Raw genomic sequence first — 55,654 nt, 5'->3', positions numbered from 1 at the left:
CGTCGTCGGCCGAGGCATCGGCCGACGACTGGTCCGCCATGTAGCCGAGCGCGGCGAGGTCCGCGTTGTCGTGGTAGTCCTGCCACTTCGCCTGTGCCGCTTCGTCGGTCTCCTCGGCGATGATCATGAACAGGGTCAGGGCCCCGACGTCGCGACCCGTCTTCTCAGCGGCGTCGACAAGGGTCGCAGTGGCGTCGGAGATCGCGGTCGGCGTGTTGATCCCGGTGCCCATGATGAAGTTGAAGTCTGCCATCTCCGAGGCGAACTTCATGCCGCTCTTGGACTGCCCGGCGGCGACGATCGGCACGGCCCCGCCGGTCGGGCGCGGGGAGAGCACGCACTCGTCCATCGTGTAGTGCTTGCCCTTGAAGTTGCTGACGCCATCGGCCCACAGCTGGCGCATGACCGTGACGTACTCGGTGGCCTGCTCGTAGCGGTAGCCGAAGTACTCCTCGCCGGGCCACAGTCCCATCTGGGTGTACTCGTTGGGCGCCCAGCCCGTCACGATGTTGACGCCGAAGCGGCCGGGGGCGATGGAGTCGATGGTCGATGCCATTCGGGCCACCATCGCAGGCGGCAGGGTGAGGATCGGAGTGGAGGCGAACAGCTTGATCTTCTCGGTGGCGGCTGCGAGGCCGGCCATCAGGGTGAAGGACTCGAGGTTGTGGTCCCAGAACTCGGTCTCACCGCCGAAGCCCTTGAGCTTGATCATCGACAGGGCGAAGTCGAGTCCGTGCTCCTCCGCCTTCTGCACGACCGCCTTGTTCAACTCGAACGACGGCATGTACTGCGGAGCGCTCTTCGAGATGAGCCAGCCGTTGTTGCCGATCGGGATGAATACACCGAATTCCATGTCGCGCTCCTGACACTGCGGGTGAATGAGGAAGCGTGGCGTCGTTGCCTTCGCTATGACTTCGAATGTATTCAGGCATTATTGCCGGACCGGTCCGCCGAGGTAACGGATTCGTTGCGCCGGTTAACGGTCTTTGACGGGGCCCGCACTACCCCGTTGGACCCACTCCACGTCGAAGTTCCGGTGCACCGGCGCACCCGCGGCGCCGTCGATGCGCGCAAGCAGCAGTTCGGACGCCGCCGTCGCCATGTCCTCCAGCGGCTGCCGGACCGTCGTCAAGTCGAACATCGACCATCCGGACGCGTCGAGGTCGTTGTACCCGACGACCGACAGCTCGTCGGGCACCCGCACACCGAGGCGTTTGGCCGCGTCGAGGGTGCCGTATGCCATGAAGTCCGTCGCGCAGAACAACGCGGTCGGCGGTTCGTCGCGGCTCAGCAACGCCATCCCGCCGTCGAAACCGGTGCTCGCATCCACCGCACCCCGGTACACGAGCGACTCGTCGATCACGATGCCGTGCTCGGCCAGGCCGTCCCGGAGCCCGGACTCGCGCAGCTTCACACTCGGATTCTCCAAAGGACCCGAGATCAATCCGATCCTGCGATGGCCCATCTCGACCAGGTGCTCGGCGACGAGTCGCCCACCGCGCACGTTGTCGGACGTCACGCGATCCACGCGACCCGCCTGACTGCCGTCGACGTCCCGGTTGAGGATCACGAGCGGAATCTTCCAGTCGATCATCTCCGAGACCATCGGCGAGTCCAGGCGAGACGAGATGAACACGACGCCGTCGACCAGCCCGCCGCGCAGCGCGAGGATGTCCTTCTCCAGGGTGCCCTCGGTGCGGTCGCTCATCAGCAACACGCGGTAGTCGTGTTGGGCGAACCGGTCCTGCAGGGTGTTGACCAGCGTCGGGTACGAGGGGTTGCGAAGGTCGCCGCTGACGACCGCGATCGAGGCCGACCGCTGCGTGATCAGGCTCCGGGCCATGACGTGGGGGACGTACCCCATCTCGAGGGCCAGCTCCCGGATCCGCTCGCGCGTCGACTCGACGACGCGGGGATCGCCCCGGAGGGCTCGCGACACCGTGGACTGCGAGACGCCGGCGCGGCGCGCGACCTCGTAGCTGGTGACCGACTTGTTCCCCACGCTGCGATTCTAGGAGCCGGAGCGGCGCCCGCAGTCGCGACGTCCCGTCGCAGACCCATTTCACACACGACCACACGAGCCCGCGGCGGGCGCGATGTCACATCGTGTGCGTCCAGTACGCACGATGTGACATTGCGCCCATCCGGCGGAGCCGGTCTCAGCCGACCACGCCGGAGCCGCGGAGGTCGCCGATTCGGTCGGCGAGCCCCAACTCGGTGAGCACGGCGTCGGTGTGGGCGCCGAGGGCGGGCACCTCACCCATCGAGAGCTCCACGTCGCGGAACGTCATCGGCGGCAGCACCGCCTCGACGGGACCGGCCGGGGTGGTCACCGTCCGCCACCGGTCGCGGTCGCGGAGCTGCGGATGATCGACGACGCCGGCGAGGTCGCGGACCTGCGCGGCGGGCACTCCGGCCTCGGCGAGGCGGGCGTCGAGGTCGGCGGTGGTCCAGCCGGCGGTCTCGGCCCCGACCGCGGCGTCGCACTTGGCGCGATTCCGGACGCGGTCGATGTTGGTCCGCAGATCCGGGTCGTCGGCGAGGTCGGGGCGGCCGAACACGTCGACGACGAGCGCTCGCCAGCCGCGGTCGTTCTGGACACCGATGAGGATCTCCCCGTCCCGGGTCGGGTAGGCGTCGTAGGGCGCGATGACGGCGTGACTCAGTCCCATCCGAGGCACCTGCCGCCCTGCGTACATCTGCACGTACAGCGGGTGGCCCAGCCACTCCACCGTCGCGTCGAACATGGACACGTCCACGGTGGCGCCGTCCCCGAACCGTTCGCGGCGCAGCAGCGCCGACACGACCGCGTTGCAGACGTACGTCCCGGCGGCGATGTCCGCCGTCGGGATCCCGGTCTTGGTCGCGGTCTCCGGGGTGCCCGTCACCGACACCAATCCGGCCTCCGCCTGGATCAGGAGGTCGTACGCGCGGCGGTCGCGCATCGGCCCGTCGGCCCCGTAACCGGACAGGTTCACCGCGATCAGCCGCGGATCGCGGGCGCGCAACTCGTCGGCGCCCAGTCCCAACCGGTCGGCGGCACCGGGCGCGAGGTTCTGCACGAACACGTCGGCCCGCGACACCAGCTCGCGCACGATCTCGACGCCGTCGGGCGACTTGAGGTCCACCGCGAGTGATTCCTTGCCGCGGTTCAGCCACACGAAGTGCGACGCCTGCCCGTGCACGGTGTCGTCGTACGAGCGGGCGAAGTCACCCTCGCCGACCCGCTCGACCTTGACGACCCGCGCACCGAGGTCGGCGAGGTGCCGGGTGGCGAGCGGCGCCGCGACAGCCTGCTCGAGCGCCACCACCAGGTAACCGTCGAGCGGAAGCGGACCGGGACCGGTCACGTCAGCCGGCCGACTTCGCGGCCTTGACGAGGCCCCGCCCGATGATCAGGCGCTGAATCTCGCTCGTTCCCTCGTACAGGCGCAGCAGACGCACGTCCCGGTAGATGCGCTCGACGGGAACGTCGCGCATGTAACCGGTGCCGCCGTGGATCTGCACGGCGAGGTCCGCGACCTTGCCGACCATCTCCGTGCAGTACAGCTTCGCGACCGACGGCGCGATGCGGCGGTCCGTCTCGTCGACCCACGCGCGCGCCGCATCGCGCACCAGGGCCCGGCCCGCCATCACGCCGGTCTGCTGGTCCGCGAGCATCGCCTGCACCAGCTGGAACTCCCCGATCGGGTTGCCGCCCTGGGTGGCGGTCGCGGCGTAGGCGACGGACTCGTCGAGGGCGCGCTGCGCCTGCCCGACCGCGAGCGCGGCGATGTGCACGCGGCCTCGGGCGAGTGACGTCATCGCGGCCCGGTAGCCGGCGTCCTCGTCGCCGCCGACGAGCGCGTCGGCAGGCACCCGCACCTCGCTGAAGTGCACGTCCGACGTCCAGGCGCCCTCCTGCCCCATCTTGCGGTCCTTCGCACCCACCGTGACGCCGGGCGCGTCCGCGGGGACGAGGAAGACGGCGATGCCCTCCCCCTGCTCGTCACGGGGGCGGGTGCGGGCGAACACCACGAACAGGTCCGCGAGCGGCGCGTTGGTGATGAAGCGCTTCTCCCCCGAGATCACCCAGTCGTCGCCGTCGCGCACCGCCCTTGCGCGCAGGCCTGCCGGGTTGGAGCCGGCGCCGGGCTCGGTCAGCGCGAACGAGGCGACGACCTCCCCGGAGGCGATCGGGTCCAGCCAGCGCCGCTTCTGCTCGTCGGTACCGAATCCGACGAGAACCTGCCCGGCGATGCCGTTGTTGGTGCCGAACATCGAGCGCAGCGCGAGGGTGGTGTAGCCGAACTCCATCGCCAGCTCGGCGTCCTGCACGAGGTTCAGGCCGAGACCACCCCACTGCTGCGGGATCGCGTAGCCGAACAGCCCCATCTCCTTCGCAGCGGTGCGGATGTCGTCGGGGATCGCATCGGAGTCGGCGATCTCCTGCTCACGCGGGAGCACCACGGACCGGATGAACCGCCTCGTCTGGGTGAGGATCTCCGCGAAGTCCTCGGCGCTCACCTCGGCGCCGCCGGGTACCACGCCACCGGCAGGAATGGCAGTCGTCATGGCATCCACCCTCCTCACCGGGTCCGACCGTGTCCAATACGAATCCGCCTACCCCCGCGTTAGCCAATTCGGATCACCGATCCGGCCGCGAGCCCTTCCACCGTCCACCGGGCCGTGGCTAGGGTGGAATCCGTTGGCGTCCTGCCACGTTCGGCACCGAACCGCCGGCCCCGATTCGAGGAGTGTCCATGCCCTTGCTGTCCGAGCGCACCGCCGTGATCACCGGCGGCGCACAGGGAATCGGCTTCGCCATCGCCGAGCGCTTCGTCGCCGAGGGAGCCCGGGTGGTCCTCGGCGACGTCGACGAGACGGCCGTGAAGGAGGCCGCGAACAGGCTCGGCGGCGACGGGATCGCGCGCGGTGTGCGCTGCGACGTCACCTCCGGCGACGACGTGCAGGCGATGCTCGACACTGCAGTGGAGGCGTTCGGCAGCCTCGACGTCCTCGTCAACAACGCAGGCATCACCCGCGACGCGACCATGCGGACGATGACCGAGGAACAGTTCGACCAGGTCATCTCCGTCCACCTCAAGGGCACCTGGAACGGCATCCGACTGGCCTCCCCGATCATGCGCGAGCAGAAGTCCGGCGCGATCGTGAACCTGTCGTCGCTGTCCGGGAAGGTGGGCATGGTCGGGCAGACCAACTACTCCGCCGCCAAGGCCGGCATCCTCGGGATGACCAAGGCCGCCGCGAAAGAACTTGCACACCATGGTGTTCGCGTCAACGCCATCGCACCGGGGCTGATTCGCACCGCGATGACCGAGGCGATGCCGCAGAAGGCGTGGGACCAGAAGATGGCGGAGATCCCGATGGGCCGGGCGGGCGAGGTCGAGGAGGTCGCGGGTGTCGCACTGTTCCTGGCCTCCGACCTGTCCTCGTACATGACCGGAACCCGCATGGACGTCACCGGTGGGCGCTTCATGTGACACGTCCTGCACCACAGTCCGATTCGGCATCCCGAGGAGTCACTCGTGCGTGAAGCACTGATCTGCGAGCCCGTCCGCACCCCGATCGGCCGCTACGGCGGCATGTTCACGTCCCTCACCGCGGTCGATCTCGGCGTCACCGCGCTGAAAGGACTCATCGAACGCACCGGCATCTCCCCCGACGACATCGAGGACGTGATCCTCGGGCACTGCAACGGCAACAGCGAGGCGCCGGCCATCGGTCGGGTCGTCGCCCTCGACGCCGGACTGCCCGTCACCGTCCCCGGCATGCACGTCGACCGCCGCTGCGGCTCCGGCCTGCAGGCCGTGATCCAGGCGGCGATGCAGGTCGCGGCAGGTGACAACGATCTCGTCGTGGCCGGCGGCACCGAGTCCATGAGCAACGCGGCGTTCTACTCCACCGACATGCGCTGGGGCGGCGCGCGGGGCGGCGTCACCATCCACGACGGACTCGCCCGGGCCCGCGAAACCGCGGGTGGACGCTTCCACCCGGTCCCCGGCGGCATGCTCGAAACCGCGGAGAACCTGCGCCGCGAGTACGCCATCCCCCGCGAGGAGCAGGACCGGCTCGCGATGAACTCCCACCGGCGCGCGGTGGCGGCGCAGCAGTCCGGCCTGCTGGCGGAGGAGATCGTGCCCGTCACCGTGCCGGGCCGGCGGGGCGACACCGTGATCGACACCGACGAGCACCCGCGCGCCGACACCACGATGGAGTCGCTCGCGGCGCTCAGGCCGGTCCTCGCCAAGACCGATCCGGACGCGACCGTCACCGCGGGCAACGCCAGCGGCCAGAACGACGCCGCCGCGATGTGCATCGTCACCACCGCGGAGAAGGCCGCCGAACTGGGCCTGCGTCCACTGGTGAAGCTGGTGTCCTGGGGCCTCGCCGGGGTGGCGCCGAAGATCATGGGGATCGGGCCGGTTCCGGCCACGGAGGTGGCGCTGCGCAAGGCGAACCTGACGCTCGGCAACATCGACCTGATCGAACTCAACGAGGCGTTCGCCGCGCAGGCGCTGGCGGTGATGCGCGAATGGAAGTTCGCCGAGGCCGACCTCGAGCGCACCAACGTGCTCGGCTCCGGCATCTCCCTCGGACACCCGGTCGGCGCCACGGGCGGCCGCATGCTCGGCACCCTCGCCCGCGAACTGCACCGCCGCGACGGCCGGTACGGACTGGAAACCATGTGCATCGGCGGCGGGCAGGGCCTGGCCGCGATCTTCGAGAAAGTGAGCTGACCATGACGACAGGCGCTGCCACCACCTTCGAGTCGCTGGACGCCCTGGAAGCGGCCCTCGGCACCCCGATCGGCCCCGGCGAGTGGATGACGGTCGAGCAGGACCGCATCGACGCGTTCGCGGAGACCACCGGTGACCACCAGTGGATCCACGTCGACCCCGAACGCGCGGCGACGGGGCCGTACGGCGCGACGATCGCGCACGGCTACCTCACGCTGTCGCTGCTGCCGATCCTCGGCGGCGGCCTGTACTCCATCGGCACCGGATCGGCTCGGGTCAACTACGGCAGCAACAAGGTTCGCTTTCCGTCACCGGTACGGGTCGGATCCCGCATCCGTGCGACGGCGACGCCGGTGGCACTCGAACGCAAGGAAGCGGGCGCGTTCCTGACCACGAAGTTCGTCGTCGAGATCGAAGGCTCCGACAAGCCGGCCTGCGTCGCGGAGGTCGTGACGCTGATCGTCCCGTGACCGCCGCCGGTCCGGCGCACGGTCACCGGGCCGACAGGCCGTGACACGGGTCGGGATCCGCCGGTTCTACGATGGGCCGGTGGATCTGCACCTCGCCGCCTACTTCGTCGCGGTGGTCGACCATGGCGGCATCACGAAGGCGGCGAACGCCCTCTACATCTCGCAGCCGTCGCTCTCGCAGGCGATCCGCACCCTCGAACGTCGCCTCGGAACCACCCTCTTCGACCGCAGCGGACGGCAACTCGAACTCACCGAGGACGGCCGCAGACTCGACGTCGCGGCCCGTCAGATCCTCGCCGACGTCGAACGCGCCAAGGAGCGGGTCGCGGCGGTCCGCGAACTCGACGCCGGACGCGTCGACCTCGTCACCTCCTCCCCCTTCTCCATCGATCCGATGGTGAGCATGGTCCGCGTGTTCCGGGACCGGTTCCCACGGGTCATGGTCCGCATCCACGACACCCCCGGCGCGCGGGGTGTCCTCGACGCGCTGCGTCGCGGGTCCGCGGAGATCGGGATCGTCGACCTCGCGACCACCGACACCGGGTCGATGCGGACGGTGCCGCTCCTGACCCAGGACCTGGTCCTCGCACTGCCCCCGGAACTGGCCGCCGGCGTGCCGGACCCGGTGACGCGGGAGCAGGTGCGGGCCCTGCCGCTCATCCTCGACGTGTCGGGGCGCGGCGGCACGGACCCCGTGGTCGACGCGCTGGGTGAGGGCGCCGTCGCGGACGACCCGGAGGACACCGACGGCCCCACCGTCGTCGTCGACTGCGCGCACCCCGCGGCGACCTGGGAGCTCGTCGCCCGAGGCGCCGGTTGCGCGCTGGTGCCGCGATCCGTCGCGGAACAGCACATTCCCGGCGCGGCGCTCCGGTCCGTGCACCCTCCCCTGACCAGGAGAGTCGGGCTGGTGCTCCGATCCGGTCCCGTCTCTCCCGCAGCGGAGGCGTTCGTGGCCGCGGCGGTGGACGCCACCGGCACCGCCGGTCACGGGATCGAGGCGGTCTGATGGAACGCCGCGAACTGGCCTACTTCCTCTCCGTCGCCGAGCACGAGGGCATCGGCGGGGCGGCGGCGGCGCTCGGGGTAGCGCAGCCGACGATCTCGCAGGCACTGCGCGGACTCGAACGCGAACTCGGGGTCGCACTGTTCGTGCGTGTGGGACGCGGGATGGTGCTCAGCGCGGCCGGGCGGAGCCTGGTCGGCCCTGCACGGAAGATCCTCCGCGACATCACCGCCGTGCACGACATGCTCGGCGCGCCCGAGGACGGACTCACCGGCCACCTCGATATCGCCGCGTTCTCCGCCCTGGCACCGGAGGTGGTGCCGCTGGTGGCGGCGTTCCGTCACGCGTACCCGGACGTCGTCGTCGGATTCGGCGAATTGGTCGAGGAATCCGCCGCGTCGGCACTGATCCGGGACGGCCACAGCGAGTTCGTCGTCGTGCACCTGCCCATCGACGACCCGCGCCTCGAGGTGATCGAGCTCGGGTCCCAGGAGTACTGGCTGGCGTACCCGCCGGGGACGGCGCTCCCCGACGGCCCGGTCCCACTGTCGGAGCTGCCCGACGTCCCGATGGTGTTCGTACCGCAGGGCCCGTCCGTCGCCGACGAGATCCAGGAGGCGATCCGCGATGCCGGGGCCACGGTGGAACTGGCCGTGCTCGTCGAACACCGTGAGGCGCGCATCCCGATGGTTCTCGCGGGGCTCGGTGGCACCATCATCGAGCGTTCGCTCGCGGAGGCCGTCGCCGACCGCGCCGTGGTGCGGCCCGTGGAACCACCGATCACCCGGACCTTCGGCGTCGCGTTCGATCCGGACGCACTGTCACCGGTCGGCCAGGCGTTCGCCGCCGTCGTGCGAGCCGGTTCCCACCCGACCGGCTGACCCACGTCAGTCGTTCCACGCCGGCCGGAGAACTCCGCTCCGGAAGTGGGCGCCGTCCTCGTCCTCGTCGGCGGGTTCGACCGGCGACCGTGGTGCGGCGGAGACGGTGGAACCGACTCCTGCGACGACCCTGGCGACCAGCGGGTCCGCCACGAGTTCGTCCCGCAGTGCCTGCGCCTGACGTGTGGCGTCGGCGCACGCCGCACGATGGGTGTCGGCGATGGCCGCGGCCAGCGCGGTCGCACCGAGGGCGAGGCCGCCGTCGTCGATCACCAGGGCGACCATGGAGCCTGCGGCGTCCGCTTCCACGGCCACGTGTCCGGCGGCGGACCGCGCGTGCCCGCGCACGAGCGTCACCGCGTCGTGGACCCGACGCGCCTTCGCTGCCAGTTCCTCGAACCGGGGGCCGGGGGTCATGGCCACGCCTCCGGGTCCGGGGTGCGGATCACGCGGAGCGCGGTCACGGCGTCGGGCCGGTGTGGGCGGCGGGTAGTCGGCATCCCGTCCCGGCGCTGACGAGGGCGGCGACCTTGGTTCCGAGGTCGACGTGTCGTCCGTCGTCGCTGGTGAAGATCACGTCGTGGTCTCCGGGTTTGTCGACGTACACGGTCAGGTTGGTGATTCCGAGTGGAGTGAGGATGTCGCGGGCGGCCTGGAGAACGGCGGGCCAGGCGGTGTCGGGGATCGGAACCGCCGATACGTAGTTCGGCAGGTCCACCTCCCGGCCGTCGGTCTTGCCGAACGCTCCACCACAGCTCGATTGGCTGCGCTCCCTCTTCCATTCCCAGCGAAGCTCCGGCGCGATCGCTCCTGCCGCATCGGCGATCTGCAGGACCGCGGCAGTGATCTCCGCTTCCGTCACTTCGAGCGTCGGACGGGTGGGAAGGATCGCGGCTGCGTCGGCGATCTCCTCGTCGGTGTGGTTGTACGGGTTCTCCATGATGCCTCCGCAGGCCGTGGTCAGCAGGGTGAGTGTGGTGGCGAATGCGGCGAACCACGGCCGGGTTCGGAGGCTCATCGGTACACCACCTGGTCGGGAAGGCCCGCCACGATCGAGGCCATGTTGTATCCGGACATGCGCAGCTCCTGGTTCTCGCCGAATTGCGGGTACTCGCTGTGTGATCCGACGCCGTCGCGGGTGATGCCGTCGGGGCTTCGGCCCGGGTCAGTGGAGAGCTGCTCGAAGTCGGACGTACTCGGGTCGGGGCCGAACAGTCCAACCTTGCCTGCCTCCGGGATGAAGACGTCGCCGTCGGCCTCCATCACGTACGCGTGGCCCTCGGCGAGACCGAGATCGGATTCGTCACCTGCGTTGATGCCGGGTGACCCGTAGAAGACGGCGTCGTCGACGGGTTGGCCCGGCCCGGGGTCCTGGAGCGCGAGGCCGGTGGTGAGTGAACCGTAGGAATGTCCGAGGGCGCTGATGTGGGGGTCCGGGCGGGTCGAGGCGACATCGAGTCCGTCGAAGAACGAGGCCAACTCGGGGGCGCCGGCGTTCGCGCGATCCGTCTGCACCACATCGCCGTAACCACGCAACCCGTCCGAGATCGGGTTGGAGGGACCGGTGCCCGCTTGGGGCGGCTCGTATCCCAGCCAGGCGACCGAGGCCACGGTCTCGTCACCGCGACCGGCGCGGTCCAGTTGCTTCTCGGCTTCCTTCTTCAGTGCGTCCGCCTCGTCGACCATGCTGTTGAAGGACTCGTCGATGTTGGTGTTCAGCCCTGGAGTGGTGACGGAGATGTGGTCGGCGGTGTCGGGGTCGCCCACCGCGAACGCGGCCATGCCCCGTTCTCCGGACTGCAGGTCGAGGAGCATCAGTCGGCCGCCCGGGTTCGCGGCGACGATGTTCTCGATCTCCTCGAGGTCACGGAGCTTCTGCTCGGTGTACCAGAGCGCGGCGTCGTCGTTCGTGAAGGTGCCACCGAAGAGGTTGTCGTCGAGAGCGCCTTGGAGGCGGTCGCGTTCGGCTTCGAGGCGGGCGCATTCCTCGTCGAATCGGCTGACGTTCGCCTCGTGGCGGACCGCGGCGGGGATGCCGTCACGGTTTCCGACCCAGTCGGGGTGCTCGTCGACGATCCGCCGACGCTGCTCCTCGTCGAGCGAGTCCCAGTACTTCTCGTTCTCGTCCGCGGACGCGTCGGCGGCGGGAGGTGCGGGCAGGTCCCCGCCGGCGATGCTCTTCGCCACGGTGCCGGCGCCCCCGAGTTCGGCGGTGGCGGCGTCGAGTGCTGCGGCTGCGCGGGCGTCGAGTTCGGCGACGGTGTCCAGCGCGGGTACCAGCCGAGCTTCGAGGACCTGCGCCAGTTCGGCGAGGTGGGCCTCGAGCATCAGGTCGGCGACGGGGTTTCCGGAGACGAACGGCGGCGCGGTGACGCGGCCGTCGTCGGTGACGGCGAACCCCGATGCGACGGCGTCGTCGGCGATCGCGAGGGCCGCGGTGCGGGCCGGTCCGAGACCCGAGGCGGCCCGGTGGAGGGCATCGGCCTGCGCCGTGACGGCGGTCGCGACGCGGCCAGCTGCGGCACGTTCCGACGTCGAACGGTCGCCGGCGGCTTCGGCGGCGTCACCGCGCCACGTCGCGCGGGCGGAGTCGACGTGTGTGGCCGCAGCCGTCGTGGCATCACCGAAGACGCGGTTCGCGGCGGCGGCGGCATCGCCCGCAGTCGCGAGGAGATCCGGCTGCCAGGTGCGGAGCTGCGAGAGGGTGACCATTTACAGACCACCGCCGGTGACGCCGAGGGACGCACGGAACGCGTTGTCGGTGTCGGCGTAGCCGTCCGCGCTCGACCGCGCGGCTGCGGCCATCTCCCGCAGCGCGTCGGTCCTGACGCGGTACGCGTCGAGGAGTGGGGTGCAGGCACGGCCGGCCGCCGCACCGACAGCCGAACCCGGCATCCCGGCCGCGACGGCCCCGATCGCGGCGGACGGGTCGACCCCGGCGATCCGGTCCGCCTCGCCGTTCAGCGAGGCGGCGAGTGCGCGCAGCGCGTCGGTGTCGACTTCGAACGGTTGTCCCACCTGGATCCCCCCTGTCCGTCCACACCCTGTGAACGCCCCACGAAGTTCGACGCACACCGGGACCGTCCGGTTCCACCGCGAGCACCCGCCATTGGCACCCCCTATCCCGCCGATAGGCAACTTGCGGGGAGCACCGACACGATCTCGGGGCACGATGGACACGATGTGCCGGCGAATCCGACGACGATCCGGCTTCGACGTGAAGGAGTGCACTGGTGACGCCAACCCCCGGTCCGGACGCCGGACTCCTCCTGGCGGGCACACGCATCGTCGAGGTGTCGAGCTTCGTCGCGGTGCCGCTCGCCGGGATGACGCTCGGACAGCTCGGCGCCGACGTGACGCGCGTCGACCCGATCGGCGGCGCGGCCGACTACCACCGGTGGCCACTCACCGACGACGGCGAGTCGCTGTACTGGGCCAGCCTGAACAAGGGAAAGCGGTCGCTGGCCGCGAACTTCCGCGACCCAGAGGCGCAGGCGTTGATCGCCGACCTGATCGTGGACGCAGGCATCCTGGTCACCAACGCCGCGGGCCGTGACTGGCTGGACCACGACACTCTCGCCGCACGACGACCCGACCTGGTGCACGTGCAGTTGCTCGGTCGCGCGGACGGCGGCGCCGCGGTGGACTACACGGTCAACGCGGCGATGGGATTCCCCCTCGCCACGGGCCCGGTGGGGGTGTCGGCACCGGTGAACCACTTGCTGCCCGCGTGGGACGTCGCAGCCGGCCTGTACATGGCGCTGGCGGTGGCGGCGGCGGTCCGTCGCCGGGACGCCACCGGCTTGGGCGCCCGGATCGTGCTGCCCCTGGAGGACGTGGCACTGGCGACCGTCGGCAATCTCGGTTATCTCGCGGAGGCCCAGTTCGGTGGACCGGATCGGGAACGACTCGGTACCGCCGTCTACGGCACGTTCGGCACCGACGTCGTCACCTCCGACGGGGCGCGGTTCATGCTCGTGGCCCTGACGCCGCGGCACTTCGCGGACCTGACCGCACTGACCGGCACCACCGACGCGGTCAAGTCGCTGGAAACGGCTCTCGGCGTGGACTTCCGGGACGAGGGAACCCGGTTCCGGCACCGCGACACCCTCTCCGGTCTGATTCGATCATGGTTCCTCGAGCACACGGCGGTGGAGGCGGCCGAGGCGCTGGCGGCGAGCTCGGTCCTGCACGAGCGGTACCGGACGTTCCGTGAACTGGCGGCGGACCCGATGGTCACCGACAACCCGATGTTCTCCGTGCTGGACCAGCCTCGCATCGGTCCGCACCTCGCGCCCGGACTGCCGATGGCGATCGACGGCAGGCGGGAGGCGCCCCGTCCTGCACCGGCGAACGGCGACGACACCGCCGCCGTGCTCGCCGAGCGCCTCGGCCTGAGTGCCGACCGGCTCACCGATCTCACCGCCCGCGGAATCGTGAAGGTGTCCGCCCCGACCGCACAGAAGGACGCGCGATGACAAAGCTGGCCCAGACCCCCGGACTGACCGAGTTCCAGACCGACATCCTCGCCGCGGTACGCACCTTCGTGGACAAGGAGATCATCCCGAACGCGCAGGAACTGGAACACTCCGACACCTATCCCCAGGCGATTGTGGACAGGATGCGGGAGATGGGCCTGTTCGGGCTGATGATCCCCGAGGAGTACGGCGGACTCGGTGAGTCTCTGCTCACCTATGCCCTGTGCGTGGAGGAACTGGCACGCGGGTGGATGAGCATCTCCGGCGTGATCAACACCCACTTCATCGTCGCGTACATGATCCGGCAGCACGGCACCGACGCACAGAAGGCGCACTACCTGCCTCGGATGGCCACCGGCGAGGTCCGGGGCGCGTTCTCGATGTCCGAACCGGAACTCGGATCCGACGTCGCGGCGATCCGAACCCGAGCCACCCGCGACGACGACGGCTACGTGATCAACGGCCAGAAGATGTGGCTCACCAACGGCGGCAGCTCCACTCTCGTTGCGGCACTGGTGAAAACCGACGAGGGCGCCGCGAAGGCGCATCAGAACCTGACGACCTTCCTGATCGAGAAGCCCGCCGGGTTCGGCGAGGTGGTCCCCGGCATCACGATCCCCGGGAAGATCGACAAGATGGGGTACAAGGGCATCGACACCACAGAGCTGATCTTCGACGGCTACCGAGCCTCCGCCGACGACGTTCTCGGTGGCACACCGGGTCTCGGCTTCGGGCACATGATGGACGGCGTGGAGGTGGGCCGCGTCAACGTCTCCGCCCGCGCCTGCGGGATAGCCATCCGCGCCTTCGAGCTCGCCGCCCGCTACGCCCAGCAGCGGTCGACCTTCGGTAAACCGATCGTCGAACACCAGGCCATCTCCTTCAAGCTCGCGGAGATGGCGACGAAGGTCGAGGCCGCGCACCTGATGATGGTCAATGCCGCCCGCCTCAAGGACTCCGGTGAGCGCAACGACGTCGCCGCGGGCATGGCGAAGTACCTGGCAAGCGAGTACTGCGCCGAGGTCACCCAGGAGAGCTTCCGCATTCACGGCGGCTACGGTTACTCGAAGGAGTACGAGATCGAACGGCTGATGCGGGAGGCACCGTTCCTGCTGATCGGCGAGGGCACCAGCGAGATCCAGAAGACGATCATCAGCAAGGGTGTACTGCGCAGCTACAAGAACTGACCGCGCTTGCGCACCCCCGGAGGAGACATGCACACACCGCTGGTTCCGCGCGCGACCGCGCCCGAGCCTGCCACCGAGACGCTGCGCGGCGAGGTCCGCGCCTTCCTGCGCGAACAGATCGAGGCCGGTGCGTTCACTCCCGGTGTCGACACCTGGCTGACGCGCTGGGACCCGGCGTTCACCCGGGCGCTCGCCGAACGCGGCTGGGTCGGCATGACCATCCCCACCGAGTACGGTGGTCACGGCCGGACGTTCATGGAACGGTTCGTCGTCACCGAGGAACTGCTGGCGGTCGGTGCGCCGGTGGCGGCGCAGTGGGTAGCGGACCGGCAGGCGGCGCCGTCGCTTCTCAAGTACGGCACCGAGGAGCAGAAGCGGCGGTTCCTGCCGGGCATCGCACGCGGCGAGATCTGCTGGGCGATAGGGATGTCCGAACCCGAGTCCGGCTCCGACCTGGCGAGTGTCCGCACGAAGGCGGTGCGGGTGGACGGCGGCTGGTCGATCAGCGGCACGAAGCTGTGGACGTCGGGAGCCCACCACGCGGACGCGTTCTTCGCGCTCGTCCGGTCCGCACCGATCGATCCGGCACACCGGCACGACGGGCTGAGCCAGTTCATCGTGCTCCTCGACTCCCCCGGCGTGACGATCCGGCCGATCCTGTCGATGTCGGGCGATCACCACTTCAACGAGGTTCTTCTCGACGATGTGTTCGTGCCCGACGATCTCGTCCTCGGCACCGTCGGCGACGGATGGGCGCAGGTCACGTCCGAACTCGGCTACGAGCGCAGCGGCCCCGAGCGGTTCCTGTCGACGTTCACCCTGCTCGGCGCCACCGTCGACGAGATCGCGGCCGGGCGGATGGCCGCCGATCCGAGGGTCGGTGCCCTGGTCGGCAGGCTCGTCGGCCTGCACCACATGTCGACCGCGGTGTCCGAGGCGCTGGAGCGTCGCGAGCGGGCAGATGTCGCGGCGTCGGTGGTGAAAGTGCTCGGCACCGCCACCGAGGGCGACATCGCCGACCTCGCCGCCGAACTGAGCGACGAGACCGCACCCGACGGGTTCCGCGACCTCGTCGCAGCGGGGGCGATGCAGCGACCGGGATTCACCCTCCGCGGTGGAACGAGCGAGATTCTGCGCGGCGTCATCGCGCGGGGACTGGGAATGCGATGAGCACCGAACTGGACGACCTGACCCGCATGCTGGACGAGGTCTTCGAGACCGCCGGAGGCGCACCGGATTTCGATCCGACACTGTGGAAGACACTGAGTGACCTCGGCCTGACCCGGCTGACCGGCGCCGAAGACGCTGGCGGCAGCGCCGGCGACTGGACCGAGGCCGCCGTCCTGCTGGCCGCGGCAGGTGCGAGCGCGGCGCCCGCACCGCTGGCCGAGAACGACCTGCTCGCCGGTTGGCTCGCCGATTCCGCGGGACTCGACCCGGCGCCCGCCGGCGCGGTGCGCACCGTCGCGGTGCTCGGACCCGACGGTGTCGCACTCCACGTGCCGTGGGCCCGGGCCGCGGACCTGCTGGTGCTGCTGTGGCCGAGCGGTGACGGCTGGCGGGTCGGACAGGTCACCCGTACGGACGTCGAGATCGCCGAGGGCGCGAACCTCGCCGGTGAGCCCCGGGACCGGGTGACCGTCGACCTGGCGTCGCAGAACGGTGTCGCGACCGCCGGCACCGTCGCGCGGGAACTGCACCTGCGCGGTGCACTCGCCCGAGCGCTCACGACGACGGGGGCGTCGGGGCGGGTACTCGACATCGTCGTCGCGCACACCACCACGCGCACCCAGTTCGGCCGGCCGGTGGCCGCGTTCCAGGCGGTGCAGCATCTCGTCGCGGACATCGCCACCCACGACGCACTCGGCCGCGCCGCCACCGAGGCCGCCGTCGCCGCCGTCCTCGCCCACGGATTCGATTCCACGGCAACAGAGTTCGCGATCGCCGCGGCACGCTCCTGCACCGGGCACGCCGCTGCGACGATCGTCCGCAACGCCCATCAGGCGATGGGCGCCATCGGCTTCACTGCCGAACACGACCTGCACCGGTTCACCAACCGGCTGCTGTCCTGGCGCGGCGAGTTCGGTTCGCTGCGCTCCTGGGACGACGCCCTCACCGCCTCCGCCGCGGTCGCGGGCGGTGAGGGGCTGTGGCCGCTGATCAGCGGCGGCCACCACAGCGGCTGAAGACACCACGAAGTGGGCCCCGCCCGTGTGCGGTCGGGGCACACCTGTCAGGCGGGAATCTCCTTGTTCCGATCGAGGAAGAACTGCTCACCGTACTTCGTGTCGAAGAACTGCTTCAACCGATGAATCCGACCCGACCTGACTTCGAACCAGAACGTGTACCGCATGTTGTAGACCCGCCCGTCACCTGTCTCACCCACCGACTCGACGTCCACGGCCACCCAGTCACCCTCGGCGATCATGCGATGCATCGTGACCACCAGGCCTCGTGGCATCTCCTGCACCACCCCCTCGAGCAGTTCGAACCACCGGTTCAGGCTCATGGAAGTTCCCCTGTTCGGCTGCGCCCCGGTGGCCCCGTCCGCGTGCGCGAGCCAGGCGGTTGCGCCGTCGGCGACGAGTGAGCGGGCACGATCGAAGTCACCACTCTCCCAGCACTGCATCATGTCCCGCGCGACGTCCTTGCTCATCGACACTCCTCTCCTCGGTGGGCGATCACCGTCCGACAACCGTCAGCCGACGAACAGCGACTTCCATCGCGCGCGGTACGCGTCGACCGCTTCGGGCGTCAACTTGCTCAGATCCTGCTGCGCCACCCGGTCGACCGTCGCGACCGCTCCGTCGATTCCGGGAAGAACCGAGGCGGTCTTCCTGGTGTAGGCGGTCTGTCCAGCCGGCGTCACGAGAAAGTTCGCAAGTAGTTGTGCCGCGTTCGGGTGGGGCGCGTCGGCAAGGACCGACGCGTAGAAGCGTGCGCCCCACAGCGTTTCCGGGACATCGAATCCGACCGGGGCACCGCCGTCGACCTCGTCGGTCAACGCACCCGAGAACCCGGCGGCGACCTCACCCGACGTCAGCGCCTGGCCGATCGGAAGGATGCCCGGGTAGATGCGCGGCTTCTGCGCCGCGAGCCGCTCGAGGAAGTCGGGACCGTAGTTCGACTCGAGATACTGGTAGAAGTCGACCTGGGAGGCGGACACCGGCTCCTGAATCCCCAGTTTCCCGCCGGCGAGGTCCGGATCCAGGAAGTCCGAGACACTCGTCAGACCGTCGGGAACCCTGTCGGTGTTCCACCCGAATGCGACGATCGCCGCAGCCGTGGCGAACGACTTGTCGTCGACGAAGTTCTCCTCGCGCCGGTACTCCGGGAGGTCGAGTGCCGGACCGACGGGAACGGCGAATCGTCCTGCGGCGCCCTCGTTCCCGACCCAGCCGACTCCCGTTTGCGAGACCACGTCCGCGACGACGTTGCCGGTCGCCCACTCAGCCGCCAGCTTCGTCTGCAGGTTCGCCTCGACGTCACGGACGACGTTCACCGTGATGCCGTACGCCTCCTCGAACCTGCGTGCCACCTCGTCGTTCTGGGCCGTGTTCTGCGCGGAGTAGAAGGTGACCGAGCCTTCCTGCTTGGCCTTGTCGACGATGTCTTGCCACGCCGCGTCACCCGTCGGGCCGAGGTCCGCCGCGGCTCCGGTTGCGGACGCGCCGCCCTCGCCAACCGTGCAGGCGACGCCGCCTGCACCGAGAGCGATCACGGTCAACGAGACAGCGAGCAGTCGCCGTACGGGTGGAATGTGCATTGAATGAAGCCTTTCGGAGAGCCTGTAGAGGAGGCAGGGCGCCGAACTGCGCGAGACGAGCACCTACCGGCACATCGTTCGAGATGTAACGCAGATCACTACTATCACATCTATTCGAATATTTACATAGTTCTTTCATTGCCGCAGGCCAGACGCCATTCGAAGGAAGATTCCTCCCCCTCTCCCAAAACATCCGCATATTTGCTACAGTTCACACCACTCGCCGAATGTGGTCCAGCACACACCCTCGGAGCTGGCCGCAGCCGACAGTGCGAGTCCAGTCGCCGGTGCACGAGAACGTGTACCGCGCTCACTCAGCCAGGTGGTGCACATGGGAATCGAAACTGTCCTCGACATGGCGTTGTCGGTCCATCCGGACCGCGTCGTCGTCGGACGACGCAGCTCGGGACTGACCTGCGTTCGGCTCGACGACCTGGCGTCGCGCGGCGCCACCGTCCTCCGCGAGCACGATGCGCGCCACGCGGTCTTCGTCGGCGTCAACGGACCCGCCCTACCGGTGCTGACCTTCGCGACCGCACGGGCCGGCATCCCGATCGCACCCCTGAACTACCGCCTTCCGACCGATCAACTGGCCTCGCTCGTCGCGCAGTTGGACCGTCCGGTCGTCATCGCCGACCCGGTCTACGCGGAGAAGCTGACCGGCGTCGCCGACACCGTGCTGACGACCGACGAATTCCTCGGCGCCGCGACCTCCGCCGAACGATCCGAGTTCACCGCGGCCGGCGACGACGCGACCGCCGTCGTCCTGTTCACCTCGGGTACGACCTCCGCACCGAAGGGTGTACTCCTGCGGCACCGCAACCTGCTGTCCTACCTGTTCAACACCGTCGAATTCGCCTCTGCGGGTGAGGATCAGGCGGCCCTGGTCAGCACTCCGCCCTATCACATCGCCGGGATGGGGGCGGTCCTGAGCAACCTGTACTCGGGCCGGCGCATGGTGTACCTGCCGGACTTCTCCCCTCAGGGGTGGCTCGATCTCGTTCGCGAGGAGGGCGTCACCAGCGCGATGGTCGTGCCGACGATGCTCGCTCGCGTCGTGGAGCATCTCAAGGGTGCCCCGGCCCGCACGCCGGCCCTCGCCTCACTCGCATACGGCGGGGCTCGGATGCCGCAACCGGTCCTGGAACGCGCACTGGCCGCCTTTCCCGACACCGGGTTCGTCAACGCGTACGGGCTCACCGAAACCAGTTCCACCATCGCGGTTCTCGGCCCGAAGGACCATCGCGACGCGATCGCGGACCCGGAGCTGAGGGCGCGCCTGTCATCGGTCGGTCGGGTCGTCCCCGGTATGGAGGTACAGATTCGCGCGGACGACGACACCACTGTTCTACCCGACGGAGCGACCGGGCTCCTGTGGGTCCGGGGCGCGCAGGTCAGTGGCGAATACATGGGCAAGGGAACGGTTCTCGACGAGAACGGATGGTTCCCCACCCGCGACCGAGCCCGGCTCGAGGACGGATACCTGTACATCGGTGGTCGCGCGGACGACACCATCATCCGTGGTGGCGAGAACATCGCCCCCGCCGAGATCGAGGACGTCCTGGTCCGTCACGACGGCGTTCGAGAGGTCGCCGTCGTCGGCCTGCCCGACGACGAGTGGGGGGAACGCATCTGCGCCGCGATCGTGCCCGAGCCCGGGGTGGCCCTGGAACCCGAGCAGATTCGCACATGGTGCCGCGCACGACTTCGCGGTTCGCGAACGCCCGACGACGTCATCTTCGTCGACGACCTTCCTCGTACCCCGACCGGCAAGCTGGTCCGTCGCGACCTCGTCTCCCAGGTCGAATCGGCCGCCTCGGTCTGACACCGCCCCTCACCACCCTTCACCGGAGGAGCCATGCGTCCAGTTCACAGCCGCGAGTGGCGGCTTCGTTCCCGTCCCGTCGGGCGTCCGCGCGATTCGGATGTCGAGCTCGTCGACACGTCGTGCCCACCGCCCCTTCCGGGCTTCGTCCGTGTCGCCAACGAGGTGATGTCCGTCGAGCCGTACATGCGGGGTCGCATGGGCGGCGAGGCGACATACGCGGACCCGTACCCCCTGGACGAGCCGATGCTCGCGCCGACGGTGGGCCGGGTCACCGAATCGGCCGACGAGTCCATCCCCGTCGGTGCACTCGTCCTGCACGATCTCGGCTGGCGCGAGCACTCGGTGGTCGCAGCCTCTGAATGCCGGATCCTGGATTACGACGATCTCGACCCGGCCACTCATCTGGGTCTGCTCGGAATCCCGGGCATGACGGCCTGGGTCGGGCTGACCCGGATCGCTCCACTGGAATCCGGTGACGTCCTCTTCGTATCCTCCGCGGCGGGCGCTGTCGGCTCGACCGTCGTCCAGATCGCGAAGCGGATGGGCGCGACCGTGATCGGCAGTGCCGGATCACCGGACAAGGTCGATCTGGTGCGAGATCTCGGAGCCGATGCTGCGTTCGACTATCACGACGGGCCGGTGAAGGACCAGCTCCGCAAGGCCCTCGCCGATGTCGGCGCCACCGGCCTGGACGTGTACTACGACAACGTCGGCGGCGAGCACCTCGAAGCCGCGATCCGCGTCCTGAACGACCACGCGAGGATCGCGCTGTGCGGTATGAGCAGCATCTACAACGCATCCGCTCCGCAACCCGGACCGGCCAACCTGCTGAAGCTGATCTGGCGGCGGGCCCGCATGGAGGGCTTCCTCCTCGAAGACCACCTGGACGGCCGCGACGATTTCAGCCGCCGGATGGCGACCTGGATTCGCGACGGCGCGGTCAGATCGGTCCACACCGACTACCCGGGCGGCATCGCAGGCGCCTGGCCTGCGTTCCACGGGATGCTCGACGGCACGTCCGTCGGCAAGGCCGTCGTCCCCCTGACCTGATCTCGGGCCTGGCCCACCCCCGGCACCTCCCGCGGCACAGCTGTGCCCTCAAACCCCGACAGGAGCAATCGTGAACAGAATTCCCGGTGTCGTCGGCCGGATCCGATCCTCTCGCCTCTCCCACTCGAGACGTCGAACCACCTGTGCTGCGGTGGGGTTCGCTGCGTCCGTGTTGCTGCTGACGGCCTGTGGTGGGGCAGGAGCGGACGGACGGATCGCGAGCGATTCCATCGGATCCACCGGTCCCACGGGTGACGCCGCGTGGCAGCAGGTGATCGAGGACGCCAAGGCGGAGGGCGCGGTCACGATCTACTCGTCGAACACCACCGAGCAACTCACCGAGCTCGCATCCCGATTCCAGAACGAGTACGGAATTCGCGTCGACGTCGTCCGCGACGTCGACGCGAACCTGCACCAGAAGATCGGGGCAGAGCTGACCACGGGCAACATGGTGGCGGACGTCGTACTGCAGGCCACCCCTGTGTGGAGCGAGCAACTCGGGTCCGCCGGGAAGCTCACTGCCCCTACCGGTCCCGCAGTGACGGAATCCGAGTACGACGCCGCCGCGCTGCTGCGACCCAGCCACGACTTCGTGACGAACGCATCCGTGGGGACGTTCGCCTGGAACACCGACCGCCTTCCCGACGGCCTGACCGGATACGAGGACCTGCTCGACCCGGCGCTCGCCGGCGGCAAGATCGGCACCGTCCTACCCACCTCGGCGGCGCACATCGACCTCTACGAGAACTACCTCGACGCCGTCGGGGGTGCCGACTACATGGAACGGCTCGCCGCGCAGAAGCCGCGCATCTACCCGGGCGCTCAGCCGCTCGCACAGGCGCTCGCATCCGGGGAGATCGCCGCAGCCACCTTCGTCCAGGACCAGACCAAGGAAGCGGAGGCGGGTGCACCCGTCGCGTCCGGCTTCGACGACACCGTCTGGGGCGGTCCGATGTACGCGGGTGTCCTCACCGACGCCCCGCATCCCGCCGCCGCGCAACTGCTCGCCAACTACCTGGTCACCCCGGCCGGTCAGGAAGCCATCTCGTTCCGCGCCGCGTCGGTCCTGCCCGGCATCGCCAGCGCCGTCATCACGATCGACAAGGTCGCGCCACAGGACACGTCGGCGATGACCCCCGAGGCACTCGAGGCGCTCAAGACCCGCTTCAACCAGCTCTTCAACTGACTCCACACTTCACCGACTTCGCGAAAGGACACATCAATGGGACGGGTGTCGGGAAAGGTCGCACTGGTCACCGGTGCTGCACGCGGACAGGGCCGGTCGCACGCGGTCCGGCTGGCCGAAGAGGGAGCCGACGTCTTCCTGATCGACGCGTGCACGGACATCGCGTCGGTGCGGTACCCGCTGCCGACGGAAGCCGATCTGAAGGAAACCGTCGAACTGGTGGCCGCCACCGGGCGGCGCGTGACGGCCCAGGTCGCGGACGTGCGCAGCCAGCCGCAGATGAACGACGCGGTCGCCGCGGCCGTGTCCGAGTTCGGCCACATCGACATCGTGTGCGCCAACGCGGGCATCGTCGGGTTCGCACCCACCTGGGAACTCACCGAAGACGAGTGGCAGGACGTCATCGACGTCAACCTCACCGGAGTGTTCCACACCGCCAAAGCAGTGGTCCCCGCCATGATCGAGGCGCAGCGCGGGGGGTCGATCGTCATCACGAGCTCGATTCAGGCGTTCCGAGGTTCCGCGAACATCGCGCACTACAACGCCTCCAAGGCCGGCGTCATGGGGTTGATGCGGACCCTGGCAGGTGAACTGGGACGCAACAGGATTCGTGTCAACACCGTCAACCCCAGCGCCGTGGCGACTCCGATGCTGCACAACGACGCCACCTTCGCGGTGTTCGGCCCCGACCTCGAGAATCCCGGGCCCGACGACCTCTGGGAGCGCTCGAAGGCCCGCAACGTGATGGACGTCGGCTGGGTGGAGCCGATCGACATGAGCAACGCGGTCCTCTTCCTCGCCTCCGACGAATCCCGCTACATCACCGGCGCCTCGCTCCCGGTCGACGCCGGTCTCCTGCTGCAGTGACGAAAGGAAACGACATGACCACACGACTCACGGGACGCCGCATCTTCGTCACCGGCGGCGGCAGCGGCATCGGTGCGGCCGTCGCACACCGCATCGCCGGGGAGGGCGCTGCCGTCGCGGTGACCGACGCACGCAAGGAGGCCGCGGAGAGCATCGCCGAATCCATCCGTGCCGCAGGTGGAACCGCCGTCGCCGTCCACTGCGACGTCGCGGACGAGCAGTCCGTCGCGGCCGCCGTGGACACCGCGGCACTGGAACTGGCCGGGCTCGACGGCGTCGTGACCTGCGCGGGGATCACGCGCGCCGGACTCGCCCACGAGCTGAGCCTCGATGACTGGGACCTCGCGATCCGGGTCAACCTGACGGGTACGTTCCTGCCGCTGCGCGCCACCATCCCGCACCTTCTCCGGGCCGGCGGCGGCTCGATCGTCACGGTGGGATCGGTGGCATCCCTCGTGGCACCGAACTTCAACACACCGGCGTACGAGGCGTCCAAGGGCGGCGTACTCCAGTTGACGCGGTCGATCGCCCTCGGTTATGCCGAACAGGGCATCCGCGCCAACTGCCTGTGCCCCGGCGTCGTGAGCACCGGGCTCGCGGCGAACACCGCCGCGCTACACGGAACGATCCAGGTCCGCACCCGCAGCGACGCGATCGAAGCAACGCCCCTGGGACGCAAGGCCGCACCCGACGAGATGGCAACCGTGACCGCATTCCTGCTCTCCGACGAGGCCTCCTTCATCACCGGTGCGGCGATCGCTGCCGACGGCGGCCTCACCGCGCACTGACCACCAGTCGACAACCATCGAAGGAACCCCATGCCCTCAGACACCATCGCCTGGCAACGCGACGCGTGTGCCATCGCGGGAATCGGCACCACCGCATTCTCCAAGGACTCCGGTGTGTCGGTCACCGCTCTCGCGGTCGAGGCGGCTGCGAACGCCCTCGCCGACGCCGGACTCACCGCCGCCGACGTCGACGGAATCGTCCGAAACGACATGGACCTCGTGTCGTGTGCCGCCCTCGCCGACGGACTCGGCGTTCCCAACCTCACGTACTGGGGCGAAGCGGGTCCGGGTGGGTCCGGTCCGTGCGCGATGGTCGCGCAGGCCGTCGCCGCGATCATGAGCGGCCAGGCAACCACCGTCGTCGTGTTCCGTTCCCTCAACGGACGATCCGGTCGCCGATTCGGACTCTCCCCCGTCACCACGCCCGAGGTCGGTGGCCAGGAGTCGATGGAGGAGTTCTTCGGCCCCTACGGGCTGCTCTCCTCCGGCCAGTACTTCGCGCTGATGGCCGATCGGTACATGACACAGACCGGTCTCGAGCCCGAGCAGCTCGCCGAGATCGCACTGGTGGCACGCCGCCGCGCCAACGCCAACCCGGCAGCGCAGATGCACGACCGCACCATGACCCTCGACGACTACCTGAACTCGCGGATGCTCTCGTCGCCACTGCGACTGTTCGACTACTGCCTCGAGACAGACGGCGCCGCAGCCGTCGTCGTCACGACTGCCGAACGTGCGCGCGATCTCGCGCAGGCACCTGCGCTGATCCGGTCCGCGGCGATGTCCACGTGCCCTCGCCCGCAGCCGGGGATCATGTACCCGACCCTGATGCGCGAGGACGTCACCGTGCTGCCGTCCCGCGTCTGCCAGGACACCCTCTACTCGCGCGCCGGTCTCGGTCCCGCCGACGTCGACGTCGCGCAGATCTACGACTGCTACTCCATCACCGCGCTCATTCAGATCGAGGACTACGGGTTCTGCAAGCGCGGTGACACCGGCGACTTCCTCGCCGACGGCCACATCGACCTCGGCGGGTCGATCCCGATCAACACCAGCGGAGGACACATGTCCGAGGGGTACATCCACGGGATGAACCACGTCGTGGAGGGAGTGCGGCAGATCCGCGGCACCTCCACCAGTCAGGTTCCTGGAGCGCAGGTCTCACTCGTGACCTCGGCTCCCCCGCCGGCCGCCAGCGCACTGATCCTGGTGGCGGCATGAGCGCCCCGGCCTCCGCCGCGACACCGGACCGCACCGCGGTCGTGAGGCTTCGTCCGACCGTCGTCGACCGTGGCAGCAGCGGACATTTCGCCGAGGCCGCACAGGGCAGGCTGTCCGTGCTGACCTGCACCTCGTGTGGCAAACGGATTCACCTGCCCCGGCCACGCTGTGTGTACTGCGGTGCCACCGATCCCGCCTGGCAGCAGGTGGCACGGACCGGAACGGTCTACGCGCACACAGTCGTCGAACATCAGGTGCATCCCCTGTTCCCGGTGCCGTACACGGTGATCGTCGTCGACGTCGACGGCGAGGAGGCAGGCGTCCGGATGATCGGCAACCTGCCCGGTCGCGCCGCGATCTCCGCCGGGACCCCGGTGGTGTGTTCCTTCGAAGATCTCGGTGAGGACTCCGAGGGCAACTCGGTCGTGATCCCGGTGTGGCACGTCGCCACCGAGGCAGGACTGCGGCGCGTCGGCACCGAGGGAGGTGCGGCATGACGACGACACCCACCTGGCGCCACGTCGACGCAGCACTGTTCGAGTCCGATGACCCGAACTCCGCACTGGTGGGTGCGAAGTGCACCGGATGCGGCACGGTCACGTTTCCCGTGCAGGCCTCGTGCCCGCGCTGCAGCGGCTCCGCGATGAACACCACCACGCTCCCGCAGGTGGGCACACTGTGGTCGTACACGGTGCAGTCCTTCGCACCGAAGACTCCGTTCCGCACCACCGAGCCGTTCGTGCCGTTCGGTGTCGGCTACGTCGACCTCGGCGAGGTGATCGTCGAGTCCCGGCTGACCGTCGCCGATGCCGACGCCCTCACCATCGGCATGCCGCTGCGGCTGACCACGATCGTCAACCACATCGACGAGGACGGCACCGAGGTGCGCACGTTCGCGTTCGAACCCACGGAAGGAGAGCCGTCGTGAAGGTCGCGATCGTCGGCATCGGAATACACAGGTTCGGGCGCACCGTCGGTGTCAGCGGGCGCGACCAGGGCGCCTATGCGGCCCGGCAGGCGCTGGCCGACGCCGGAGTCGAGTTCAAGGACATCCAGTTCGCCTACGGCGGCAGCGACTCCGCGGGCAACGCGGACACCCTCGTCTCGGACCTCGGGCTCACCGGACTGCCGTTCGTCAACGTCTCCAACGGCTGCGCCACGGGAGGGAGTGCCCTCACCTCGGCTCTCAGCCGGATCCGTTCGGGCGAGAGCGATCTCGGCATGGTCGTCGGGTTCGACAAGCACCCGCGCGGCGCGTTCAACGCCCGGCCGGAGGACAACGGACTCGGCCGCTGGTACGGCGAGACCGGCATGATGGTCACGACGCAGTTCTTCGCGATGAAGATCCAGCGGTACCTCGTCGAGCACGATCTGCCGAAGAGCCTGCTCGCCGCCGTCGCCGCGAAGGCGTTCCGCAACGGCGCCCTGGCGCCGCACGCCTGGCGGCGGACACCGCTGTCCGAGGAGGAGATCACCGGAGCGACGATGGTCAGCGATCCGCTGACCCAGTACATGTTCTGCTCGCCGGCCGAAGGTGGTGTCGCCCTCGTCCTCGCCCGCGCCGACCACGCCCACAGGTACACGGACACCCCGGTGTTCGTCGAGGCCGCCGAACTGCGCTCGCGCCTCTTCGGGTCGTTCGAGGTGTTCAGCCCGTGGGTGTCACCCGACCGCGCAGACGGCCCGACCGTCACCGCGTCCCGCGCCGCTTTCGAGACGGCCGGGATCGGGCCCGGGGACGTCGACGTCGCGCAGATCCAGGACACCGAGGCCGGTGCCGAGATCATGCACCTCGCCGAGACCGGCCTGTGCAAGCACGGTGAGCAGGAGTCTCTGATCCGCTCCGGCGCAACGGAGATCGGTGGATCCATCCCGGTGAACACCGACGGCGGCTGCATCGCCAACGGGGAACCGATCGGCGCCACCGGCCTGCGGCAGGTGTACGAGAACGTCGTGCAACTGCGAGGCCGGGCCGGCGACCGGCAGGTTCCCGGCAACCCGAGGGTGGGCTTCACCCACGTGTACGGCGCGCCCGGCATCAGCGCCTGCACCGTCCTCACCCGCTGACCCCCACACCACGTACGCCCGAACACCAGGAGACCGCAATGGCATGGGATTTCGAAACCGACCCCCGGTTCCAGGAGAAGCTGGACTGGGTCGACAGGTTCGTCACCGAGGAGGTCGAACCCGTCGACCGCATCGTCGAGCACGCGTGGGACGTCTCCGATCCCACGCGCAACAAGCTGATCAAGCCGCTGCAGGAGAAGGTCCGTGAGCAGGAGTTGTGGGCATGCCACCTCGGCCCGAACCTCGGCGGGCCGGGCTACGGTCAGCTCAAGCTCGCGCTGCTCAACGAGATCCTCGGTCGCACTCACAGCGGACCGGTCGTGTTCGGTTGCCAGGCACCGGATTCCGGCAACGCCGAGATCCTCGCACACTACGGCACACCCGAGCTGAAGGCCCGTTACCTCGGTCCTCTGATCGACGGCGACATCATGTCGTGCTACTCGATGACCGAGCCCCAGGGCGGATCCGACCCGACCAGCTTCGTCACCCGCGCCGTCCGGGACGGCGACCACTACGTCATCAACGGCGAGAAGTGGTTCTCCTCGCACGCCCGGTTCTCGTCGTTCCTCATCGTCATGGCCGTCACGGATCCCGACGCCCCGCGCACCCGGCGCGCGTCGATGTTCGTCGTGCCGATGGACACGCCGGGCATCGAGATCGTCCGCAACGTCGGCGTCTGGGGGCACTCGGAGTCCGAGGGGACCCACGCGTACATCCGCTACACGGACGTCCGCGTCCCGGCCGACCACCTGCTCGGCGAGGAGGGCAACGGCTTCGAGGTGGCGCAGACCAGGCTCGGCGGCGGACGCATCCACCACGCGATGCGGACCGTCGGCCTGGTCCGCGCCTCGCTCGACATGATGCTCGAGCGAGCGGTGTCCCGCCGCACCCGCGGAAAGAGTCTGTCCGAGATGCAGATGGTGCAGGAGATGATCGCCGAGTCGTGGGTGGAACTCGAGCAGTTCCGGCTGCTCGTGCTGCGCACCGCGTGGAAGATCGACACCCTGCAGGACTACAAGAAGGTCATCGCCGACATCTCCGCCGTGAAGATGGTGATGCCGAAGGTCCTGAACAACGTGGTGTCGCGGGCGATTCAGCTGCACGGCTCCCTCGGTATCTCCACCGAGATGCCGTTCGGCAAGTGGCTGCTGGAGAGCTACCACATGGGCCTGGCCGACGGCGCGACCGAACTGCACAAGCAGCAGATCGCGAAGCAGCTGCTCAAGGGTGCCACGCCGGCCGAGGGCCTGTTCCCGACGGTGCACCTTCCCGTCCTCGACGATGCCGCCGAACGAAAGTTCGGACTGGCGCCCAAGGGAACCTGGTGACGGCCGCCGCCGGGGCGACGGAGCCGCAGGACGAGGTCGCGCCGGTCCGAGCCGGCGAAGAGCTCGACTGGACTACGCTGGCTGCGCATCTTCGTGCGAACGTCGACGACCTGGACGGAGAGTTCTCGGTCCTCCAGTTTCCCAAGGGCTCGGCGAATCTGACGTACCGCGTCAGCTTCGGAGATCGCCGGCTCGTCGTGCGCCGGCCGCCGTTCGGGAAGATCGCGCCGGGCGCCCACGACATGGGCCGCGAGTACAAGGTGCTCTCACGCCTGCACGAACGCTACGACCGCGCGCCGCGTGCGCTGCTGCACTGCGCCGACGACTCGGTGATCGGCGCGGAGTTCCTGGTCTCCGAGTACCGCGACGGGATCGTGGTGTGGGACTCGCTTCCCGGATCCATGGCACACCTTCCGAACGCGGGAGAACGAATCGGGCTGGCTGTGATCGACGGCCTCGCCGACCTGCACGCCGTCGACCCGGCATCGTGCGGGCTGTCGGACCTCGGCCGCCCGGACGGCTACCTCGAACGGCAGGTCCGCGGCTGGTCGTCGCGGTGGGATGCGGTGGCCGGGCACGCTCCGTCCGCGGAGACAGCGAAGATCGTCCAGGAGGTCGGCGCGCGGATTCGGGCCTCGGTCCCGACTTCTCAGCGTGCGGGCATCGTCCACAACGACTACAAGGTGGACAACTGCCAGTTCACGCCGGGAAACCCGGACCGGGTGACATCGGTATTCGATTGGGACATGGCCACCACCGGCGACGTCCTCGTCGACCTGGGCACCCTGTTGAACTACTGGCCGGACCGAACCGTCGACCCCGGCTCCGACGCGGCGTTCATCGCCGTCCCCGGCATGCACGGACTCGATCTGCCCTCGCGCGCCGAGGTCGTCGAAAGATACGCCGCCGGAAGCTCACTCGACCTGTCGTCGATCGCCTGGTACGAGGCGTTCGGTTGCTGGAAGACCGTGGTGATCCTGCAACAGTTGTACGCCCGATTCGTGCGCGGGGAGACCTCCGACGAGCGGATGGGACAGCGTGGAGACCTCGTGGAGCCGCTCGCGCGGCGGGCGCTGGGTCTCCTTCCCGGCTGAGTGGACACGTAAGCGGGGTGCGGGTCGGCGCCTGTCGATCCACACCCCGCTTTCGTGTGCGGCGTCAGTGGGCGCCGGCTGTGTTGGCGACCGGAATCGACGCACCCGTCACCGCACGGGAGGCGTCGGAGAGCAGGAATCCGATCACTTCGGCGATGTCGGACGGCCGCGCCCAGCTGCTGCGGTCGGCCTCCGGCATCGCCTCGCGATTGGCCGGGGTGTCGATCATCGTCGGCAGCAGTCCGTTGACCCGGATGTTGTCACCGCCGTACTCGACGGCGAGGGCCTCCACCAGCGCGGCGACCGCCGCCTTGGATGCGATGTAGGTGGCGGCGCCGGGGAACGGCCGGACCGCGGCGGCGGAGCCGATACACACGACGGACCCGCCGCCGCGTCGGATCAGGTACGGCAGCGCGGTCTGCACGATGCCGTACGCGATGCGGAGATTGATCGACAGCTGGGCGTCGAGGACCTCGATCGGGGTCTCGTGAACACGCTGCCCCGAGACGAATCCACCGACGAGGTTGACGATGCCGAACAGCGGCCGCTCCTCGTCCTTGGTGGCGAGCTCGACGACGGACTCGACGTCGGCGTCGACGGAGAGGTCCGCTCGGACCAGTTCGAGCCCGGGATGTACTGGGACACGGTCGAGTTCGCCCTCGACGTACCACGGAACGACCAGGCGCCACCCGAGCTCCAGAAGGTGTTCCGTGACGGCGGAGCCGAGCCCACCGGTCCCTCCGGTCACGATGGCGGTACAGGGCAGCGAGGCGGTCATGAGGGTCCCTCCGGGGCGGTCGCCAGATCGACGGCAAGAAAACATTGCAATATTTCGCGTAGTTGGTAAGTTCTACGGTACACGGCGATGTGGTGCACGTCACGAGCGCGGCGAAATGAGAGTGGCGCCACCGAATCGGCCACACGAGACCACCGTGCGCAGCCGCCCTCGGGGCCGGCGCCAGGACGAGAAATCGGAGACACGATGCCAGATCAGAACCCCGACACGACGCCGCTGGCCGGCCAGGTCGCGCTCGTGACCGGCGGCAGCCGTGGCCTCGGCCGTCAGATGGCCTGGGCGTTCGCCCGCGCCGGCGCCGATGTCGCGATCGTCAGCCGCAAGCTCGACGCCTGTGAGGCAACAGCCAAGGAGATCGAGGCCGACACCGGTCGCCGCGCAGTGGGTTTCGCTTGCCACATGGGCGAGTGGGATGCCCAGCAGCAGCTGGCCGATGCCGTCCTGTCCGAGTTCGGACGACTCGACATCCTCGTCAACAACGCCGGCATCGCGCCCGTCTACGACAGCCTCCCCGACGTGACCGAGGCCCTGTACGACAAGGTCTTCGACGTCAACGTCAAGGGCGCCTTCCGGCTGATGTCGGTCGTCGCGCCGCGCATGGCCGCCGCGGGCGGCGGGTCGATCGTCAACATCAGTTCCATCGCAACCAAGCGGCCCATGCCGAGAGAGCTGCCCTACGCCGCCGCGAAGTCCGCGCTCGAAATCATGACGCAGGGCTTCGCCCAGGCGTACGGGCCGACCGTGCGGGTGAACGCGATCCTGCCCGGCGCCTTCGACACCGACATCGCCGCGGGCTGGGATCCGGAGGTGGTGGCGGAGGAGATGGCACACCTGCCCGCAGGACGGGTCGGCCGCCCCGACGAGATCGTAGGAGCAGCGCTGTACCTTGCCGGTCCGTCCGCGTCGTACACCACCGGCGTGCTGCTGCCGGTCGACGGCGGACGCACCGCCATGGGGCGCTGAGCAGAACATGGGGACGGGAGTCGGGGCCGACGCAACCGGGGGAATTCCCGGGGCTCGCTCCGCGCACCCGTTAAGGTTGGGGATTCGCATCGCGCGTCCCCTGACAGGATGCGGGGTGGAACTGTGCAACGAGTGAGGACGAGGGACGAGATGGCGAAGTCGGCGGCGGACGATCCGATCAGGAATCTCGCCACCCGCCGGGCCATCGCTGCGACCCGTGGGGAGAAGGTGTCGCGCACGGTTGCGCGCCTCGTCGCCCGCTCGATCGCCGACGACGGCCTCGACCCGGGCGCCACGCTGCCCTCCGAACAGGAGATGGCCAAGAACTTCGGCGTCGGGCGGGCGTCGGTCCGCGAAGGACTGCGACTCCTCGAGGCCCAGGGACTCGTCACCGTACGACAAGGCCTCGGCGGCGGCCCCAGTGTCGCCGAGCCGACCGGCGCCGCGTTCGGCGACACCATGTCGATGTACCTGCAGGCGAACGACATCCGCTTCGCCGAGGTGGTCGAGGCGGTCATCGAGATGGAAGGTCTGACGGCCGCACTGGCAGCAGGCAAGGTAGCCGCCGGGGACGTCGATCCCGACCTTCTCCGCGCCCTCGGGCCCGAGGACCACGACGATGCCTCGAACCGTGAGTTCATCGAGCAGAGCCTCGGTTTCCACGACAGCCTCCGCCAGATGGCCGGCAACTACCCCATCGCGCTGATGGCCTCGGCGCTTGCCCACCTGTACTCGGATCGGGCTCTCGGCTTCCACGCGTCCGAGTGGAGCGAGATGGAACGTGGAGCCTTCGACGAGCAGCACGCCGAGATTGCACGCGCCGTGCTCGCCGGCGACGTGACAAGCGCCCGGAACCTGGCGGTCGCACACATGCGCGAGTCGGTGACCATGGTCCTGGGCGAGAACCCGACGATCACCCAGGACCGCGTCGACTGGAAGTGAGCACCTGACTCGGTGCCAGCGGGCACCACGTCAGGGCGTCACCGGCATACGGAAAGATCCGGCGCCGGCTCATACCCAAACAAATATACGAATATTAATATCTTTTTGGAGCCGAGTATGACCGTCAGTTCCACCACACACCCCCTCATCGGACAGAACGTTCTCGTCACCGGGGCCAGCGAGGGCATCGGCCACGGCATCGCTGCCCGCCTCGTCGAAGCGGGCGCCAACGTTGCGCTGGCCGCCCGACGCGCCGAGGTCCTGACCGAGTCCACCACCCGACTGCGCACCAGAGCGACTGCAGGACAGCGAATCCTGTCCGTCACAGCGGATGTGAGCAGCCCGAGTTCCGTCGACGAACTGTTCGAGCGGATCGGCGAGGAGTTCCCCGTCCTCAACGGACTCGTCGCCAATGCGGGCAGCGGATCCGTGGCGCCGTTCCTCGACGTGACCCGGGACGACTGGCAGCGCACCATCGACCTCAACCTCACCGGCACCTTCCTGTGCGTCCAGGCCGCCGCACGCCGAATGGTCGCCACACAGGACGTCAACCGGTCGATCGTCGTCACCTCGTCCATCCGCGCCCTCGGTGCGCGCACCGGCGTCGCGCCGTATGCGGCGTCGAAGGCGGGCGTCAACCAACTCGTCCGCATCGCCGCCTACGAGCTCGCGGCGACGGGAGTCCGCGTGAACGCGCTGTCCCCGGGCATCACCGCGACTCCCCTGTCACAGGAACGCAACTCACTCTTCGACGAGCGCGCCGCCACCGTCCCCATGGGCCGTGCGGGAACCCCGGCCGACATGGCCGAGGCCGCACTCTTCCTCGTCTCCCCCGGATCCGCCTTCGTGACCGGAACCAACATGGTCGTCGACGGCGGCGAATCGCTCCACTGAGCCCAGCCCCACATCACTCCACGGAGAATCCAATGACCAAGGTAATGAACGGAATCAAGGTGGTGGAGGTCGCGCTGTACGCGTTCGTCCCCTCCGCCGCGGCAATCCTGTCCGACTGGGGCGCCGACGTCGTCAAGGTCGAGCACGCGTCGTTCGGCGACCCGATGCGCACCACCGCTGCGTGGGGAGTCCCCGGCCAGGTGGACGGCATGTCCGGCCTGTGGGAGGTGTCGAACCGCGGCAAGCGCGGAGTTGCAATCGATCTCGCGCACCCCGACGGTCGTGAGCTGCTCATGAAGATGATCGACGAGGCCGACGTCTTCATGACCAACTTCCTGCCGGACGCCCGGCAGAAGCTCGGCATCGACGTCGAGCACGTCACCGCCCGCAACCCCCGCATCGTCTACGCACGCGGCACCGCACAGGGACCCGCAGGACCCGAGCGGGAGAAGGGCGGGTTCGACGGCATCACCTACTGGGCCCGGTCGGGGGCCGCCGGGTCCATCGCTCCCGACGACCTCGACTGGCCGGCGAACATGCCCGGCCCCGGATTCGGCGACGTGCAGAGCGGAATGGCACTCGCGGGCGGCATCGCCGCGGGCCTGCTGCACCGGGAGCGCACCGGTGAGGCGACGGTCGTGGACGCCTCCCTCTTCTCGGTGGGCGCGTGGGCGATGCAACCGACGATCGTCGGCGCCCAGCTGATCGGCGAGGCCGAACTGCCGTACCCGAACCGCGACGTACCGGTGAATCCGGTGTCGAACATCTACCGCACCAGCGACGACCGGTACGTCCACCTGGCCCTGCTGCAGAGCGACAAGTACTGGCCGGGGCTCTGCGAGGCGATCGGGCGCGCCGACCTCGTCGACGATCCACGATTCGCGAGCTTCGAGGCGCGCGCCGCGAACTCCCGCGAGTGCGCGGCAGAGCTGACCGCGACGTTCGAGACGCGGCCCCTCGCCGAGTGGGTGGACGTCCTCGGCAAGCAGGAGGGGCAGTGGGACGTCTTCCGGCGGCCGGGCGACGTGATCACGGATCCGCAGGCAGTCGAGAACGGGTACGTGTACCCCGTCGAGTACCCGAACGGTCGCTCATTGAACCTGGTGACGGCACCGGTCCAGTTCGACACCGAAACCCCGACCCTCACTCCGGCACCCGGCCACGGGGAGCACACCGAGGAAGTTCTGCTCGAACAGGGCCTGAGCTGGGAGGAGATCATCGCGCTGAAGGTCTCCGGAGCGGTCAAGTAGCAGGCTCGCAGGCGTCCGCCGCCCACCGCGGCCGACTACGCTCCATCGCCCTCCCGCACGTCCACATTCGGTAGTGACGGACATCTCATCACCACTTCCAATGTGAGCTAAATCCCTCTAATATTCGAATATTAGAGCTTTCGCCCGCGAGGCCGTTCGGCCCGGGCGTATCCGTCCAACCACAGACCCTCGCCCTCAGGAGGCAACGTGTACGACCTTCGAGACATCAAGATCATCGACACCGACACCCACGTCGTCGAACCACCCGACCTGTGGACCTCCCGGGTCTCGACCAAGAAGTGGGGCGACCTCGTGCCGCACGTCCGCTGGGACGACGAGCGTGGCGACGAGGCCTGGTTCGTCTCCGGCACGCGGATGAGCGCCGTCGGCTCGCCGGCCATGGCGGGTTGGCACGAGTACCCGCCGAACTGCCCGCCCCGTTTCGCGGACGCCGATCCGCGGTCGTGGGATCCGGCCAAACGGCTCGGCCTCATGGACGACTACGGCATCCACGCCCAGATCCTGTACCCCAACGTGGCCGTCTTCAGCTCGAAGACCCTGCAGTCCAACGGCGACAACGAACTCCAGATCGAGTGCATCAAGGCGTACAACGACTACCTGACGGAGTGGGCCGAGTTCGCGCCCGGCCGCTACATCCCGGTCGGCATCCTGCCGTTCTGGGACATGGAGGCCACACTCGCCGAGGTCGACCGCGTCGCTGCCGCCGGGCACAAGGGTCTCGTGTTCACGCAGAACCCCGCCGCCTTCGGTCTCCCGATGCTCACCGACCCGCACTGGGACCGGCTGTGGGCCTCCGCACAGGAGAAGAAGCTGCCGATCAACTTCCACATCGCGTCCGGCGAGGTCGACCTCAGCGGGTTCGGACACGAGAGCAACGGCGTCGCGGCGAACTACGGCATGATGGGCATCTCGTTCTTCATGGACAACGCGCGCACCCTGTCCCAGCTCATCTTCGGTGGCATCTGCGACCGCTTCCCCGAGCTGAAGTTCGTGTCCGTCGAGTCCGGCATCGGATGGATGCCGTTCGCACTCGAAGGCATGGACTGGCAGTGGCGGAACAGCGGCGTGCATCGCGAGCACCCGAACTACGAACTGCTGCCCAGCGAGTACTTCAAGCGACAGATCTTCGGCTGCTTCTGGTTCGAGCAGGCTTCGGCTCTCAGTGCCATCGACCAGATCGGCGCAGACAACGTCCTCTACGAGACCGACTATCCCCACCCGACGTCGATGTCGCCTGGCCCCGCCTCGGATGCCCAGCGCCCGGACGACTACCTGCGCAAGAACTTCGGCCATCTCAGCGAGTCGGACGCACGAAAGATCCTGCACGACAACGCCGCCAAGCTCTACAACCTGGACGACTGAGCCGACTCCGCGTACGCCGCACCTACGCCACCACCCAGCCCCACGGAGGAACGATGTCCCTTCCCGCCTTCGAATCCGAGGCACGCGAGTGGATCCTCACCACCGCGGCACGGCTCGGTTTCGACCGGGTCGACGACCCACACGATGTCGCGGTCTTCCACGACATGGACTTCGACGAGGAGCAACGACTCCTCGACCAGCATCGGACATGGCAGCGCGCCAAGTTCGAGGCCGGATACGCGGCGTTGGACTGGCCGGCGGAGGTCGGCGGGCGCGGACTCGACTCGGCATTCGCCGAGACGTTCGTCCGCCTCGAGAACGAACTGTGCCCGCTGCGGCCGCACGAGTTGTTCTCGGTCACCATGCATCTCGTCGCTCCGACGATCAACCTGTTGGGCACCGCCGAACAGAAGGTCGAGTTCCTCCCGCACATGCTGCGCGGCGAGCTCCTCGCCTGCCAGTTGTTCTCGGAACCGGACGCGGGCTCCGACCTCGCCAACGTCGCGACCCGAGCCGTCCGCGACGGCGACGACTGGGTCGTCACGGGGCAGAAGGTGTGGACCTCCGGCGCCCAGTTCGCCGGGTGGGGCGAACTCATCGCGCGCACCGACCCCGACCAGCCGAAGCACGCCGGCCTCACGGCCTTCCTGGTGCCGTTCGACGCGCCCGGAGTCACGGTGCGGCCGATCCGCCAGATGTCCGGCGGCACCAGCTTCAACGAAGTGTTCCTCGATCAGGTGCGCATCCCCGACCGGCTCCGGCTCGGCGAGATCGGCAAGGGGTGGAACGTCGCCCTGACCACCCTGGCCTTCGAACGCGAGGGAGGCTCCGACAGCAGCAGCATCGGCGGTCAGTTCTCCCAGTTGGTTTCCACTGCACAGGATCTCGACAGAGAACACGATCCACGGATCCGGGAGCTGATGGCGCGGGTGTACCTACGTCAGAAGCTCGCACGCGTCGACACCCTCCTCGATCGGCAGTCCCGCGACGGGGGTGCGGCACCGAGCGCCGTGGGATCGATCCGCAAGGTCCAGTGGGTGGACAAGCTCACCGCCGTGTCCGAGGCAGCGCGAGCGATCCTGGGCCGCGACCTGATCGCGGACACCGGAACGCCCGGCACGTTCTCCTGGAACGCCCACGTCCTCGGCGCACCCGGCTACAGCATCGCCGGCGGTACCGACCAGATCCAGCGCAACATCATCGCCGAGCGGGTGCTCGGCCTGCCCCCCGAGCACCGTTCGGACCGCGGCCTCACCTGGCGCGAGGCCCGTGCCGCCCGGACCGCCTCCCCTCGATGACACGCATCCCCCACCAGACTTCCAGAGAGGCACTCACCATGAGAGTCACAACCTTTCGGCGCATTCTCGCCGGCCTCGGTGTCGCCGCCGTCGCCCTCACCGCCGCCTGTGGCTCGGCCGAGACCGTCGAGGTCGCGGCCGACGCCCTGGGCCCCAGCGGCGACTCCGCGTGGCAGGAGGTGATCGACAAGGCCAAGCAGGAAGGCTCGGTCACCTACTACTCCGGACAGGCGACCGACAACCTCCAGGCCGCGGCATCCGCCTTCCAGTCGGCGTACGGCATCAAGGTCGACATCGTGCGCGACAACGACGCGAACCTCCAGACCAAGCTCGCCGCCGAGGAGGCCACCGGCAACCAGGTCGCCGACGTCGTGGCCTCCGCGGCGAAACCGTGGGTGAACGAACGTCTCGCCCAGAACTACTACGTTCCGGTGACCGGCCCGGCATTCTCGGCACCCGAGTTCGACGCCGGCAAGTTCCTCCAGGACGACACCATCTTCACGTCGTCTGCAGCGGTACTCACCTACGGCTGGAACACGGACCGCGTCCCGGACGGCCTCACCGGCTACGCGGACCTGCTCGACCCCGAGCTCGCCGGAGGCAAGATCGGCGTGATCCTTCCGATCTCCGCCGCGATCGTCGACTTCTACGACTACCTGAACGAGACCGTCTCCCCGGACTTCGTCCAGAAGCTCGCCGCCCAGCAGCCCCGCACCTACACGGGCGCACAGGCCATCGCCCAGGCGCTGACGTCCGGCGAGATCGCCGCAGCCGCATACACGCTTCCGCTGACGGCCGAGAAGGAGAAGGGGGCGCCCGTCGACTTCGGACTGGCATCGCCCGTGTTCGGCGCCCCGTTCCTCACCGGTGTCGTGGCGAAGGCGCCGCACCCCAACGCGGCCCAGTTGTTCGCGAACTTCCTCGTGACCGAGGCCGGCCAGACCGCCATCGCCAATCGCGCGGGTTCGGTCCTGCCCGACATCGAGACCGCCACCACGTCGGCCGACGACATCTGGACGAGCAGCCGAACCGTCACCGCGGACGACACCGTCGCCTTCCGCAGCGAGTTCGAGCGCATGTTCGGCGCGAGCCAGTAGCAGGTGACAGGCAACCCGGTCCAGGACGGACCGGATCCGGAAAGGAAACACCCATGAAGGTCGGCGAACGTTTGAAGAGCCCGACGACGGGCGTCGAGGTGATCGTCGTCAAGGTGGGCGACTCGGTGGAGGGTCCCCTGCTCTGCGCGGGCGTCCCGATGGACCCCACCGCCGCCGCCGGCGGCGTAGCTGCACAGACGGCAGGCATCGGCGCTCCCCTCGTCATCGGCAAGCGGTACTCGGGCGCAGGTGTCGAGGTGCTGTGTGTGACCCCGGGCCCCGGCCCGCTCTCCGTCGGCAGCGTCGAACTCGAGTTGGCCGCACCCCGTCCGCTCCCCGCCTCGGACTAACGCTCGGCGTCACGACGACAACAGAAGGGCCTGCACCATGATTGTCGGCACCACACCCGCCGAACGCGCGGACACCGAGATGCTCGTGTCCACCGTCGAATCGGCCGTCCGCCGTCTCGACCCCGCCGACGGGCGATCCGCGCGAGTCGACCGGGACGGACCGTTCGACCGCGACCTGTGGACGTTGCTCGGCGGCGAGGTCGGCATCGGTGCACTCCCGGTGCCCGAGGACCGCGGCGGGCTCGGCGCGTCCTTCCGGGACGTGTCGGCCGTGCTCACGGTGCTCGGCGCCGAGTTGTCCCGGGTGCCGTACCTCTCTGCTGTCGTCTGCGCGACCGCGCTGGCCGATGCGCCTGCCTCCCCGGCCGTCGACGACTGCCTGGGACGAATCGCGGCCGGCGAGTTGATCGCAGCGATCGCGGTCCCGGACACTCTCGACGGAAACGGATTTCGGGCGACGGTCACCGGTTCCGGCGCCACCGTCACAGGGTCGGCGTCCTTCGTCCTGGACGCGGACATCGCCGAGGTCGTGCTCGTGTTCGCCCGGTCCGAGGACGGCGCGACCGGGTTGTACGCCGTGGCCGCCGAATCACTGGGTCGGGCGCGGATGAGGGCAACCGACGGCACCCGTGTGCTGTCGACGGTCACCGCCGACGGCGCGCCTGCCACGCTGCTGGATCCGTGCCCGTCGGTCCGCCGACTCCAGGATCAGGCGCTCGTGGCGTTGGCGAGCGACAGTCTCGGCGTCGCCCGCCGCGCCCTCGACGACGCCGTCGCCTACGCGGGAAGCCGCGTCCAGTTCGGTCGGTCGATCGGCGGGTTCCAGGCGATCAAGCACCGCCTGGCAGAGTGCGCCGTCGCGGTCGAGCTCGCCTCCTCCGCTGTGGCCCATGCCGTCTGGGCAGTCCAGGACGGCACCGATCACGAGCTCGCGGAGGCCGCCGCCATCGCCGCGATCGCGTGTGGGGATGCGGCCTCCCGAACCACCGCCGACAACGTGCAGGTTCACGGTGGCATCGGCTTCACCTGGGAGCACAGCGCTCACCTGTACTACCGCCGAGCACTGACGAATGCGGTGCTGTGGGGCAGCGGCGACGACCATGCGCAGCGCCTCTACGCGCTGGCCGTCGGCGCGCACAGCCGCACGCACGCGGATGCCGTCCCCGTCCCTGCGTCCACCATCTCCTCGTAAGACCCCGACCCAGCCCGGTCAGAAAGCGAGTCCCCGTGTCCCACGTATCCGTTCGTCAGCTCCTCAAGAACTTCGACGGGAAACCCCCGACCGTCGCCGTGGACCACCTCGACCTCGAGATCGAGGACGGAGAGTTCCTCGTGCTGCTCGGCCCCAGCGGCTGCGGCAAGACGACGACCCTTCGGTGCCTGGCCGGCCTGGAACAACCCGTCGGCGGCACCATCTCCCTCGGTGACCAGGTGGTGTTCGACGCCGACCGGGGTCTGAACCTGACGCCGGACAAGCGGTTCATCGGCATGGTGTTCCAGTCGTACGCGCTGTGGCCGCACATGAGCGTCCGGAAGAACATCGCGTACCCCCTCAAGTCCCGCAAGATGACCCAGGAACTGCGCGGCGGGCGCGTCGAGGAGACCGCCGCGCTCGTCGACTGCGAACGGCTCCTCGACCGTCTGCCCGCCGAACTGTCGGGTGGGCAGCAGCAGCGTGTCGCGCTCGCGCGCGGGCTCGTCGCCCGTCCCGACCTCGTCCTGTTCGACGAGCCGCTGAGCAACCTCGACGCGCGGCTCCGCGACCAGGTCCGAGCGGAACTGCACGACCTGCACCAGCGCAACCCGTTCACCGCGGTCTTCGTCACACACGACCAGAGCGAGGCACTCGCCCTCGGCACGCGCATGGCGATCATGAACGCCGGCCGGATCGTCCAGATCGGCACCCCCCGTGAGGTGTTCGAGGAGCCCGTCGACGAGTACGTCGCCGGATTCACCGGAATGTCGAACCGGCTGTCGTGCGAGTACGTCGACGGTCGCTGGTACGCGCTCGGCACCGAACTCATCGGCGCCGAACCGAGGGCCGCCGCGGGCACCTCCGAGTTCGTCCTGCGGCTGCGCCCCGAGAAGGTTCGCCTCATCGGCGATGCGAGCGGTCTGCGTGCCGGCGAGGCGGGCATCGCCGTGAACGTCGACGACGTGGAGTTCGGGGGACTGCATCTCGACGTGATGCTGTCCTCCACGGCTCCGGACTCACGGAGACGCGAGCTGCACGCCCGGGTGTCGACGTACGACCGCTCCCGCGCACCACGGACCGTCGAGCGCGGAGACCGGATGATCCTCGCTTTCGACGCCACCGACGGACGGATGTTCGACATCGACGGCCGGATGCTCTCCACCGAGCAGTCCGCGGTCCTCACGGCACTGGTCGGGTGAAGACGATGGCCACGTTGACCCTCCCCGACTCGCCCGCACCAGCACCGTCGGCCCCGAGCACCCGGTCGCCGTCCCTGATGGAGAACGAGAAGGTTCGCTCCGCAGCCCGACGTCTCGGTGTCGTCGCCTTCGCCGCGTTCCTCGCCTACCTCGTGATCCTGCCGATCGTGCGTCTGCAGGCGACCGCGTTCGAGGACGGCGGCGCCGGCTTCAGCCGGGCGTTCGGGCTCGACCGTATCGGCCAGATCCTGAAGTACACGGTCGGTCTCGCGATCGGTTCCGTCGTCATCGCGATGGTCCTCGGCACCGCGCTGGCATGGGCCGCGAGCCGACTCCCGCGACGCCTCGAGTTCCTGCGGATCCTGCCGATCCTCCCCATCGTCATCCCCGCCGTCGCCGCCATCGCCGGGTGGGCGTTCCTGCTCTCCCCACGGCCCGGATACCTCAACGCCGCCCTGCGCAACCTGCCGTGGTGGTCGCATCTCGAGGAAGGCCCGGTCGACGTCTACTCGATCCAGTGGATCGTCATCATCACCGGGTTCTCCCTGAGCTCCTTCGTCTACATGTTCGTCAGCTCCGGGTTCTCGAACATCAACTCCGAGATGCTCGAGGCCGCACAGGTTTCCGGAATGCCCGAGTGGAAGGTGTTCTTCAGGGTCACGCTCCCGCTGCTGCGCCCGACCCTCATCTACGGCGGTGGCGTCGCGCTGCTCCTCGGCCTCGGCCAGTTCACCGGCCCACTGCTCCTCGGGACCAACAGCGGAGTCGGCGTGCTGACGACGGAGATGTACTTCCAGATCAGCGACAGCCCGGCCCAGTTCGCCACCGCGGCCGCTCTCGGCTCGCCGCTGTTGTTCGCGGGCATCGCGGTCGTGTTCGCGCAGAAGGCGATGCTCGGCAACCAGAAACGGTTCGTCACCCACGGCGGCAAGGCGTTCCGTTCACAGGGTCGCCCGTCCCGGGTCGGCGCAGCCCTCATCGTGATCTTCTCGCTGCTGTCGACGGTCCTGCCGATCCTGGCTCTGGCCTTCGTCTCCCTCTCCCGGTACTGGCGCGGCAGCATCGACCTCTCCACACTCACCGTCGACAACTTCCGCACCGTGTTCAGCACGACGGCAGTCCCGTCCGCGATCACCAACAGCCTGGTCTTCTCGCTCGGGTCGATGGCGATCGCCCTGCCGCTCGGCTTCGTCGCGGCCAGCCTGATCGTCCGAGGTGTCCGCTACCCGGCCCTGCGTGTCCTCGTCGACGTGCTCGTCTCGATGCCTCTCGGCGTACCCGCCGTCATCTTCGGTGCCGCCTTCCTGCTCACCTACACCGAGGGACCGATCGTGCTCTACGGCACCCCGTGGGTCGTCATCCTCGTGTACGTGACGCTGATGCTGCCGTTCGCCACTCGCATGCAGCTCTCGACGATGCTCGCCCTCGGAGACAGCTACCTCGAGGCGTCGAGAGTGTCGGGCGCCGGCTTCCTGCGCACGAACACACGGATTCTGTTGCCGCTGATGCGGGGCAGCCTCGGCGGTACGGCCGCCCTGATCTTCGTGCTGCTGACGCACGAATTCACCGCGTCTCTCCTGGTGCGGGCCTCGAAGACCCAGGTGATGGGCACCGTGCTGTTCGACGCATGGTCCAACGGCAGCTACCCCCTCGTCGCTGCCGTCGCGCTGATCATGACGGGTGTCACCGCCGTCGGCGTCGCCGCGGCGATGCTGGTGGGCGGTGCGGACTCACTCAGCAAGATGTGATCCCGGGTGTCCCGGGCAGAACGAATCGAAAGGACAACGACCGTGGGGTCGATCGGATTGAGCGCGTACGGAATGACGGTGTCCGAACTCGTCGAACTCGCCTCCTGCGCGGACGAACTGGGCTTCGACGCGCTGTGGCTTGGTGAACACGTCTTCCGTCCCACCGGGTACGGGAGTGAGCACCCGACGACGGGAACGGTTCAGCACCATACGACCATCGTCGACACCGACACCGAGCTGACGGACCCCTGGATCGCGCATGCCGCGATCGCCGCGGTCACGTCCCGGATCAAACTCGGCACGGCGGTGTACGTCACGGCCCTCCGGCACCCGCTTCTCACGGCCCGCGCCACCATCTCCGTTCAGGAGTTCAGCGGAGGGCGAGTGCTGTTCGGGGTCGGTTCGGGCTGGCTGGAGGAGGAGTTCACCGCGCTCGGAGTGCCGTTCCGGAGCCGGTTCTCCCGTACCGAGGAGTGCATCGACATCCTCCGGAAGTCGTGGTCGGGAGCAGAGTTCGGGCACACCGGAAAGCACTTCACGTTCGATCCCCTCCAGGTGCATCCGCGGCCGGCACCCATCCCGGTCGTGCTCGGCGGCAACACGCCGCCGGCGCTGGCCCGCGCCGCGCGTCTCGGCGACGCCTGGTTCGCGTCCGGAACACCGACACCGGACGAGGCCGTCGAACTCGTGACGGAACTGCGCAGGCTACGAGGAGAACTCGGCCGGTCCGGCGACTTCCCGTGCTACGTCCGGGTCGCGACGACCGACCCCGACGTCCTGGCCCGCTACCGCGCGAACGGAATCGACGACCTCGTGCTGTGGGCGGACACCCTGTGGGTCGGCGACACTCCCGACGAACGCCGCCGCAACCTCATGGCGGCGGCGGATCGTCTCGGTGTCGGGACGCTGGACAACGCCACCGCCGGCTGACCCCCACGACCGGCCCCGGTCCGATCCCCTTCCTCGGACCGGGGCATCTCACTGTCCACCGTCAGGCGATCTCGTCGATCAGGCCCCACTCGAGTGCGGTGTCGGTGTCGAGCGCGACGTTGGTGACGCACATCCAGTAGGCCCGCCACCGTCCGATCCGGCGCGGCACACTGACGCAACCGCCCGCCCCGGGGATCAGCCCCATCGACACCTCGGGCAGGCGGAACACCGTCCCGGGTGCGGCGACGATCCGGGAGGCGAAGCCGGGCACCTCGATGCCTGCGCCGACGCAGGCACCGTGCACCCGGACTTCGGTTCGGTCGGCGAGCGCGGCGACCAGTCGTGCCGCTCCGGCCCGGGTGCGGATCAGGTGTGCGGTGCCGAGATCCGGTGTGGTGCCGAACTCGTCGAGGTCACCACCTGCCGAGAACACCGGTCCGTTGCCGTCGAGGAGGACGGAGTCGATCGTGTCGTCGGCCAGGGCCAGTCGCAACGCCTCGACGAGGCCGTCTCGGACCTCGGCACCGTAGGCGTTACGCCGCTCCGGCCGATTCAGGGTGATGTGCAGGCGGTCGCCGTCGCGGCCGATCAGGACGGGCGTCTGCGGGGACGACGGCGGCAGGGGTCGCGGGCCCCGATGCTCCAACCACCGTCTGAACCCAGGCGTGCCGAGAAGGGTGGAGTAGCCGAGGGATTCGACGTCGAGTGCCTCCGGGACCGGCAGCGTCTCCGAGGCCCGCAGCACGTGCGAGAGCACCGTCGCCGCGTACTCCTGGTCCGCGACCGCGTCCGTCAGCTCGTCCAGTGCCGCAACCGGATCGTCGGCACCGACCAGCGTTCGCGCCGATGCCACACCGGCGGGCGCGAGGGTGGTGTCCAGGGCGGCGGCCACGGCGAGTTGTTCGGCGGTGAGCGGATCTGGGCGGGTGCGGAGACCGACGAGCACCCGCACCGGCGAGCCGGCCCGCTGGGCGGCGCGCGCAGCAGTGTCCGCGTCGACGTCGGCGTCGAGATCCACGACCACCATCGGCTGGTCGAGTGCAGCGTTGCCGCCCAGCAGCGGTAGGTCAGCGGCCCCAGCGGCGAGCGCGGCTGGAGTGACGGTGTCGCGGCGTTTTCCCATCACCACAGCTTGCCAGACGCTACCCGCCAGCAGGACAACGACTTTCCCGGATGAGGTGGTCCCGCCGACGTGACGTGGCGGCGTCGGCAGGACCGTTGCCCCACCCGGCCGTGGGGGACCCGGCGAGACACGGCCATCATATTAGCCAGCTATTTGCCAGGTTCAGGTGGGGTCCACCACCCGAGCCCGCGCCGTTCCACGACACCGACACCGCTCGACCGAAGCGGAACGAACGGCCGGAGCAGGTCGGCCCGTACGATCGAACGGTGCCTCCCACAGCGACTCCCCCTTCCCGTCGCGTACGGGACTGGGCGGACTCCGGGGTCGCCGTACTCACCGGACGCCCGGACGGGCCGCCACTGATCCCACCCGGGAACGCCGCGACCGTCGCGCGCCTCCTGGCCGCCCACATCACCGACGCTGCCGCTCTCACGGGTCACACCGTGGCGGTCGACGGGGCACGACTGCTGTCGGAGCGGGCCGCGTTCACCGGCAGTTCGCGGCGCGGCGACGTCACCGTCGGAGGCAGCGGCCGGTTGCTCCAGACGTCCGACGGGTGGGCCGCGGTGTCCTGCGCGCGCCCCGACGACCCGTACCTGCTCGGAGCCCTGATCTCCGCGGACGTCGACCCCGCCGATCCGTGGCCCGCCGTCACCGGGTGGCTCGCCTCCCACTCGGGCGTCGAGCTCGCCGAGCGCGCCGAGATGCTCGGGATCGCGGCGTCACCAGTCCAGCCGCCGCACGCGCCGGTGCCGCCGCCGGTCGGCGGCCCCAGGTCGGTGGCCGGGCTGCTGGTCGTGGATTTCGGGTCGTTGTGGGCAGCGCCGCTCTGTTCACACCTCCTCGGGCTCGCCGGGGCGCGGGTGGTGAAGGTCGAGACGCCGACTCGCCCCGACGGTGCCCGCCGCGGGAACGCCGACTTCTACACCCTGCTGCACGGCGGCCACGAATCCGTGTGCCTCGATCCAGGCCGGCCCGCGGACCGTGCCGCTCTCTCCGAACTGGTGGCCACCGCCGACATCGTGATCGAGGCGTCGCGCCCACGCGCGCTGGCCGGATTCGGGCTCGACGCCGAGGAGTCCGTGACTCGGGGCACCACCTGGGTGTCGATCACCGCGGCCGGACGAGCAAGCGGCCGTGTCGGTTTCGGCGACGACGTCGCCGCAGCCGCAGGCCTGGTGGCCCGGGACGCCGACGGACCGACGTTCGTGGGCGACGCGATTGCCGATCCTCTGACCGGCCTCGCCGCGGCCGCACTCGCCTGCTCCGCCGATGCACCGGGCAGGCTGCTCGAGGTGTCCATGACCGACGTCGTGGCCGCCACCCTCACCGGCCCCCGGGAAACCTCCCCGGTGGCTCGACGGGACGGGCACCGCTGGGTCGTCGACACCGAGGACGGAGTGATCGAGATCGCCGAGCCGCGTACCCGCCCGTCGACGGCGGAGGCGCCGGACCTCGGGAGAGACACCACGTCGGTCCTGACGTCCCTCGGCATCCCGACCACGGGGGTGTCGACGCTGTGACGGGTCCGCTGCTGATCGTGGACGCCGAGGTGGGCGGTGTCGCCGGCGTCGATGTCCGCGTCGAGAGTGGTCGTGTCGTCGAGATGGGGCGCGGGCTCCCCCGCCGCGGGATCGAGTCGATCGACGCGGCGGGCGGGGCGTTGATCCCCGGCCTCACCGATCATCACCTGCACCTGCACGCGACCGCCGCGGATGCGATGTCAGTGCGCTGCGGGCCCCCCGCCGTCAGCACCCCGGATGCACTGCGCGACGCCCTCGCGGCGGCGCCCTCGGACCCCGCGGGATGGCTGCGCGGCGTCGGGTACGTGGAGTCGGTCGCCGGTGATCTCGATGCCGCGGCCCTGGACCGGCTCTGCCCGGACCGGCCGGTCCGGATCCAGCACCGCAGTGGCGCGATGTGGATGCTCAACTCGGCGGCGGCCCGAGCGGCCCGGCTCGAATCCGGCGACCATCCGGGTGTCGAGCGGGACGACACAGGTGCACCGACCGGCCGGGTGTGGAGGGCGGACGACTGGCTGCGGGCCCGCCTGCCGGCTACCCGGCCACCGTCGCTGGCATCGCTCGGCTCGACGTTGACGGATCTCGGGGTCACGTCGGTGACCGACGCGACCCCGGACCTGGCACCGGAGTCGCAGACTGCGATCGCCCACGCAACGGCAATCGGCGACCTGCCGCAGCGGGTGCACCTCCTGGGCGCTCCCCTGCGCGGGCCCGCCCCCGACACCCGTCGGCTGACGGTCGGCCCGTACAAGATCGTGATCGCCGACTCCGGACTGCCTGATCTCTCGACACTCGCGGACACCGTCGCCGCCGCACACGCCGTCGGCAGGCCGGTGGCGGTGCACTGCGTCAGCCGCGAGGCGCTGCTGATCCTGCTCGTCGTCTTCGACGACGTCGGGACGATTCCCGGCGACCGGATCGAGCACGGCGCACTGGTTCCCCGTGAAACACTCACGCGCGTAGCCGATCTCGGGCTGACCGTGGTGACCCAACCCGGCTTCCTCTGCGACCGGGGCGACGACTACCTCCGCGACGTCGACGACGTCGACCTCCCGGACCTGTACCGGTGCCGCTCGCTGCTCGATGCGGGCATTCCCGTCGCGCTGTCGAGCGACGCACCGTACGGACCTCTCGACCCGTGGCGGGTGATCGCGGCAGCCGTGGACCGCCGGGCGCGCTCGGGTGCGACCGTCGGGCCGGACGAACGGATCACGGCCGCGACCGCGCTCGACGGTTACCTCACGCCCGCAACGGATCCCGGCGGCGCGCCCCGGCGGGTCGAGGTCGGCGCGGAGGCGGATCTGGTCCTGCTGCACTGTCCGCTCGCCGTCGCGCTGGCCGCACCCTCCGCGGACGCGGTCCGCCGCACCTGGACGCCTGCGGGTTGACGACGAATTCGGCGGCCGGACGTCGAATGGTTTACTGAGGGTGACCGGACCCGGGTATCCAGGTCCGTACGGATGGGAGTCGACGATGGCGGACAAGACCTTTGCACCGGTCTTCCACGCACCCAGCGCCGCCACCCGCCCCATCCGCACCCAGAAGGCATCCGAGGTCGTGGCGAACACCCTCCGCAGGATGGTCATCGAGGGCGCCCTGAAGGACGGCGACCACCTCCCCTACGAGGCCGACCTGATGGATCGCTTCGCGATCAGCAGGGCCACGCTGCGGGAGGCCATTCGCGTTCTCGAGTCCGACGGACTGGTCGCGGTCCGGCGCGGATCGAGGTCCGGCGCCCGGGTCTGTGTACCCGGTCCCGAGGTGGTGGCCAAACCGGCGTCGCTGCTGATGGCGCTGTCCGGCACGACGATCGCGGACCTGTTCGTGGCCCGGGAGGCCGTCGAACCGGACGCGGCGCGGGTCCTCGCCGCCGAGGGCACGGACGACGACTTCGACGAGCTGTCCCGGATGGTCGAGGAGGACCTGCCCGCGTCGTATGCTTCGAAGACACTGGTCGCGGGGTTGTCCGCGTTCCACCTGCGGGTGGTGCAACTGTCCGGCAACGCGCCGCTCGCAATCACGGCGGGCATGCTGTTCGAACTCACCCGCCACGACACCGGGCCCGCGGTTCTCGAAACCGCCGAGGACCGTGAGCTGTACGCGGCGAACCTCAAGCTCGCGGTGCGCTCCTGCCGTCGCCTGCTCCGGTTGCTGCGGGCACGCGACGCCGACGGCGCCTTCTCGCACTGGCGCAAGCATGTCGTCAACGCCCGCCCGTTTCTCATCGACGGCCGCGACCAGGAGAAGGTGAAGGACGCGACCGGCTGACGGGCGGGACGGTCAGGCGAACAGCGCAGTGAACCGCCAGTCCAGCACGGGCGCCGGGTCCGCTCCGCCGCGGTGGGCGTGGACGACAGAGCGCAGGTCGAGCGTGCCGCCCCCGGCGGGGAGCGGCGTCGCGGACTCCACGTACAGGTCGCTGGTGAGGGTGTCGCCCTCGGCGACCGGGCCGGTGTGGTCGCAGGACTGCCAGCCGAGGACCGTGACCATGTTCGGCAGCGCCCGAGCCGCCTGACCGAGCGCGATCCCGATGGTGTGCCCGCCGTAGACGAGCCGCCCCGCGGCACCCACCCGCTCGTCGTGGTGCGTGGCGGCGACGTTGAGGGTCAGTCGTGCCAGTTCGGGTGCGCTGGTCACGACGTCGCCGCTGGAGGTGAACCGGATGCCGACGAGGTCCGGGTCGAAATGCGTTCCGGGAACACGGTTTCGGTAGACGTCGAGGTCCATCCCGGCAGGCGTCGACCGGGCCGGGGCAGCCTCGGAACCGGAGCCGGACAGGTCGTCGGAGCGGATCGCGGACGCCGGATCGACGCCGGGCCGCACCGGCAGCATCGCACAGCGGTGGAAGTCGAGGACGGTGCGCTCGTACTCGTCGACGGTCGTGATCCGCAGCGCCGCAAGACCGGTCGCGGCACGCCCCGGCTTCACAGAGTTGCTCTTGAGGCCGACGACCTCGGCCGTCGTCCGCAGCGTGTCACCGATCAGAGGCAGCCGGTGCAGCCGCAACCCGCGGTAGAAGAGGTTCGCCTTCACGTGATGGGTGACGAGGGTGGACTGGCCGATCGCGACGTCGATGACCAGCCCCGGATGTGCAATGGGTCCGCCCGCGACGGCCGTCGAGAGGTGCGCGTCGAGCGGCAGCCGCAGCCGGTCACCGAGGATGGCGTGGTGCGCGGCGGCGAGGCCGTCGGTGAGGGTGACCGCCGGCGCCGTGTCGAAGACCTGCCCGACCGTCAGCTCGTCGAAGTACGGTCCGCCGACGGCGACGGTGTGGAAGTGATCGGGTGTGGTCACGGTCGGTCCTTCGCAGGTCGCGGATGTGGCGGGCGGGGAGGTACAGCCATTGACATTTGTACCACCATCACACCAATATGGCCGTACAAATTGCCGGACACCTGCCGAACGCGAGGACACCGTGAGCCACAACCTGAACGACGAAGAGGCATTCCTGGTCAAGACGGTGCGCGACTTCGTCGACCGCGAGGTCAAGCCGACGGTGCAGGAGGTCGAGCACGCAAACGAGTACCCCGAACGCTGGATCGAGCAGATGAAGAAGATCGGCATCTACGGTCTCGCCATCCCGGAGGAGTACGGCGGCGCCCCGGTGTCGATGCCCTGCTACGTCCAGGTCACCGAGGAGCTGGCCCGCGGCTGGATGACGCTGTCCGGCGCGATGGGCGGGCACACCGTCGTCGCGAAGCTGATCGGACTGTTCGGCACCGAGGAGCAGAAGCAGACGTACCTGCCGCGGATGGCGACCGGCGAGATCCGCGCGACCATGGCGCTCACCGAACCCGGTGGCGGCTCCGACCTGCAGGCAATGACGACCACCGCCAAGCGCGACGGCGACGACCTCGTCATCTCCGGCGCGAAGACCTGGATCACCAACGCCCGTCGCTCGGGTGTCATTGCGCTGCTGTGCAAGACCGATCCGGCGGCGACCCCGCGGCACCGTGGCATCTCGATCGTGCTCGTCGAGCACGGTCCGGGCCTGACGGTCTCGCGGGACCTGCCGAAGCTCGGCTACAAGGGCGTAGAGAGCTGCGAACTCTCGTTCGACAACTACCGGACCCCGGCGTCGGCGATCCTCGGTGGTGAGCAGGGTAGGGGTTTCGGGCAGATGATGAAGGGCCTCGAGACGGGCCGGATCCAGGTCGCGTCCCGGGCGTTGGGTGTCGCGGCGGCGGCGTTGGAGGATTCCCTGGCGTATGCGCAGCAGCGGGAGAGTTTCGGGCAGCCGATCTGGAAGCACCAGTCGATCGGCAACTACCTCGCCGACATGGCGACCAAGCTGACCGCCGCCCGGCAGCTGACCCGATTCGCCGCGGAGAAGTACGACGCAGGCGAACGCTGCGACATGGAGGCGGGTATGGCGAAGCTGTACGCGTCGGAGGTGGCGATGGAGATCGCGCTCAACGCGGTCCGGATCCACGGCGGGTACGGCTATTCCACCGAGTACGACGTGGAACGGTATTTCCGGGATGCGCCGTTGATGATCGTCGGTGAGGGCACCAACGAGATCCAGCGGAATGTCATCGCCGGTCAGCTGGTCGCCCGCGGCGGAATCTGACGGTCACCCGCGGATCGCTCGATCGACGAACCGGTCGCCGTCGAGCACCGGCACGGACCGGCTCTCGTCGACCTCGGCGGCCACGGCGACGTCGGCACCGAATCCCCCGGCGACCAGTTCCCGCCCCGACGCACACCGTTCCAGTTCACCGCTCACCCGATGCGCAACGGATTGCCAAGCAGCCGAGGCGGTCTCGGCCTCCGGCGAGGCGCTGAGGTCCGGCCGCAGCACCCGCAGCGCAGAGATCACCGCACCCGCTCCCCACAGGTCCTCGACCGCGGGACGCAGGGTGCCGTCCGGCCACCGCTCCCCCGCCGCGATCACCGCGACGGCGGTTTCCGGACGATGCTTCTCGGCGATCCACGCCGCGACCGCCGACGCGTTGCGCAGCGCCGCCCCGACGCACACGGACGACGCGGCGGCCAGCGCATACGCGATCGCGGAGCCGTTCGGCGAGGGCAGGACCAGCCGCGACAGCGCAGGCGCCGACCGAACCGTCAGCGGCGACAGGCTCACGTCGCCACCCGTCGCGGCTCGACGCCCGACCGCGAGAACAGCGTCCTGCTCCGACGCGTGTCGGGCCGCCGAATCATCGTGCCACCGATAGGGAAAGACCTCGGCCCCCCGGTCCACGGCAACCGACAGGGTGGTGGTGAACGACAGCACGTCGATCACGACCGCGGTCCCCGCGTCGCGACCGACGGCGTCGGCCCCGACCGGACCCCAGTCGAAACGGATGGACTCGTCGGACTGCTGGTGAGCCGGATTCATCCGGTCACCCTCACACAGGTGCGCACCCGAGTGCGACATCCGGCGTCACCGTGAGCCGAACTCACGTCACTCGGCGGGACGCTCCAGGTTGGCCAGCCGCACCTGGCCGCGCGCGACGAGCTTGCCGTCCTCACCGGTCAGGGTCACGGCCCAGAGCTGCTGGGTGCGCCCGCGATGGATCGGCAGCGCCTCCGCGGACAGCGTGCCCTCGCTGACCGCGCGCAGGAAGTCGGTGTTGTTGTTGACACCGACGACGGTCCGTCCGGGGCCGGTCCAGTACTCGGATCCGCCGATGCTCGCGAGCGTCTCGACGATCGCGCAGTACACGCCGCCGTGCACGATGCCGAACGGCTGGTGGTGTTCCGGCCCGAGCACCACCGTCGCGGCCACCCGCTCGGGGCCGCTCTCGGTGATCGTGAATCCGAGATGGTCGTTGAATCCAGTGGTCATGCTTCTGCTCCTCGAATTCGCTTTTCCACGAACACTATCGCCGAGGGATCAGGCGTTCTGCGTCCGGCCCCGGTCGATCACCGCGGCCCGCCGCTCGGCAACCGTGGACGGCCGGAAGTCCGCCATCCACGCCCGCGACGTCGCCTGCTCGACCGACAGCGCCGGATCCAGCAGATGCGACTCGGCGTCGCGGTACGAGCGCAGCAGCGTCCGGACGCCCGGCTGATCGTTGCCCGCGACGGCCGCGGCGACGTCGAGGGCGACAGGCAGCAGTCGCTCGTGCGGCACGACCTCGGTGACCAGGCCGACGCGCAACGCCTGCTCGGCGTCGACGAAGTTCCCCGACAGGCTCATGCGGCGCGCGAAACCGGGACCGACCGCGGCGGGCAACCGGGCCGTGAGGCCCCAGCCGGGCAGGACGCCGACGCGCGCGTGGGTGTCGGCGAACCGTGCGCGTTCCGACGCGATCAGGAAGTCGCAGGCGAGGGCCAGTTCGAGACCGCCGGTGATCGCGGCGCCACCGACTGCACCGATCAGCGGCTTGGAGAGCGGTCGCCACGGATGCCCGGCCGGGACGTCGTCGTCGACGGCGTCGAGGTTGCCGCCGTCCCCGCCGAGCTCCCGCAGGTCCAGGCCGGCGCAGAACGCCGGGTCGGCGCCGGTCAGGATCACGACGTCGACGGTGTCGTCGGCGTCCGCGGCGGCGAGGGCGGCGCGCAGGTCGCGGATCAACGCCGCCGAGAGTGCGTTTCGCGCCTCCGGACGGTTCAGGGTGAGGACGCGGACGCGGTCGTGCTGTGCGATGCGGAGGATCTGGTCGGACATGAGGCGCTCCCAACGTCGCGGACGATTCCCACACAGCCTATATAGCGCTCGCTCAGTTCGAGATACCGGCCACGCCCCACGTGACGGTGACGCCGCCGTCGACTGCGCTCGGCTCGCCGCCCCGAGGGCTACCGGTCGTCAGGATCCGAGAGAACGCGCCAGGTCCGTCACCGCAGCCCGCGCCGCGGTCCTGCTCGCCTCGGCCTGGTCGACGAACGCCGCCAACGCCGGGATCCTCGGTGCCAGGGTCAACTCGACCGGCACGACCGTCACGGCCATGCCCATCGACACGCCGAGAACCTGCTGCAGTGCGGGTGTCGCGAAGTCCGTACCCGCCCCCGCCGTCCCCGGCGCGTAGGTGTTGCCCCGACTCGAGAGGACCACCACCGGCTTACCCGCGAATGGCCGGTCGGGGGTGTCGAACGGGACCGTCGTGCCGAGCACGTGCACGTGGTCGATCCACGCCTTCAGTGCCGACGGCAGCGACCAGTTGTACATCGGTGCGCCGATCACGACGACGTCCGCGGCGGCGATCTCCTCGATCAACTCGCCCTGCAGCGATTCCGCGGCGGCGAACTGCGCAGTGGCGCCGCCGGGAACGTCTCGGATGCGCAGACGCGGGGCGTAGTGCAACTCCGCATCGAGCAGGTGGGGCACCTGGTCGCGATGCAGGTCGCGTTCCGTCACGGTGAACTCGGGGCCTCGGGAGCGCCAGGTGTCCGCGAAGAGTCGGGTGAGGCCGCGAGACACCGACGACGCGGCGGCGGCAGAGGAATCGATGTGCAGAAGACGAGGCATGTGTCGGGTCCTTTCGAGCGACCGGGCGCTCGCGGTCGAGTGATCGAGCCCGTTGGCCCGTGCGACGTCAGCATGGAGGACGACCGCCCGCGGCGACGGCGCCCGGGCCCGGACCCGGTGCGCTGTCGCCGCGACGGTCGACCTGCGACGCCCGTCAGACGTCGGCGTCGAGGGTGCCCAGCGAGAGGGACGGCGCACCGGCCAGCAGCGGGCCGAGATCGGTGATCGCACCCTCGCCTGCGCGGAACTTGCGGTACGCGGCGTCGTGCTCCGCGGACTCCCAGGTCTCGATGAAACGCCAGGTGTTCGGATCCTGCGCGTCGATCACCGAGTCGACACCCACGCAACCGGGGAACGCCCGGGTCTCCTTGAGGACGCGGGTCATCACCTCGTGTGCCGCGTCGGCCGCCTCCGGCTTGAAGGTCAGCTGCAGAATTGCGATTACCGCCATGTTCACTCCCTGATGTCGTGCCGCGAAAACTGTTGTCACGGTTGGCCACCGACATTACGGCCGCATGTGGCCCCTGTCACTACCGAGTTCTCCGAAGTGCAGAACTTCGTTCTACTCGATGCCGCGGACCACCGCGAAGATCAGGAACGCTGCCGCAGCGAGCACCACGACGGGCTGCCGGAGCATCAGCGCCGGTGCAAGGAGAATGAGGGCGTACGGAACCAGACCGAACCGCGTGGGCGCCCGCGTCGCGACCGGTGCGGGCAGGTCGGGTGCGGCAGCGCGCAGGAAGTCGGGCACACGGGGCCTCCGACGTCGGGTGCCGGCATACAGAAGTGCCGAGCCGGCCACCAGGACGAGGGCGATGGGAATGAACCACAGCGCGAGATCCGCGGCGGCGAAGGCGAAATATCCGGCGATCAGCACCACCGGCAGCAGAATCCAGCCGAACCGGCGGCCCGCCGCGGCAGGCCCGCCGAGTGCGGGCAAGTCAACGAAGAGGATGGCGAGATCGTGGTTGGTGCGGGCCGTCTCCACCCGTGCGCAGCGATCCTCGAACTCGGTGAACGACAAGCGCCCTTCACCGAGATGCCTGGTCAGGAGCTCGATCGCCTGTTCGCGCTCGAACGTCCCGATGCGGGTGTCCGGGAGTTCGGCCATGTGACCAGGGTAGGCCCTGCGGGCTCGTGCGCGGTTCACGGGTTCGAGGACCCGCAAACCGCGCACGAGCAGCTTGCTGCCTGCTACTTCAGCTCGGCGAGGACGGTGCCCTGCGTGATCGCAGCACCCGGCTCGACAGCCAGCCCGGTCACGACACCGGCCTTGTGCGCGGTGACCGGATTCTCCATCTTCATCGCCTCGAGGACCACGATCAGATCGCCCTCGGCGACCTCCTGCCCCTCCTCGACCGCGACCTTGACGACGGTGCCCTGCATCGGCGCGGTCACCGCGTCACCCGACGCCGCACCCGCGCCGCCGCCACCCCGCTTGCGGGCCTTCGGCTTGCGGGTGATCGCCCCCACCCCGGGTGCGGCGGTCCCGACGGAGAACTGACCCGGCAGCGACACCTCCACCCGACGACCCCCGACCTCGACGACCACGGTCTGCCGCGGCGCGGTGTCCTCGTCGTCGGCGACCGCAC

At 69.3% G+C, this 55,654-nt stretch carries 56 protein-coding genes; 36 read left to right on the top strand and 20 right to left on the bottom strand.

Translation table 11 applies throughout. The annotated features are described in order from the left end of the window. The 4 genes from ACFSJG_RS02185 to ACFSJG_RS02170 form a co-directional block, all read right to left on the bottom strand. Window positions 1–853 (bottom strand): LLM class flavin-dependent oxidoreductase (locus ACFSJG_RS02185; RefSeq protein ID WP_378483570.1); only part of this gene is annotated, 853 nt, incomplete at its 3' end. Between the two features lie 123 nt (window positions 854–976). Further along, complete coding sequence (locus ACFSJG_RS02180) at window positions 977–2,002, bottom strand: LacI family DNA-binding transcriptional regulator (RefSeq protein WP_378483569.1); 1,026 nt, start codon at window positions 2,000–2,002, stop codon at window positions 977–979. A 157-nt stretch (window positions 2,003–2,159) separates the two neighbouring features. Then, window positions 2,160–3,350, bottom strand: a complete 1,191-nt coding sequence (locus ACFSJG_RS02175) for a CaiB/BaiF CoA transferase family protein (RefSeq protein WP_378483568.1) — start codon at window positions 3,348–3,350, stop codon at window positions 2,160–2,162. Between the two features lies 1 nt (window position 3,351). After that, complete coding sequence (locus ACFSJG_RS02170; protein ID WP_378483567.1) at window positions 3,352–4,554, bottom strand: acyl-CoA dehydrogenase family protein; 1,203 nt, start codon at window positions 4,552–4,554, stop codon at window positions 3,352–3,354. Between the two features lie 188 nt (window positions 4,555–4,742). Here ACFSJG_RS02170 and fabG point away from each other — a divergent pair, with 188 nt between their 5' ends. From fabG to ACFSJG_RS02145, 5 genes are all read left to right on the top strand, one after another. Next, window positions 4,743–5,483 (top strand): 3-oxoacyl-ACP reductase FabG, encoded by a 741-nt coding sequence (gene fabG, locus ACFSJG_RS02165; protein WP_378483566.1) that lies wholly within the window; start codon window positions 4,743–4,745, stop codon window positions 5,481–5,483. Window positions 5,484–5,528: 45 nt separating this feature from the next. Continuing rightward, on the top strand, window positions 5,529–6,740 hold the full coding sequence (locus tag ACFSJG_RS02160) for an acetyl-CoA C-acetyltransferase (protein ID WP_378483565.1): 1,212 nt from the start codon (window positions 5,529–5,531) through the stop codon (window positions 6,738–6,740). A 2-nt stretch (window positions 6,741–6,742) separates the two neighbouring features. Beyond that, a complete protein-coding gene (locus ACFSJG_RS02155) occupies window positions 6,743–7,210 on the top strand; it encodes a MaoC family dehydratase (protein ID WP_378483564.1) in 468 nt (155 codons plus the stop codon). A 79-nt stretch (window positions 7,211–7,289) separates the two neighbouring features. Continuing rightward, window positions 7,290–8,219 (top strand): LysR family transcriptional regulator, encoded by a 930-nt coding sequence (locus ACFSJG_RS02150; protein ID WP_378483563.1) that lies wholly within the window; start codon window positions 7,290–7,292, stop codon window positions 8,217–8,219. After that, complete coding sequence (locus ACFSJG_RS02145; protein WP_378483562.1) at window positions 8,219–9,097, top strand: LysR family transcriptional regulator; 879 nt, start codon at window positions 8,219–8,221, stop codon at window positions 9,095–9,097. The genes ACFSJG_RS02150 and ACFSJG_RS02145 overlap by 1 nt, the downstream gene beginning before the upstream one ends. Before the next feature lie 6 nt (window positions 9,098–9,103). Here ACFSJG_RS02145 and ACFSJG_RS02140 read toward each other — a convergent pair whose 3' ends face one another. The 4 genes from ACFSJG_RS02140 to ACFSJG_RS02125 are packed head-to-tail and all read right to left on the bottom strand — an operon-like array spanning window position 9,104 to window position 12,115. Then, entirely contained in the window at window positions 9,104–9,514 is a 411-nt protein-coding gene (locus ACFSJG_RS02140) for a hypothetical protein (RefSeq protein ID WP_378483561.1), read from the bottom strand. A 43-nt stretch (window positions 9,515–9,557) separates the two neighbouring features. Further along, entirely contained in the window at window positions 9,558–10,115 is a 558-nt protein-coding gene (locus tag ACFSJG_RS02135) for an LppA family lipoprotein (RefSeq protein ID WP_378483560.1), read from the bottom strand. Further along, complete coding sequence (locus ACFSJG_RS02130; RefSeq protein WP_378483559.1) at window positions 10,112–11,809, bottom strand: alpha/beta hydrolase; 1,698 nt, start codon at window positions 11,807–11,809, stop codon at window positions 10,112–10,114. Before ACFSJG_RS02130 ends, ACFSJG_RS02135 begins: the two co-directional genes overlap by 4 nt. Next, window positions 11,810–12,115: a DUF7162 family protein gene (locus ACFSJG_RS02125; RefSeq protein ID WP_378483558.1), complete on the bottom strand. Its 306-nt coding sequence runs from the start codon at window positions 12,113–12,115 to the stop codon at window positions 11,810–11,812. A gap of 215 nt (window positions 12,116–12,330) precedes the next feature. On the opposite strand from ACFSJG_RS02125, the gene ACFSJG_RS02120 reads away from it, so the two are divergent. From ACFSJG_RS02120 to ACFSJG_RS02105, 4 genes are read left to right on the top strand one after another with little or no spacing between them, the layout of a single operon-like run. After that, window positions 12,331–13,575, top strand: coding sequence for a CoA transferase (locus tag ACFSJG_RS02120; protein WP_378483557.1), 1,245 nt, complete (start codon window positions 12,331–12,333; stop codon window positions 13,573–13,575). Next, the gene (locus ACFSJG_RS02115) at window positions 13,572–14,762 is read left to right on the top strand and encodes an acyl-CoA dehydrogenase family protein (RefSeq protein ID WP_378483556.1); all 1,191 of its coding nucleotides are present in this window, start codon (window positions 13,572–13,574) and stop codon (window positions 14,760–14,762) included. Before ACFSJG_RS02120 ends, ACFSJG_RS02115 begins: the two co-directional genes overlap by 4 nt. A 27-nt stretch (window positions 14,763–14,789) precedes the next feature. Continuing rightward, on the top strand, window positions 14,790–15,932 hold the full coding sequence (locus ACFSJG_RS02110) for an acyl-CoA dehydrogenase family protein (RefSeq protein ID WP_378483555.1): 1,143 nt from the start codon (window positions 14,790–14,792) through the stop codon (window positions 15,930–15,932). Then, window positions 15,929–16,948 carry an acyl-CoA dehydrogenase family protein gene (locus tag ACFSJG_RS02105; protein ID WP_378483554.1) on the top strand — a complete coding sequence of 340 codons (1,020 nt, stop codon included), beginning with the start codon at window positions 15,929–15,931 and terminating at the stop codon, window positions 16,946–16,948. Before ACFSJG_RS02110 ends, ACFSJG_RS02105 begins: the two co-directional genes overlap by 4 nt. 47 nt (window positions 16,949–16,995) lie before the next feature. Here the strand turns inward: ACFSJG_RS02105 and ACFSJG_RS02100 are convergent, their stop codons facing one another. Both ACFSJG_RS02100 and ACFSJG_RS02095 read right to left on the bottom strand, forming a co-directional pair. Beyond that, window positions 16,996–17,418: a nuclear transport factor 2 family protein gene (locus ACFSJG_RS02100; protein ID WP_378483553.1), complete on the bottom strand. Its 423-nt coding sequence runs from the start codon at window positions 17,416–17,418 to the stop codon at window positions 16,996–16,998. 42 nt (window positions 17,419–17,460) lie between these two features. Beyond that, window positions 17,461–18,528, bottom strand: a complete 1,068-nt coding sequence (locus tag ACFSJG_RS02095; RefSeq protein ID WP_378483552.1) for an ABC transporter substrate-binding protein — start codon at window positions 18,526–18,528, stop codon at window positions 17,461–17,463. Between the two features lie 331 nt (window positions 18,529–18,859). Here ACFSJG_RS02095 and ACFSJG_RS02090 point away from each other — a divergent pair, with 331 nt between their 5' ends. The 11 genes from ACFSJG_RS02090 to ACFSJG_RS02040 all read left to right on the top strand — a co-directional run bounded on the left by ACFSJG_RS02090 (window position 18,860) and on the right by ACFSJG_RS02040 (window position 29,957). Next, on the top strand, window positions 18,860–20,353 hold the full coding sequence (locus ACFSJG_RS02090) for a class I adenylate-forming enzyme family protein (RefSeq protein ID WP_378483551.1): 1,494 nt from the start codon (window positions 18,860–18,862) through the stop codon (window positions 20,351–20,353). A gap of 33 nt (window positions 20,354–20,386) precedes the next feature. Continuing rightward, window positions 20,387–21,406 carry an NADP-dependent oxidoreductase gene (locus ACFSJG_RS02085; RefSeq protein WP_378483550.1) on the top strand — a complete coding sequence of 340 codons (1,020 nt, stop codon included), beginning with the start codon at window positions 20,387–20,389 and terminating at the stop codon, window positions 21,404–21,406. 169 nt (window positions 21,407–21,575) lie between these two features. Then, window positions 21,576–22,592, top strand: a complete 1,017-nt coding sequence (locus ACFSJG_RS02080; protein WP_378483549.1) for an ABC transporter substrate-binding protein — start codon at window positions 21,576–21,578, stop codon at window positions 22,590–22,592. Between the two features lie 36 nt (window positions 22,593–22,628). After that, window positions 22,629–23,459 (top strand): mycofactocin-coupled SDR family oxidoreductase, encoded by an 831-nt coding sequence (locus ACFSJG_RS02075; protein ID WP_378483548.1) that lies wholly within the window; start codon window positions 22,629–22,631, stop codon window positions 23,457–23,459. 14 nt (window positions 23,460–23,473) lie between these two features. Continuing rightward, entirely contained in the window at window positions 23,474–24,247 is a 774-nt protein-coding gene (locus ACFSJG_RS02070) for an SDR family NAD(P)-dependent oxidoreductase (RefSeq protein ID WP_378483547.1), read from the top strand. A 30-nt stretch (window positions 24,248–24,277) separates the two neighbouring features. After that, complete coding sequence (locus ACFSJG_RS02065) at window positions 24,278–25,468, top strand: thiolase C-terminal domain-containing protein (protein WP_378483546.1); 1,191 nt, start codon at window positions 24,278–24,280, stop codon at window positions 25,466–25,468. Beyond that, window positions 25,465–25,965 (top strand): Zn-ribbon domain-containing OB-fold protein, encoded by a 501-nt coding sequence (locus ACFSJG_RS02060; RefSeq protein ID WP_378483545.1) that lies wholly within the window; start codon window positions 25,465–25,467, stop codon window positions 25,963–25,965. Before ACFSJG_RS02065 ends, ACFSJG_RS02060 begins: the two co-directional genes overlap by 4 nt. Next, a complete protein-coding gene (locus ACFSJG_RS02055) occupies window positions 25,962–26,396 on the top strand; it encodes a Zn-ribbon domain-containing OB-fold protein (RefSeq protein WP_378483544.1) in 435 nt (144 codons plus the stop codon). The genes ACFSJG_RS02060 and ACFSJG_RS02055 overlap by 4 nt, the downstream gene beginning before the upstream one ends. After that, window positions 26,393–27,535 carry a thiolase family protein gene (locus ACFSJG_RS02050; RefSeq protein ID WP_378483543.1) on the top strand — a complete coding sequence of 381 codons (1,143 nt, stop codon included), beginning with the start codon at window positions 26,393–26,395 and terminating at the stop codon, window positions 27,533–27,535. The genes ACFSJG_RS02055 and ACFSJG_RS02050 overlap by 4 nt, the downstream gene beginning before the upstream one ends. 38 nt (window positions 27,536–27,573) lie before the next feature. Next, window positions 27,574–28,863: an acyl-CoA dehydrogenase family protein gene (locus tag ACFSJG_RS02045; RefSeq protein WP_378483542.1), complete on the top strand. Its 1,290-nt coding sequence runs from the start codon at window positions 27,574–27,576 to the stop codon at window positions 28,861–28,863. Beyond that, window positions 28,860–29,957 (top strand): phosphotransferase family protein, encoded by a 1,098-nt coding sequence (locus ACFSJG_RS02040; RefSeq protein ID WP_378483541.1) that lies wholly within the window; start codon window positions 28,860–28,862, stop codon window positions 29,955–29,957. The genes ACFSJG_RS02045 and ACFSJG_RS02040 overlap by 4 nt, the downstream gene beginning before the upstream one ends. A gap of 64 nt (window positions 29,958–30,021) precedes the next feature. On the opposite strand, the gene ACFSJG_RS02035 is transcribed toward ACFSJG_RS02040, so the two are convergent. Further along, complete coding sequence (locus tag ACFSJG_RS02035) at window positions 30,022–30,735, bottom strand: SDR family oxidoreductase (RefSeq protein ID WP_378483540.1); 714 nt, start codon at window positions 30,733–30,735, stop codon at window positions 30,022–30,024. Between the two features lie 204 nt (window positions 30,736–30,939). Between ACFSJG_RS02035 and ACFSJG_RS02030 the strand changes: the two genes are divergently transcribed. From ACFSJG_RS02030 to ACFSJG_RS01975, 12 genes are all read left to right on the top strand, one after another. After that, window positions 30,940–31,716 (top strand): SDR family NAD(P)-dependent oxidoreductase, encoded by a 777-nt coding sequence (locus tag ACFSJG_RS02030; RefSeq protein ID WP_378483539.1) that lies wholly within the window; start codon window positions 30,940–30,942, stop codon window positions 31,714–31,716. A 132-nt stretch (window positions 31,717–31,848) separates the two neighbouring features. Next, window positions 31,849–32,658 (top strand): FadR/GntR family transcriptional regulator, encoded by an 810-nt coding sequence (locus ACFSJG_RS02025; RefSeq protein WP_378483538.1) that lies wholly within the window; start codon window positions 31,849–31,851, stop codon window positions 32,656–32,658. Window positions 32,659–32,775: 117 nt separating this feature from the next. After that, complete coding sequence (locus ACFSJG_RS02020; protein ID WP_378483537.1) at window positions 32,776–33,552, top strand: SDR family NAD(P)-dependent oxidoreductase; 777 nt, start codon at window positions 32,776–32,778, stop codon at window positions 33,550–33,552. A gap of 32 nt (window positions 33,553–33,584) precedes the next feature. Further along, window positions 33,585–34,802, top strand: a complete 1,218-nt coding sequence (locus tag ACFSJG_RS02015) for a CaiB/BaiF CoA transferase family protein (protein WP_378483536.1) — start codon at window positions 33,585–33,587, stop codon at window positions 34,800–34,802. 207 nt (window positions 34,803–35,009) lie between these two features. Next, on the top strand, window positions 35,010–36,185 hold the full coding sequence (locus ACFSJG_RS02010; RefSeq protein WP_378483535.1) for an amidohydrolase family protein: 1,176 nt from the start codon (window positions 35,010–35,012) through the stop codon (window positions 36,183–36,185). A 53-nt stretch (window positions 36,186–36,238) separates the two neighbouring features. Beyond that, window positions 36,239–37,483 (top strand): acyl-CoA dehydrogenase family protein, encoded by a 1,245-nt coding sequence (locus ACFSJG_RS02005; protein ID WP_378483534.1) that lies wholly within the window; start codon window positions 36,239–36,241, stop codon window positions 37,481–37,483. Between the two features lie 38 nt (window positions 37,484–37,521). After that, window positions 37,522–38,580: an ABC transporter substrate-binding protein gene (locus tag ACFSJG_RS02000; protein WP_378483533.1), complete on the top strand. Its 1,059-nt coding sequence runs from the start codon at window positions 37,522–37,524 to the stop codon at window positions 38,578–38,580. A 53-nt stretch (window positions 38,581–38,633) separates the two neighbouring features. After that, window positions 38,634–38,930 (top strand): hypothetical protein, encoded by a 297-nt coding sequence (locus ACFSJG_RS01995; protein ID WP_378483532.1) that lies wholly within the window; start codon window positions 38,634–38,636, stop codon window positions 38,928–38,930. Window positions 38,931–38,967: 37 nt separating this feature from the next. Continuing rightward, window positions 38,968–40,122, top strand: coding sequence for an acyl-CoA dehydrogenase family protein (locus ACFSJG_RS01990; RefSeq protein WP_378483531.1), 1,155 nt, complete (start codon window positions 38,968–38,970; stop codon window positions 40,120–40,122). A gap of 35 nt (window positions 40,123–40,157) precedes the next feature. After that, a complete protein-coding gene (locus ACFSJG_RS01985) occupies window positions 40,158–41,324 on the top strand; it encodes an ABC transporter ATP-binding protein (RefSeq protein WP_378483530.1) in 1,167 nt (388 codons plus the stop codon). A gap of 5 nt (window positions 41,325–41,329) precedes the next feature. Beyond that, complete coding sequence (locus ACFSJG_RS01980) at window positions 41,330–43,072, top strand: ABC transporter permease (protein WP_378483529.1); 1,743 nt, start codon at window positions 41,330–41,332, stop codon at window positions 43,070–43,072. A 42-nt stretch (window positions 43,073–43,114) separates the two neighbouring features. Continuing rightward, window positions 43,115–44,002 (top strand): TIGR03619 family F420-dependent LLM class oxidoreductase, encoded by an 888-nt coding sequence (locus ACFSJG_RS01975; RefSeq protein ID WP_378483528.1) that lies wholly within the window; start codon window positions 43,115–43,117, stop codon window positions 44,000–44,002. A 61-nt stretch (window positions 44,003–44,063) separates the two neighbouring features. On the opposite strand, the gene ACFSJG_RS01970 is transcribed toward ACFSJG_RS01975, so the two are convergent. After that, window positions 44,064–45,125 carry an enoyl-CoA hydratase/isomerase family protein gene (locus ACFSJG_RS01970; protein ID WP_378483527.1) on the bottom strand — a complete coding sequence of 354 codons (1,062 nt, stop codon included), beginning with the start codon at window positions 45,123–45,125 and terminating at the stop codon, window positions 44,064–44,066. Window positions 45,126–45,391: 266 nt separating this feature from the next. Here ACFSJG_RS01970 and ACFSJG_RS01965 point away from each other — a divergent pair, with 266 nt between their 5' ends. The 3 genes from ACFSJG_RS01965 to ACFSJG_RS01955 all read left to right on the top strand — a co-directional run bounded on the left by ACFSJG_RS01965 (window position 45,392) and on the right by ACFSJG_RS01955 (window position 48,916). After that, window positions 45,392–46,648 (top strand): CoA transferase, encoded by a 1,257-nt coding sequence (locus ACFSJG_RS01965; protein WP_378483526.1) that lies wholly within the window; start codon window positions 45,392–45,394, stop codon window positions 46,646–46,648. Next, on the top strand, window positions 46,645–48,036 hold the full coding sequence (locus ACFSJG_RS01960) for an amidohydrolase family protein (RefSeq protein ID WP_378483525.1): 1,392 nt from the start codon (window positions 46,645–46,647) through the stop codon (window positions 48,034–48,036). The genes ACFSJG_RS01965 and ACFSJG_RS01960 overlap by 4 nt, the downstream gene beginning before the upstream one ends. Before the next feature lie 85 nt (window positions 48,037–48,121). After that, window positions 48,122–48,916: a FadR/GntR family transcriptional regulator gene (locus ACFSJG_RS01955; RefSeq protein ID WP_378483524.1), complete on the top strand. Its 795-nt coding sequence runs from the start codon at window positions 48,122–48,124 to the stop codon at window positions 48,914–48,916. Between the two features lie 12 nt (window positions 48,917–48,928). Here ACFSJG_RS01955 and ACFSJG_RS01950 read toward each other — a convergent pair whose 3' ends face one another. Next, window positions 48,929–49,942, bottom strand: a complete 1,014-nt coding sequence (locus ACFSJG_RS01950; protein ID WP_378483523.1) for a MaoC family dehydratase — start codon at window positions 49,940–49,942, stop codon at window positions 48,929–48,931. Between the two features lie 121 nt (window positions 49,943–50,063). Here ACFSJG_RS01950 and ACFSJG_RS01945 point away from each other — a divergent pair, with 121 nt between their 5' ends. Continuing rightward, a complete protein-coding gene (locus ACFSJG_RS01945) occupies window positions 50,064–51,218 on the top strand; it encodes an acyl-CoA dehydrogenase family protein (protein WP_378483522.1) in 1,155 nt (384 codons plus the stop codon). Between the two features lie 3 nt (window positions 51,219–51,221). On the opposite strand, the gene ACFSJG_RS01940 is transcribed toward ACFSJG_RS01945, so the two are convergent. The 7 genes from ACFSJG_RS01940 to ACFSJG_RS01910 form a co-directional block, all read right to left on the bottom strand. Beyond that, entirely contained in the window at window positions 51,222–51,989 is a 768-nt protein-coding gene (locus tag ACFSJG_RS01940) for a 2-phosphosulfolactate phosphatase (RefSeq protein ID WP_378483521.1), read from the bottom strand. Window positions 51,990–52,055: 66 nt separating this feature from the next. Continuing rightward, the gene (locus ACFSJG_RS01935) at window positions 52,056–52,439 is read right to left on the bottom strand and encodes a PaaI family thioesterase (protein WP_378483520.1); all 384 of its coding nucleotides are present in this window, start codon (window positions 52,437–52,439) and stop codon (window positions 52,056–52,058) included. Window positions 52,440–52,487: 48 nt separating this feature from the next. Beyond that, window positions 52,488–53,264 (bottom strand): enoyl-CoA hydratase, encoded by a 777-nt coding sequence (locus ACFSJG_RS01930; RefSeq protein ID WP_378483519.1) that lies wholly within the window; start codon window positions 53,262–53,264, stop codon window positions 52,488–52,490. A gap of 138 nt (window positions 53,265–53,402) precedes the next feature. Next, complete coding sequence (locus ACFSJG_RS01925) at window positions 53,403–54,062, bottom strand: FMN-dependent NADH-azoreductase (RefSeq protein WP_378483518.1); 660 nt, start codon at window positions 54,060–54,062, stop codon at window positions 53,403–53,405. 154 nt (window positions 54,063–54,216) lie between these two features. After that, a complete protein-coding gene (locus tag ACFSJG_RS01920) occupies window positions 54,217–54,513 on the bottom strand; it encodes a putative quinol monooxygenase (protein ID WP_378483517.1) in 297 nt (98 codons plus the stop codon). A gap of 111 nt (window positions 54,514–54,624) precedes the next feature. Further along, window positions 54,625–55,173, bottom strand: a complete 549-nt coding sequence (locus ACFSJG_RS01915; protein ID WP_378483516.1) for a DUF1707 SHOCT-like domain-containing protein — start codon at window positions 55,171–55,173, stop codon at window positions 54,625–54,627. A gap of 83 nt (window positions 55,174–55,256) precedes the next feature. Next, window positions 55,257–55,654: acyl-CoA carboxylase biotin carboxyl carrier protein subunit (locus ACFSJG_RS01910; protein WP_378483515.1), on the bottom strand; the 398-nt coding region annotated here is incomplete at its 5' end.

The sequence above is a fragment of the Rhodococcus gannanensis genome (genome assembly GCF_042681175.1).
Taxonomy (GTDB): Bacteria; Actinomycetota; Actinomycetes; order Mycobacteriales; family Mycobacteriaceae; genus Rhodococcus_G; species Rhodococcus_G gannanensis.
This window is presented reverse-complemented; position numbering and strand designations above follow the sequence as displayed.

Coding starts and splice junctions, on each gene's coding strand:
- ACFSJG_RS02170 (WP_378483567.1), bottom strand. CDS start 4,554: ATGACGACTGCCATTCCTGCCGGTGGCGTGGTACCCGGCGGCGCCGAG.
- fabG (WP_378483566.1), top strand. CDS start 4,743: ATGCCCTTGCTGTCCGAGCGCACCGCCGTGATCACCGGCGGCGCACAG.
- ACFSJG_RS02155 (WP_378483564.1), top strand. CDS start 6,743: ATGACGACAGGCGCTGCCACCACCTTCGAGTCGCTGGACGCCCTGGAA.
- ACFSJG_RS02145 (WP_378483562.1), top strand. CDS start 8,219: ATGGAACGCCGCGAACTGGCCTACTTCCTCTCCGTCGCCGAGCACGAG.
- ACFSJG_RS02140 (WP_378483561.1), bottom strand. CDS start 9,514: ATGACCCCCGGCCCCCGGTTCGAGGAACTGGCAGCGAAGGCGCGTCGG.
- ACFSJG_RS02135 (WP_378483560.1), bottom strand. CDS start 10,115: ATGAGCCTCCGAACCCGGCCGTGGTTCGCCGCATTCGCCACCACACTC.
- ACFSJG_RS02130 (WP_378483559.1), bottom strand. CDS start 11,809: ATGGTCACCCTCTCGCAGCTCCGCACCTGGCAGCCGGATCTCCTCGCG.
- ACFSJG_RS02115 (WP_378483556.1), top strand. CDS start 13,572: ATGACAAAGCTGGCCCAGACCCCCGGACTGACCGAGTTCCAGACCGAC.
- ACFSJG_RS02110 (WP_378483555.1), top strand. CDS start 14,790: ATGCACACACCGCTGGTTCCGCGCGCGACCGCGCCCGAGCCTGCCACC.
- ACFSJG_RS02105 (WP_378483554.1), top strand. CDS start 15,929: ATGAGCACCGAACTGGACGACCTGACCCGCATGCTGGACGAGGTCTTC.
- ACFSJG_RS02100 (WP_378483553.1), bottom strand. CDS start 17,418: ATGAGCAAGGACGTCGCGCGGGACATGATGCAGTGCTGGGAGAGTGGT.
- ACFSJG_RS02095 (WP_378483552.1), bottom strand. CDS start 18,528: ATGCACATTCCACCCGTACGGCGACTGCTCGCTGTCTCGTTGACCGTG.
- ACFSJG_RS02090 (WP_378483551.1), top strand. CDS start 18,860: ATGGGAATCGAAACTGTCCTCGACATGGCGTTGTCGGTCCATCCGGAC.
- ACFSJG_RS02085 (WP_378483550.1), top strand. CDS start 20,387: ATGCGTCCAGTTCACAGCCGCGAGTGGCGGCTTCGTTCCCGTCCCGTC.
- ACFSJG_RS02075 (WP_378483548.1), top strand. CDS start 22,629: ATGGGACGGGTGTCGGGAAAGGTCGCACTGGTCACCGGTGCTGCACGC.
- ACFSJG_RS02070 (WP_378483547.1), top strand. CDS start 23,474: ATGACCACACGACTCACGGGACGCCGCATCTTCGTCACCGGCGGCGGC.
- ACFSJG_RS02065 (WP_378483546.1), top strand. CDS start 24,278: ATGCCCTCAGACACCATCGCCTGGCAACGCGACGCGTGTGCCATCGCG.
- ACFSJG_RS02060 (WP_378483545.1), top strand. CDS start 25,465: ATGAGCGCCCCGGCCTCCGCCGCGACACCGGACCGCACCGCGGTCGTG.
- ACFSJG_RS02055 (WP_378483544.1), top strand. CDS start 25,962: ATGACGACGACACCCACCTGGCGCCACGTCGACGCAGCACTGTTCGAG.
- ACFSJG_RS02045 (WP_378483542.1), top strand. CDS start 27,574: ATGGCATGGGATTTCGAAACCGACCCCCGGTTCCAGGAGAAGCTGGAC.
- ACFSJG_RS02035 (WP_378483540.1), bottom strand. CDS start 30,735: ATGACCGCCTCGCTGCCCTGTACCGCCATCGTGACCGGAGGGACCGGT.
- ACFSJG_RS02030 (WP_378483539.1), top strand. CDS start 30,940: ATGCCAGATCAGAACCCCGACACGACGCCGCTGGCCGGCCAGGTCGCG.
- ACFSJG_RS02020 (WP_378483537.1), top strand. CDS start 32,776: ATGACCGTCAGTTCCACCACACACCCCCTCATCGGACAGAACGTTCTC.
- ACFSJG_RS02015 (WP_378483536.1), top strand. CDS start 33,585: ATGACCAAGGTAATGAACGGAATCAAGGTGGTGGAGGTCGCGCTGTAC.
- ACFSJG_RS02005 (WP_378483534.1), top strand. CDS start 36,239: ATGTCCCTTCCCGCCTTCGAATCCGAGGCACGCGAGTGGATCCTCACC.
- ACFSJG_RS02000 (WP_378483533.1), top strand. CDS start 37,522: ATGAGAGTCACAACCTTTCGGCGCATTCTCGCCGGCCTCGGTGTCGCC.
- ACFSJG_RS01995 (WP_378483532.1), top strand. CDS start 38,634: ATGAAGGTCGGCGAACGTTTGAAGAGCCCGACGACGGGCGTCGAGGTG.
- ACFSJG_RS01990 (WP_378483531.1), top strand. CDS start 38,968: ATGATTGTCGGCACCACACCCGCCGAACGCGCGGACACCGAGATGCTC.
- ACFSJG_RS01980 (WP_378483529.1), top strand. CDS start 41,330: ATGGCCACGTTGACCCTCCCCGACTCGCCCGCACCAGCACCGTCGGCC.
- ACFSJG_RS01970 (WP_378483527.1), bottom strand. CDS start 45,125: ATGGGAAAACGCCGCGACACCGTCACTCCAGCCGCGCTCGCCGCTGGG.
- ACFSJG_RS01955 (WP_378483524.1), top strand. CDS start 48,122: ATGGCGGACAAGACCTTTGCACCGGTCTTCCACGCACCCAGCGCCGCC.
- ACFSJG_RS01940 (WP_378483521.1), bottom strand. CDS start 51,989: ATGAATCCGGCTCACCAGCAGTCCGACGAGTCCATCCGTTTCGACTGG.
- ACFSJG_RS01935 (WP_378483520.1), bottom strand. CDS start 52,439: ATGACCACTGGATTCAACGACCATCTCGGATTCACGATCACCGAGAGC.
- ACFSJG_RS01930 (WP_378483519.1), bottom strand. CDS start 53,264: ATGTCCGACCAGATCCTCCGCATCGCACAGCACGACCGCGTCCGCGTC.
- ACFSJG_RS01925 (WP_378483518.1), bottom strand. CDS start 54,062: ATGCCTCGTCTTCTGCACATCGATTCCTCTGCCGCCGCCGCGTCGTCG.
- ACFSJG_RS01920 (WP_378483517.1), bottom strand. CDS start 54,513: ATGGCGGTAATCGCAATTCTGCAGCTGACCTTCAAGCCGGAGGCGGCC.
- ACFSJG_RS01915 (WP_378483516.1), bottom strand. CDS start 55,173: ATGGCCGAACTCCCGGACACCCGCATCGGGACGTTCGAGCGCGAACAG.